Annotated in this window: 56 protein-coding genes and 1 riboswitch (2 of these 57 running past the window's edge); of the genes, 41 read left to right on the top strand and 15 right to left on the bottom strand. The window is 73.1% G+C overall.

The genetic code is table 11. The annotated features are described in order from the left end of the window. Positions 1-383, top strand: partial view of a DUF3040 domain-containing protein gene (locus AB0I60_RS32880; RefSeq protein WP_360736857.1) — the 3' portion only. The gene continues 1 nt to the left of window position 1, outside the view; the window shows 383 of its 384 coding nt (coding positions 2-384); the start codon is cut by the window's left edge — 2 of its three bases fall inside, at positions 1-2; it ends in the stop codon at positions 381-383. A gap of 230 nt (positions 384-613) precedes the next feature. Here AB0I60_RS32880 and AB0I60_RS32885 read toward each other — a convergent pair whose 3' ends face one another. From AB0I60_RS32885 to AB0I60_RS32895, 3 genes are read right to left on the bottom strand one after another with little or no spacing between them, the layout of a single operon-like run. Further along, positions 614-3,049 (bottom strand): DUF3488 and transglutaminase-like domain-containing protein, encoded by a 2,436-nt coding sequence (locus AB0I60_RS32885; RefSeq protein WP_360736859.1) that lies wholly within the window; start codon positions 3,047-3,049, stop codon positions 614-616. 2 nt (positions 3,050-3,051) lie between these two features. Then, the gene (locus AB0I60_RS32890; protein WP_360736861.1) at positions 3,052-4,317 is read right to left on the bottom strand and encodes a DUF58 domain-containing protein; all 1,266 of its coding nucleotides are present in this window, start codon (positions 4,315-4,317) and stop codon (positions 3,052-3,054) included. 1 nt (position 4,318) lies between these two features. Continuing rightward, positions 4,319-5,308: a MoxR family ATPase gene (locus AB0I60_RS32895; protein ID WP_360737033.1), complete on the bottom strand. Its 990-nt coding sequence runs from the start codon at positions 5,306-5,308 to the stop codon at positions 4,319-4,321. A 557-nt stretch (positions 5,309-5,865) separates the two neighbouring features. On the opposite strand from AB0I60_RS32895, the gene mraZ reads away from it, so the two are divergent. The 8 genes from mraZ to murD all read left to right on the top strand — a co-directional run bounded on the left by mraZ (position 5,866) and on the right by murD (position 15,829). Next, complete coding sequence (gene mraZ, locus AB0I60_RS32900; RefSeq protein ID WP_184690528.1) at positions 5,866-6,297, top strand: division/cell wall cluster transcriptional repressor MraZ; 432 nt, start codon at positions 5,866-5,868, stop codon at positions 6,295-6,297. 162 nt (positions 6,298-6,459) lie between these two features. Next, positions 6,460-7,404: a 16S rRNA (cytosine(1402)-N(4))-methyltransferase RsmH gene (rsmH, locus tag AB0I60_RS32905; protein ID WP_360736865.1), complete on the top strand. Its 945-nt coding sequence runs from the start codon at positions 6,460-6,462 to the stop codon at positions 7,402-7,404. Then, positions 7,401-8,030: a hypothetical protein gene (locus AB0I60_RS32910; RefSeq protein ID WP_360736868.1), complete on the top strand. Its 630-nt coding sequence runs from the start codon at positions 7,401-7,403 to the stop codon at positions 8,028-8,030. Before rsmH ends, AB0I60_RS32910 begins: the two co-directional genes overlap by 4 nt. Positions 8,031-8,154: 124 nt before the next feature. Next, positions 8,155-10,059, top strand: a complete 1,905-nt coding sequence (locus tag AB0I60_RS32915; protein WP_360736871.1) for a penicillin-binding protein 2 — start codon at positions 8,155-8,157, stop codon at positions 10,057-10,059. Between the two features lie 328 nt (positions 10,060-10,387). Continuing rightward, the gene (locus AB0I60_RS32920) at positions 10,388-11,920 is read left to right on the top strand and encodes a UDP-N-acetylmuramoyl-L-alanyl-D-glutamate--2,6-diaminopimelate ligase (RefSeq protein WP_360736874.1); all 1,533 of its coding nucleotides are present in this window, start codon (positions 10,388-10,390) and stop codon (positions 11,918-11,920) included. After that, a complete protein-coding gene (gene murF / locus AB0I60_RS32925; protein WP_360736876.1) occupies positions 11,917-13,377 on the top strand; it encodes a UDP-N-acetylmuramoyl-tripeptide--D-alanyl-D-alanine ligase in 1,461 nt (486 codons plus the stop codon). Before AB0I60_RS32920 ends, murF begins: the two co-directional genes overlap by 4 nt. Then, the gene (gene mraY / locus AB0I60_RS32930; RefSeq protein ID WP_360736878.1) at positions 13,374-14,462 is read left to right on the top strand and encodes a phospho-N-acetylmuramoyl-pentapeptide-transferase; all 1,089 of its coding nucleotides are present in this window, start codon (positions 13,374-13,376) and stop codon (positions 14,460-14,462) included. The genes murF and mraY overlap by 4 nt, the downstream gene beginning before the upstream one ends. Positions 14,463-14,464: 2 nt before the next feature. Next, entirely contained in the window at positions 14,465-15,829 is a 1,365-nt protein-coding gene (gene murD, locus AB0I60_RS32935) for a UDP-N-acetylmuramoyl-L-alanine--D-glutamate ligase (RefSeq protein WP_360737036.1), read from the top strand. Here murD and AB0I60_RS32940 read toward each other — a convergent pair. Continuing rightward, positions 15,814-16,158, bottom strand: a complete 345-nt coding sequence (locus tag AB0I60_RS32940; protein WP_360736880.1) for a hypothetical protein — start codon at positions 16,156-16,158, stop codon at positions 15,814-15,816. The genes murD and AB0I60_RS32940 overlap by 16 nt on opposite strands. Before the next feature lie 43 nt (positions 16,159-16,201). On the opposite strand from AB0I60_RS32940, the gene AB0I60_RS32945 reads away from it, so the two are divergent. From AB0I60_RS32945 to AB0I60_RS32955, 3 genes are all read left to right on the top strand, one after another. Further along, on the top strand, positions 16,202-17,107 hold the full coding sequence (locus tag AB0I60_RS32945; protein WP_360736882.1) for a helix-turn-helix transcriptional regulator: 906 nt from the start codon (positions 16,202-16,204) through the stop codon (positions 17,105-17,107). Between the two features lie 10 nt (positions 17,108-17,117). After that, on the top strand, positions 17,118-17,294 hold the full coding sequence (locus AB0I60_RS32950) for a DUF397 domain-containing protein (protein WP_360736884.1): 177 nt from the start codon (positions 17,118-17,120) through the stop codon (positions 17,292-17,294). Between the two features lie 61 nt (positions 17,295-17,355). Further along, positions 17,356-17,496: a DUF397 domain-containing protein gene (locus AB0I60_RS32955; RefSeq protein WP_360737038.1), complete on the top strand. Its 141-nt coding sequence runs from the start codon at positions 17,356-17,358 to the stop codon at positions 17,494-17,496. Here AB0I60_RS32955 and AB0I60_RS32960 read toward each other — a convergent pair. After that, positions 17,465-18,331 (bottom strand): aminoglycoside phosphotransferase family protein, encoded by an 867-nt coding sequence (locus tag AB0I60_RS32960; protein ID WP_360736886.1) that lies wholly within the window; start codon positions 18,329-18,331, stop codon positions 17,465-17,467. The two genes, AB0I60_RS32955 and AB0I60_RS32960, sit on opposite strands and share 32 nt — an antisense overlap. 146 nt (positions 18,332-18,477) lie before the next feature. On the opposite strand from AB0I60_RS32960, the gene ftsW reads away from it, so the two are divergent. From ftsW to ileS, 13 genes are all read left to right on the top strand, one after another. Then, the gene (gene ftsW, locus AB0I60_RS32965) at positions 18,478-19,914 is read left to right on the top strand and encodes a putative lipid II flippase FtsW (protein WP_360736888.1); all 1,437 of its coding nucleotides are present in this window, start codon (positions 18,478-18,480) and stop codon (positions 19,912-19,914) included. Between the two features lie 31 nt (positions 19,915-19,945). Then, positions 19,946-21,043, top strand: coding sequence for an undecaprenyldiphospho-muramoylpentapeptide beta-N-acetylglucosaminyltransferase (gene murG, locus AB0I60_RS32970; protein WP_360736890.1), 1,098 nt, complete (start codon positions 19,946-19,948; stop codon positions 21,041-21,043). A gap of 92 nt (positions 21,044-21,135) precedes the next feature. Beyond that, complete coding sequence (gene murC / locus AB0I60_RS32975; protein ID WP_360737040.1) at positions 21,136-22,584, top strand: UDP-N-acetylmuramate--L-alanine ligase; 1,449 nt, start codon at positions 21,136-21,138, stop codon at positions 22,582-22,584. Beyond that, positions 22,581-23,312 carry an FtsQ-type POTRA domain-containing protein gene (locus AB0I60_RS32980; RefSeq protein WP_360736892.1) on the top strand — a complete coding sequence of 244 codons (732 nt, stop codon included), beginning with the start codon at positions 22,581-22,583 and terminating at the stop codon, positions 23,310-23,312. Before murC ends, AB0I60_RS32980 begins: the two co-directional genes overlap by 4 nt. Before the next feature lie 88 nt (positions 23,313-23,400). Continuing rightward, entirely contained in the window at positions 23,401-23,925 is a 525-nt protein-coding gene (locus AB0I60_RS32985) for a DinB family protein (RefSeq protein ID WP_360736894.1), read from the top strand. 209 nt (positions 23,926-24,134) lie between these two features. Next, positions 24,135-25,505 carry a cell division protein FtsZ gene (ftsZ, locus tag AB0I60_RS32990; protein WP_360737043.1) on the top strand — a complete coding sequence of 457 codons (1,371 nt, stop codon included), beginning with the start codon at positions 24,135-24,137 and terminating at the stop codon, positions 25,503-25,505. A gap of 100 nt (positions 25,506-25,605) precedes the next feature. Further along, positions 25,606-26,310 (top strand): peptidoglycan editing factor PgeF, encoded by a 705-nt coding sequence (pgeF, locus tag AB0I60_RS32995; RefSeq protein ID WP_360736896.1) that lies wholly within the window; start codon positions 25,606-25,608, stop codon positions 26,308-26,310. After that, entirely contained in the window at positions 26,307-27,008 is a 702-nt protein-coding gene (locus tag AB0I60_RS33000) for a YggS family pyridoxal phosphate-dependent enzyme (protein ID WP_360736899.1), read from the top strand. The genes pgeF and AB0I60_RS33000 overlap by 4 nt, the downstream gene beginning before the upstream one ends. Positions 27,009-27,078: 70 nt before the next feature. Next, the gene (locus AB0I60_RS33005) at positions 27,079-27,699 is read left to right on the top strand and encodes a cell division protein SepF (RefSeq protein WP_360736902.1); all 621 of its coding nucleotides are present in this window, start codon (positions 27,079-27,081) and stop codon (positions 27,697-27,699) included. A 20-nt stretch (positions 27,700-27,719) separates the two neighbouring features. Beyond that, on the top strand, positions 27,720-28,004 hold the full coding sequence (locus tag AB0I60_RS33010; protein ID WP_360736905.1) for a YggT family protein: 285 nt from the start codon (positions 27,720-27,722) through the stop codon (positions 28,002-28,004). 45 nt (positions 28,005-28,049) lie between these two features. Then, positions 28,050-28,862: a DivIVA domain-containing protein gene (locus tag AB0I60_RS33015; protein WP_360736907.1), complete on the top strand. Its 813-nt coding sequence runs from the start codon at positions 28,050-28,052 to the stop codon at positions 28,860-28,862. Positions 28,863-28,884: 22 nt separating this feature from the next. After that, positions 28,885-29,382, top strand: a complete 498-nt coding sequence (locus AB0I60_RS33020; protein ID WP_360736910.1) for a hypothetical protein — start codon at positions 28,885-28,887, stop codon at positions 29,380-29,382. Between the two features lie 268 nt (positions 29,383-29,650). After that, positions 29,651-32,761 (top strand): isoleucine--tRNA ligase, encoded by a 3,111-nt coding sequence (gene ileS, locus AB0I60_RS33025; protein ID WP_360736912.1) that lies wholly within the window; start codon positions 29,651-29,653, stop codon positions 32,759-32,761. A gap of 162 nt (positions 32,762-32,923) precedes the next feature. On the opposite strand, the gene AB0I60_RS33030 is transcribed toward ileS, so the two are convergent. The 4 genes from AB0I60_RS33030 to AB0I60_RS33045 form a co-directional block, all read right to left on the bottom strand. Continuing rightward, positions 32,924-33,046, bottom strand: a complete 123-nt coding sequence (locus AB0I60_RS33030; protein WP_360736914.1) for a hypothetical protein — start codon at positions 33,044-33,046, stop codon at positions 32,924-32,926. 1 nt (position 33,047) lies between these two features. Next, positions 33,048-33,779 (bottom strand): sigma-70 family RNA polymerase sigma factor, encoded by a 732-nt coding sequence (locus AB0I60_RS33035; RefSeq protein ID WP_360736917.1) that lies wholly within the window; start codon positions 33,777-33,779, stop codon positions 33,048-33,050. Next, a complete protein-coding gene (locus tag AB0I60_RS33040; RefSeq protein ID WP_360736919.1) occupies positions 33,776-34,324 on the bottom strand; it encodes a sigma-70 family RNA polymerase sigma factor in 549 nt (182 codons plus the stop codon). The genes AB0I60_RS33035 and AB0I60_RS33040 overlap by 4 nt, the downstream gene beginning before the upstream one ends. A gap of 71 nt (positions 34,325-34,395) precedes the next feature. Beyond that, entirely contained in the window at positions 34,396-34,836 is a 441-nt protein-coding gene (locus AB0I60_RS33045; RefSeq protein ID WP_360736922.1) for an SRPBCC family protein, read from the bottom strand. 53 nt (positions 34,837-34,889) lie between these two features. Between AB0I60_RS33045 and AB0I60_RS33050 the strand changes: the two genes are divergently transcribed. The 6 genes from AB0I60_RS33050 (at position 34,890) to AB0I60_RS33075 (ending at position 40,607) form a co-directional block, all read left to right on the top strand. Further along, entirely contained in the window at positions 34,890-35,441 is a 552-nt protein-coding gene (locus AB0I60_RS33050) for a TetR/AcrR family transcriptional regulator (protein ID WP_360736924.1), read from the top strand. Then, a complete protein-coding gene (locus tag AB0I60_RS33055; RefSeq protein ID WP_360736927.1) occupies positions 35,434-35,715 on the top strand; it encodes a DUF167 domain-containing protein in 282 nt (93 codons plus the stop codon). Before AB0I60_RS33050 ends, AB0I60_RS33055 begins: the two co-directional genes overlap by 8 nt. Positions 35,716-35,913: 198 nt before the next feature. After that, complete coding sequence (locus AB0I60_RS33060) at positions 35,914-37,386, top strand: potassium/proton antiporter (protein WP_360736930.1); 1,473 nt, start codon at positions 35,914-35,916, stop codon at positions 37,384-37,386. A 201-nt stretch (positions 37,387-37,587) separates the two neighbouring features. After that, a riboswitch (SAM riboswitch) is annotated at positions 37,588-37,702 on the top strand. 40 nt (positions 37,703-37,742) lie between these two features. Continuing rightward, entirely contained in the window at positions 37,743-39,059 is a 1,317-nt protein-coding gene (locus AB0I60_RS33065; RefSeq protein WP_360736932.1) for an aminotransferase class V-fold PLP-dependent enzyme, read from the top strand. Positions 39,060-39,081: 22 nt separating this feature from the next. After that, a complete protein-coding gene (lspA, locus tag AB0I60_RS33070) occupies positions 39,082-39,681 on the top strand; it encodes a signal peptidase II (RefSeq protein WP_360736934.1) in 600 nt (199 codons plus the stop codon). Continuing rightward, the gene (locus AB0I60_RS33075) at positions 39,678-40,607 is read left to right on the top strand and encodes an RluA family pseudouridine synthase (protein ID WP_360736936.1); all 930 of its coding nucleotides are present in this window, start codon (positions 39,678-39,680) and stop codon (positions 40,605-40,607) included. The genes lspA and AB0I60_RS33075 overlap by 4 nt, the downstream gene beginning before the upstream one ends. Before the next feature lie 5 nt (positions 40,608-40,612). On the opposite strand, the gene AB0I60_RS33080 is transcribed toward AB0I60_RS33075, so the two are convergent. Next, positions 40,613-42,403: an asparagine synthase-related protein gene (locus AB0I60_RS33080; RefSeq protein ID WP_360736938.1), complete on the bottom strand. Its 1,791-nt coding sequence runs from the start codon at positions 42,401-42,403 to the stop codon at positions 40,613-40,615. Next, entirely contained in the window at positions 42,404-42,532 is a 129-nt protein-coding gene (locus AB0I60_RS33085) for a keywimysin-related RiPP (RefSeq protein ID WP_360736941.1), read from the bottom strand. Positions 42,533-42,851: 319 nt separating this feature from the next. On the opposite strand from AB0I60_RS33085, the gene AB0I60_RS33090 reads away from it, so the two are divergent. The 3 genes from AB0I60_RS33090 (at position 42,852) to AB0I60_RS33100 (ending at position 44,620) form a co-directional block, all read left to right on the top strand. Beyond that, on the top strand, positions 42,852-43,271 hold the full coding sequence (locus tag AB0I60_RS33090) for a hypothetical protein (RefSeq protein WP_360736943.1): 420 nt from the start codon (positions 42,852-42,854) through the stop codon (positions 43,269-43,271). 77 nt (positions 43,272-43,348) lie between these two features. Beyond that, positions 43,349-44,338 carry an NAD(P)-dependent alcohol dehydrogenase gene (locus AB0I60_RS33095; protein ID WP_360736945.1) on the top strand — a complete coding sequence of 330 codons (990 nt, stop codon included), beginning with the start codon at positions 43,349-43,351 and terminating at the stop codon, positions 44,336-44,338. 24 nt (positions 44,339-44,362) lie between these two features. Continuing rightward, positions 44,363-44,620 carry a hypothetical protein gene (locus AB0I60_RS33100; protein ID WP_360736947.1) on the top strand — a complete coding sequence of 86 codons (258 nt, stop codon included), beginning with the start codon at positions 44,363-44,365 and terminating at the stop codon, positions 44,618-44,620. A gap of 64 nt (positions 44,621-44,684) precedes the next feature. Here AB0I60_RS33100 and AB0I60_RS33105 read toward each other — a convergent pair whose 3' ends face one another. Beyond that, a complete protein-coding gene (locus AB0I60_RS33105) occupies positions 44,685-45,599 on the bottom strand; it encodes an AsnC family protein (RefSeq protein WP_360736949.1) in 915 nt (304 codons plus the stop codon). A 176-nt stretch (positions 45,600-45,775) separates the two neighbouring features. Here AB0I60_RS33105 and dnaE point away from each other — a divergent pair, with 176 nt between their 5' ends. From dnaE to AB0I60_RS33120, 3 genes are all read left to right on the top strand, one after another. Beyond that, positions 45,776-49,309, top strand: coding sequence for a DNA polymerase III subunit alpha (gene dnaE, locus AB0I60_RS33110; protein ID WP_360736951.1), 3,534 nt, complete (start codon positions 45,776-45,778; stop codon positions 49,307-49,309). Positions 49,310-49,448: 139 nt separating this feature from the next. After that, on the top strand, positions 49,449-50,681 hold the full coding sequence (locus tag AB0I60_RS33115) for a cytochrome P450 (RefSeq protein ID WP_360736954.1): 1,233 nt from the start codon (positions 49,449-49,451) through the stop codon (positions 50,679-50,681). Beyond that, positions 50,668-51,918 (top strand): adenosylmethionine--8-amino-7-oxononanoate transaminase, encoded by a 1,251-nt coding sequence (locus AB0I60_RS33120; protein WP_360736957.1) that lies wholly within the window; start codon positions 50,668-50,670, stop codon positions 51,916-51,918. The genes AB0I60_RS33115 and AB0I60_RS33120 overlap by 14 nt, the downstream gene beginning before the upstream one ends. Before the next feature lie 70 nt (positions 51,919-51,988). On the opposite strand, the gene AB0I60_RS33125 is transcribed toward AB0I60_RS33120, so the two are convergent. Beyond that, positions 51,989-52,228, bottom strand: coding sequence for a glutaredoxin domain-containing protein (locus AB0I60_RS33125; protein ID WP_360736960.1), 240 nt, complete (start codon positions 52,226-52,228; stop codon positions 51,989-51,991). Positions 52,229-52,288: 60 nt separating this feature from the next. Between AB0I60_RS33125 and bioD the strand changes: the two genes are divergently transcribed. The 4 genes from bioD (at position 52,289) to AB0I60_RS33145 (ending at position 55,757) form a co-directional block, all read left to right on the top strand. Continuing rightward, positions 52,289-53,005, top strand: coding sequence for a dethiobiotin synthase (gene bioD / locus AB0I60_RS33130; protein ID WP_360736963.1), 717 nt, complete (start codon positions 52,289-52,291; stop codon positions 53,003-53,005). 727 nt (positions 53,006-53,732) lie between these two features. Further along, the gene (bioB, locus tag AB0I60_RS33135) at positions 53,733-54,749 is read left to right on the top strand and encodes a biotin synthase BioB (protein ID WP_360736966.1); all 1,017 of its coding nucleotides are present in this window, start codon (positions 53,733-53,735) and stop codon (positions 54,747-54,749) included. 129 nt (positions 54,750-54,878) lie between these two features. Continuing rightward, positions 54,879-55,130, top strand: a complete 252-nt coding sequence (locus AB0I60_RS33140; protein WP_360736969.1) for a hypothetical protein — start codon at positions 54,879-54,881, stop codon at positions 55,128-55,130. 36 nt (positions 55,131-55,166) lie between these two features. Continuing rightward, positions 55,167-55,757 carry a DUF2567 domain-containing protein gene (locus AB0I60_RS33145; protein ID WP_360736972.1) on the top strand — a complete coding sequence of 197 codons (591 nt, stop codon included), beginning with the start codon at positions 55,167-55,169 and terminating at the stop codon, positions 55,755-55,757. Between the two features lie 74 nt (positions 55,758-55,831). On the opposite strand, the gene AB0I60_RS33150 is transcribed toward AB0I60_RS33145, so the two are convergent. Both AB0I60_RS33150 and AB0I60_RS33155 read right to left on the bottom strand, forming a co-directional pair. Then, on the bottom strand, positions 55,832-56,599 hold the full coding sequence (locus tag AB0I60_RS33150; RefSeq protein ID WP_360736975.1) for a putative hydro-lyase: 768 nt from the start codon (positions 56,597-56,599) through the stop codon (positions 55,832-55,834). Then, positions 56,596-56,806, bottom strand: partial view of an MFS transporter gene (locus AB0I60_RS33155; RefSeq protein WP_360736978.1) — the end only. The gene runs 1,055 nt beyond the window's last position; only the last 211 of its 1,266 coding nucleotides appear in the window; its start codon lies off the right edge, out of view; its stop codon occupies positions 56,596-56,598. The genes AB0I60_RS33150 and AB0I60_RS33155 overlap by 4 nt, the downstream gene beginning before the upstream one ends.

The following is a 56,806-nucleotide window of genomic DNA, read 5'->3' on the forward strand; positions in this document are numbered from 1 at the left end:
TGCCACTCTCCGAGCACGAGCAGCGACTGCTCGACCAGATCGAGCGCGCGCTCTACGCCGAGGACCCGAAGTTCGCATCCACCGTGCGCGGCGCCAAGCTGCGCAAACCGTCACGACGGCGTCGCATCCAGGGCATCGCTTTGTTCGCCGTGGGTGTGGCACTGCTGGTGACCGGTGTGATGTTGCCGAAGCTCGCTGGTATCCCGGTGGTGAGCGTGGTCGGCTTCCTGTTGATGTTCTTCGGCGTGCTGCTCACCGTGACGACACTCCGTCGTGGTGAGCAGGCTGCCGAGGAACCCAACGAAGAGGGAAGTCGGCCCAGCCGCAGCTCGTTCTCCCAGAAGATGGAAGAGCGTTTCCGTCGTCGCCTAGAGGACGAGTAGACGCCCCTGCCGACGCACCCGGCCCGCGCCCGCCCGATCGCCGACCCCGGTCGGATCGATCAACGGGAGGCGGGCCGTGCGTATGCCCGGAACATCCGCCCAGCACCGAGCAGCGTCCGTCCCTTGGGCCGTCACGCTCTCCGGGACCGTGGGGTGGAAGCACCTCGACACCGATGTGGCCCGCACCCGATCGGGTGCGGGCCACATCGGATGATGACGTCGGGGCCCGGCTAGTCGTCGGACTCCGGGGTGGTGTTCGGCTGGAGCACCGACCTCGGCAGGACCTTCGCCTTCAAAGCCAGCGGGGCGTTCCTGCTCAGGCTCCGGCGGACGTCGGCCACTGCTCGCGGCAGGGTCGGGTCGGCGTTGCCGTTCGCGCTGTACCAGGAGCGCTCGACCGCGCCCACCACCGTGCGCAGACCGTCCCGGCCCTGTTCATCCAAGTTGTGGACCCGGGCCATCCGGCGGGCCGCCACCCGGACGGTTTCCGTCGTCGGCACCCGCGTGCCCCGGTCCACCGACTCCGCCAGCAGCTCCTGCCACGCGGCCCCGGCCGCGTTCGGGCCCAGGTCGGCCACGGCTTGCAACCTCGCCCGGCGGCGCACCGCCCGGATCGCGGCCGGCACGGCGGCCACCTGGGCGACCAGCACCGGCACGGCGAGCCACCACGACAGCAGGGCCAGCGCCAACGTCACCGCCGCCACCCCGGCGGCCACCGCCAGGCCCGTCAGCGCCGGCAGGAGCCACCTCGGCCCACCCCCGCCCGCGCCGCGCCGGCTGCCCCGGCTCGACAGGGCCGCCGACAGGGCCGCGACCACCAGCACGCCGGCGGCGACCAGCAGGGCCACCAGGTGCCACGTCGGCGTCGGCGCGGCCTCCTCCGCCCCGCCGTCCTGGCCGGTGGCGTCGGGGGCGGCGGTGGTGCTGGTGGCGGTGGCGGCCGTGGTGTCGGTGGTCGTCGTCGTGGTGGCGTCGGTCGAGTCGGTCTCCTCGCCGTCCGGGCTCTGGCCCGAGATGTACGGCGGCACGATCGCGCGGCCGTCCGACAGCGGCGTCGGGTCGAAGACCATCCAGCCGTAGCCGGGGAAGTAGATCTCCACCCACGCGTGCGCGTCCTGCGTGGTGATGGTCTGGGCGTCGTTGGTGGGGAAGCCGGCGGTGAAGCCCATGGCCACCCGGGACGGCAGGCCGATCGACCTGGCCATGATGGCCATCGCCGACGCGTACTGCTCGCAGTAGCCCCTCTTGCCGGTGAACACGAAGTCGCGCAGGGCGTCGCTGGTCTGCGCGCTCGCCGTCTCCGTCGTGTAGGTGAAGCCGTTCGTGCCGTCCGTGAAGTACTTGTACAGCGCGGTGGCCTTGTCGAACGTGTTGCTCTCGCCCTTGGTGATCTCCCGCGCCAGGCTCCGCACGTCGGGCGACACGCCGGGGGCCTCCAGATAGACGTCCTCGACGTCGACCGCGCCGCTCGCCTTGCGCAACGCCTCGGCGGGCGGGGTCTTCAGCACCGTGTCCAGCCGGTACGCGCCCGCCTCGCGCGCCCGGACGCTGTAGACCATCCCGCGCACCGGGTCGTAGCGCCAGTTGTCCTCGACGTCCTGGAGCCGCCGGGGCCTGCCGTAGACCGGCAGCCAGTTGTCCAGCCAGCTCACCGGCTCGATGGTGACCTGGGAGACCTCGCCGCCGCCCGGGTCGCCGGGCTGGGCGGGCAGCACGCCGTTCGCGGCCACGCCGGTCGGCAGGTCGTCGCCCATCTTCCAGCCCTGGTCGGGGACGTACTCGCGCAGCGTCATCGCGCGCAGGTACGCCGACTCGCTCAGGCCCCGGACCCGGAACAGCTCCTTGGTGTTGCCCTTGTCGAGCATCCCGCGCAACTGCGTCATCGGGTCGAGGCCGAGCCGGTCCGCGCCGCCGCCGACCGCGTCACCGGTCCCGGGCAGCTTGCCGACCGTGCCGACCAGGGTGATGCTCGCGCCCGCGACCAGCGCGATCACCACGGCCATCGCCGCCACGGCGGTCGCCGCCGGGCCGGAGCCGCTCGCGCCGCGCTTGGGCAGCCTGCCCCGCCACGCCTGGTGCCGGTGCTGGCCGTCGACCGCGAGCAGCAGCGCGAACGCCGCCGCGCCGAGCACGAACGTCCACAGCGGCAGCATCTCGTCGGCCAGCGACGCGGGCACCGCGAACACACACAGCAGCACCAGGCCGGACGCGGCGGGCGCGGACGCGCCGACCGCGAGCAGGTCGACCAGGACGGCCACCAGGCCGATCGACACCATCACCAGGCAGCGCATGGCGTCGCTGTCGTCCACCGGCGGCACGCCGGTCTGCACCTCGGCGAACGCGTCGCCGAGCACCGAGCCCAGGTCGGCGATGGCCTGCGGGGTGGGGATCAGCACCAGGAACCCGGTGCGGGTGAAGATGGTCACCAGCAGGCTCGTCAGCGCGATCACCTGGCCGAACCCCACCAGCCCGGACGGCAGCCGGGTCGCGCGCAGCAGCACGCCCGTGCCCACCACGACGATGATCGCCACGGCCAGGTTCACCAGCCACAGCACACCGCCGATCACGCTCGACAGCGCGGTCGCCGCGCACAACGTCGCCAGGCCGGCCACCGCCGGCGTCGCGCTGACCACCCAGTTGCCCCCGGTGGCGGTCCTGCCGGTCACCTCTAGCCCACCTCCGTGCGCACCACGGGTCCGCGGTTGCCCGCGCTGTGGCACAGCTCTTGCCAGATCTGCCCCATCGGGGTCGACGGCCGCGCCACGACCGCTCCCCAGCCGGCCGCGCCGAGCAGCCCGCGCGCCTCGTCGGGGTCGGGTGCGGGGTCCTCGGTGGCCGCCGCCCACGCCCGCACGTCCAGCACCACGGCCAGGCTGCGCATCCCGCGCGGCCGGTTGCGCACCAGCGCGTCGACCACGGCGGGCGTGGAGCCGCCCAGGACCGCGATGACCTCCTGGCCCGCGCCCGGGTCCAGGCCCGCCGCCGGTTCGCGGCGGTGCGACGGCTGGAGCGCGGCGAGCGCGTCGAGCACCACCGCGTCGCTGTGCCCGCCGTCGCCGGTCCCGCCTGCGAGCACCCGGCCGTCGTCGCCGATCAGCCGCACCTGGTGCCCGAAGCGGTGCAGGTGCAGGCACACCGACGCGGCGAACGACACGGCCCACTCCAGCGACGAGCCGGGGCCGCTGCCCCGGTGCGCGGTCAGCCGGTGGTCCAGCAGCACGGTCGTGCCGCCGCGCCACGGCCGCTCCTCGACGCGGACCATCAGCTCGTCGCGCCGCGCGGTCGACTTCCAGTGCACCTTCCGCAGGTCGTCGCCGTGCCGGTACTGCCGGACGATGGCGTCGTCCTCGCCCTGACCGCTGCGCAGCCGGATCGAGCCGTCGTCGCCCGAGCCCATGCCGGAACCGCTGGGCAGGCCCGCCAGGCCGACCACCCGGGGCACCACGACCAGCCGGGAGCGGCCGGCCAGCTCGCGGTCGAACTCGGCCAGCCCGAACGGGTCGGTGACCCGCGCCATCAGCGGCCCGACCTGCTGGATGCCGCGCATGACCGGCTTGAGCGGGTAGCGCAGGGCGGTCACCGTGTTGCGCGGCAGCCGCTCGACCACGAACCGGGGCCGCGAGCCGAGCGCGTAGGGCACCGCGTCCTCCAGCAGCAGGCCGCCCGTGGGCAGCCGGCCGGCGGACCGCAGCTCGACCCGCACGTCGGTGGCGGACCCGACCTGCACCCGGCTGGGGAACAGGAACCGGGCGGCGTGCAGGCCGACCCGGGCCCGCTGCGCCAGCCAGGCCGCGAGCAGCGGCAGCGCGACCACGAACGCCGCGACGCGCAGCAGGTCGCGCTCGTTGAGCACGATCGCGCACAGGCCGGCGGCGATCCCGGCGGCGAGCAGGCAGCGGCCCCTGGTGGTCAACCCGGACAGGGCTGCGCGCATGTCAGCGGTTGGGGTGGTGGTTGTGCAGGAACTGGCCCGAGGGGTCCAGCGCGCCCTGCGGCACGGGGACCCGCTGGAGCAGCGCGCGCACCAGGTCGGCGGACGACCGGCGGGCGGCCTGGGCCTCGGCGGTCAGCACGAGCCGGTGCGCCAGCACGGGCACCGCGATCGCGTGCACGTCGTCGGGCACCACGAAGTCGCGCCCGGACAGCGCCGCCTGCGCCCGCGCGGCCCGCACGAGCTGGAGCGTGGACCTCGGCGAGGCGCCGAGCCGCAGCTCGGGCAGCCGGCGGGTGGCCCCGACCAGCTCGACGGCGTAGCGGCGGATCTCCGGCGACAGGTGCACCCGGCGGACCGCGTGCACCAGCTTGAGCACCTGGTCGGCGTCGGACACCGGGCGCAGGTCGGCCAGCGGGTCGTTGCCCGCGTGCTCGTCGACCATGGCCAGCTCCGCCTGCGGGTCCGGGTAGCCGATGGACACCCGCGCGGTGAACCGGTCGCGCTGCGCCTCGGGCAGCGCGTAGGTGCCTTCCATCTCGATCGGGTTCTGGGTGGCGATCACCATGAACGGCGCGCTCAGCGGGTAGGTGTTCCCGTCCACCGTGACCTGGTGCTCTTCCATGCACTCCAGCAGGGCCGACTGGGTCTTGGGCGACGCGCGGTTGATCTCGTCGCCCACCACGATGTTGGCGAAGACCGGGCCGGGGCGGAACTCGAAGTCGTTGTCCTGCCGGTTGTAGATGGACACGCCGGTGATGTCGCTGGGCAGCAGGTCCGGCGTGAACTGGATGCGGCTCACCGAGCAGTCGATCGACCGGGCCAGCGCCTTGGCCAGCGACGTCTTGCCCACCCCGGGCACGTCCTCGACCAGCAGGTGGCCCTCGGCCAGGAGGGTGACCAGGGCGACCCGGACCACGTCGGGCTTGCCGACGATGACCTTCTCGACGTTGGCCGCGATCCGGCCCACCACGGCGTGCAGCTCGGCGAGCACCTCGTCCGGCCGCGCCGGGGCCTGTGCCGGGTGCGCCGCGTGGTTCACGTGGTGGGGCCCACCGCCGCCGTACGAGTGCTCGGGCAGAGCGGCTGGCTGGGTACTCGGAGTCACTCGACCTCCCGAAGACCACCGCGACCGGTTCGCGGTGGCGGTGAGCGTTTCACGCAGTGTGTCAAACCATGGCGAAGCGCCATACACCGATTGAACAGTTTCGCGGGGGCGGATTCCACGCCCCTGGTGGACGAGCCGCTCCACCCCTCCTCCCACGATTCCCCACCTCGGGCCCCGCCGGACGTGTTTTGCCCGTTTTCGCTGCGCCGTTCGGGTGGGATTCGGGCCGGTTCGCCTCACCCGCCGAGGTGGAGGTGCGCCACGTCCCCCACCGCGCCCCACGCCGGCCATCTTCGCTCTACCTGCGTAAACGCTCGTCGGCGTGAGGTGCGACCACCCGTTTCCGCGTTGACTGTGGAGAAAAGTGGGGTACTGTGGCGGCCGGTGGGGCAGACGGGGGCCCCACTGCCGGTTCACCATCCGGCCGCGGGAGGTGGGTTGCCGTGTTCCTGGGCACGCACCACCCCAAGCTGGACGACAAGGGCCGGTTGACGCTGCCTGCGAAGTTCCGGGACGCGCTAGCGGGGGGTCTCATGGTCACCAAGGGCCAGGACCACTGCCTCTACGTGTTCCCGAGGGCCGAGTTCGAGCAGATGGCGCGCAAGGTCGCGGATGCTCCGTTCACCAACGAGGCCGTCCGCGCCTACCAGCGCTACCTGTTCGCGGGTACCGACGAGCAAAGGCCGGACGGCCAGGGCCGGGTGTCGATCGCACCGGAACTGCGCCGGTACGCGGGGTTGACCAAGGAGTGCGTGGTCATCGGCGCGATCAACCGGCTGGAGATCTGGGACGCGCAGGCGTGGCAGCGCTACCTGGACGAGCACGAGGACAGCTACGCCGAGGCTCGTGAGGAGGTGCTGCCGGGCGTCTTCTGAGTACGGGCTTGAACGCAGGAGCTCTCGGGTGCCGTGAGGCCTCGGTCCGCTCGGCTTTCGGCCCTGGCGCACCTTCCCCGGCGCCAGGTCCGACGGGCGGGCGGGGACCTGACGACACCCGATTTTCTTGTGGCCGGTGGGGGTAGGTGCGTGGGAGAGGACATGGTGGAGCGAGCGCGGCACGTGCCGGTGCTGCTCGGCCGCGTCCTGGACCTGCTGGCACCCGCGCTGGCCGACCGCGACGCGGTGTTCGTGGACTGCACGCTCGGGCTCGGCGGCCACTCGGAGGCGGTGCTGGAGGCGCACCCGCGCGTCCGGCTGATCGGCCTGGACCGCGACCCGCAGGCGATCGCCCTGTCCCGGGAGCGGCTCGCGCCGCACGCGGACCGGGTCACGTTCGTGCAGACCACCTACGACGGGATCGCGGACGCGGTCGACGGCCCGGTGGACGGCATCCTGATGGACCTGGGCGTCTCCTCGCTCCAGCTCGACGCCGAGGAGCGCGGTTTCGCCTACTCCCGGGACTCCCCGCTGGACATGCGGATGAGCGCCGGGACCGGGATGACGGCCGCCGACGTGCTCAACGAGTACTCGGTGGACGACCTGACCCGCATCCTGCGCGACTACGGCGAGGAGCGGTTCGCCCGCAAGATCGCCGGCGCGGTGGTGCGCGAGCGCGTCCGCGAGCCGTTCACGACCAGCGGCCGGCTGGTCGAGCTGCTCTACGACGTGGTGCCGGCGGCGACCAGGCGGACCGGCGGCCACCCGGCGAAGCGCACCTTCCAGGCGTTGCGGATCGAGGTCAACGGCGAGCTGGAGTCGCTGCGGCTGGCGCTGCCGGCAGCGCTGTCCGTGCTGGCCGTGGGCGGCCGGATGGTCGTGGAGAGCTACCAGTCGCTGGAGGACCGGATGGTCAAGCGCGCGTTCGCGCCGCTGGCCGTCTCGCGCACCCCGCACGGGCTCCCGGTCGAGCTGCCCGGCCACGGCCCGGAGCTGACGCTGGTGACCAGGGGCGCCGAGGTGGCCAACGAGCAGGAGATCGAGGACAACCCCAGGGCCGCGCCGGTTCGGCTGCGCGCCGTCGAACGCATCCGGGAGGCGTCGTGACCGCACCCGCACGGTCCAACGGCGTGCCGTCGTCCCCGGCGAAGCCCCGCGAGCGGGCGCTGAAGTCGGTCCCCGCCCGGTCGAGGTCGGCCGCGGCGGAGCGGGCCTACGCCCGGCGCGCGCAGCGGTCCGCCCCGGCGCGCAAGCCGGCGGTCACCCGGCGGCCCTCGGTCGCGCCCAAGGCCCCGTTCGTGGTCATGGTGATGGTCGTGCTGGGGGTGGGCATCGCGGCGATCATGTGGCTGTCCACCCAGGCGGCGGCCGACTCCTACCGGCTCCAGGACGCGCGGGCCGAGGAGACCGGGCTGGCCCGGCAGGTCGAGCAGCTCCGCCAGGAGGTGGCGCTGGCCGAGTCGCCGCTCAAGCTCGCCGAGGCGGCGGCGAAGCTCGGCCTGGTGCCGGCCGGCGACCCGGCGCGGCTCAAGCAGCTGCCGGACGGCTCGGTCGAGCTGTACGGCAAGCCCTCGGAGGCCAAGGCCCCGGAGCCGCCGCCCGCCGAGACGCCGCCCGCCCAGGACGGCCAACCGGACCCGAACGCCCAGCAGCCCCCGACCCAGGCCGGCCAGCCGGACCCGAACGCGCAGCAGCCCGGCCAGGACGGGCAGCAGGCGGCCGGGGGCCGGTGATGCCGGTGCGCTCCGGTGCCCGGGTCGCCGGGGCGGGCCGGGCGGCCGGGCCGGCGGGGCGGGACACCCGGTGGACGCCCACGCGGTCCGTGGGCCGGTACGCGGCTAGTGCTGGAGGTTCGTGATGCCAGGGCCCAGTCGGGGCAGGCCCGCTCGGCGACCGCTGTCGGTGCGCGCCCCGGCCAAGCGGCGGCGCGGCAACAGCCGGGTGCGGATGGCCGTCGGCCGGCTGCTGCTGGTCGGCGCGCTGGTGCTGGCGGGCGCGCAGCTGGTGAAGGTGCAGGTCTTCCAGGCGGAGGCGCTGTCCGCGCAGGCCGAGAAGCAGCGCGCCACCTTCATCGACATCCCGGCGGCGCGCGGCTCGATCACCGACCGCAACGGCAACCAGCTCGCGTTCAGCATCGAGGCGAGCGCGCTGTACGCGGTGCCGCAGATGACCCGCGAGAAGTGGGCCAAGGCGTACGAGGCGAAGCCCGAGATCGGCACCTACGAGGACTGGGCGCGCGAGGTCGCCAAGTTCGTCCAGGAGACCCTGGGCAGCGAGGTGCAGGGCCAGAAGACCGACGAGCAGACGATCTATGGGATGCTCACCAAGGACACCACCTACATCGAGCTGGTGGAGAACGTCGACCCGGGGAAGGCGTCGGCGATCACCGAGAAGTACAGCGACATCGGCTCGGAGTACCGGGCGGTGCGGGTCTACCCGAACGGCGAGCTGGCGTCCAACATCGTCGGCGCGGCGAACTGGCGCAAGGACCAGCAGCCGCCCGCCACGCACGGCCTGCTCGGCCTGGAGAACTCGCAGGACAACCTGCTGGCCGGGCGCAACGGCCAGCGGGTGGTGGACACCATGCAGGGCGGCAACGTGGTGATCCCCGGCCCCGGCCGGTCCCGCGAGCTGGCCGCCGCGACACCGGGCCGCAGCCTGGAGCTGACCCTCGACGTGGACACCCAGTACGCGGTGCAGCGGATGATCACCGACTACACGGCCAAGTCGGGCGCGAAGAGCGGCTCGGCGGTGGTGCTGGACGTGAAGACCGGCGAGATCCTGGCGATGGCCAACGACAAGACGTTCGACCCGCTCAAGTTCGGCCAGGCGACCGACGAGCAGACCCGCAACACGGCCGTGTCGTCGCTGTTCGAGCCGGGTTCGGTGAACAAGATCGTCACCGCCGCCACGGCGGTGGAGGACGGCGTGGCCAAGCCGGACGACGTGCTGACCGTGCCGTACACGATCAAGTTCGCCGACCGGACCATCAAGGACGCCGTCGAGCACCCCACCCAGGACATGACGTTCACCGGGGTGTTCGCCAAGTCGTCCAACGTCGGCACGCTGATGACCGCGCAGAAGATCGGCGAGGACCGGTACGCGGAGATGCTGACCAAGTTCGGGCTCGGCAAGCGCACCCAGTCGGGCGTGCCGGGCGAGGAGTCCGGTTCGGTGCCGCCGCGCAACCAGTGGTCCGGCTCGACGTTCGGCAACCTGCCGATCGGGCAGGGCCTGAGCGTGACCCTGCTGCAGATGACCGGCATGTACCAGGCGATCGCCAACGACGGCGTGCGCGTCCCGCCCCGGATCATCCGGGCCGAGGTGGACGCCAACGGCGCGCGCAAGGAAACGCCGAAGCCCGAGACGACCCGCGTGGTCAGCCCGCAGACGGCGAAGACGGTCCGGGACATGTTCCGCGCGGTGGTGCAGAAGACGCCGGGGGAGCCGGACCAGACCGGCACCGGCCCGTCCGCCGCGCTGCCGGGCTACCAGGTCTCGGGCAAGACGGGCACCGCGCAGCAGGTCGACAAGAACTGCGCGTGCTACAGCCAGAGCGAGTACTGGATCACGTTCGCGGGCATCTTCCCGGCGGACAACCCGCGCTACGTGGTGGGCCTGATGCTCGACGCGCCCACCGGCGACCCCAAGTACAGCCAGTCCGCCGCGCCGCTGTTCCACGACATCGCCTCGTACCTGTCGCAGCGCTACCAGGTGCCGCTGTCGGCGGAGCAGAGCCCGGTGGTGCCGCTGGTCCTCTGACCGGCCCGGGTGCGCACGGCACCTGTGGTGGTGTCGCGGGGGTCGTGCAAAACGTTTGCGCGCCATCACGCCGGAAGGGGCACCGCCGCGCGCCTCCGGCTGTGTGCAGGCACCACGTTCGCCCGCCACTGCGCCGGACGTTCACGCGTGACGGCGGGCGCAGTGGCGCGAATCTCCCGCGTCGTGCCGGAAATTCCACAGAACCGGTGGTCGGCGGCGGTGTGCGGCACGGTCCGGTGTGGCCCGCGCGGGTGGTCGGGCGAATGTCGCAGGGGCTGTGGTGGACGTGGTGGGTGGCCACTCTCCGTGCGCCGGTAGCCTTCCGCGCGTGCCTGCCAAGCTTGAGGGCAAGGTCGCGACCGCCCCGCCTCGCCCTTCCCGCGTCCAGCCCGTTCCCGTGTCCGAGCTCGCCTCCACAGTGGACGCGCACCTCACCGCGCCCGACCGGGCGCACGTGCTCGTCGGCGGTGTGACGCTGCGGGCCCAGCACGTGCGGCCCGGCGACCTGTTCGCCGCGCTGCCCGGCGCACGCGCGCACGGGGCCGACTTCGCCGACCGGGCGCTGTCCCTCGGCGCGGTCGCCGTGCTGACCGACGAGGTGGGTGCCGCCAAGCTCGCCGCCGACGTGCCGGTCCTGGTCCACCCCGACCCGCGCGCGGTGCTCGGCGTGCTGGCGTCGCGCGTCTACGGCGACCCGTCCACCCGCCTGGCGATGCTCGGCATCACCGGGACCTCCGGCAAGACCACCACCAGCTACCTGGTGGAGTCCGCGCTGCGGGCGGCGGGCCGCACGACCGGCCTGATCGGCACGGTCGAGACCCGGATCGCCGGCGAGCGCCTGGACAGCGCCCTGACCACGCCCGAGGCCCCGGACCTGCACGCCCTGCTCGCGGTGATGGAGGAGCGCGGCGTCACCGACGTGACCATGGAGGTCTCCAGCCACGCGCTGCGGCTGGGCCGGGTCGGCGGTGTCGGGTTCGCGGTCGGCGCGTTCACCAACCTGTCGCAGGACCACCTGGACTTCCACCCCGACATGGAGGACTACTTCCGGACCAAGGCGCTGCTGTTCGACGGCCGCGCGGCGGTCGAGGTGGTCTGCGTGGACGGCGAGTGGGGGCCGCGCCTGGTCACGCCCGACACGGTGACCGTGTCCACCACCGGGGACGCCGCCTGGACCGCCTCGGACGTGCGCGTGTCGCCGACCGGCGAGCAGCGGTTCACCGCCAGGGGCCCCGACGGCCTGGAGATCCCGGTCGAGCTGCGGCTGCCCGGCGACTTCAACGTGGCCAACGCGCTGCTGGCGATCGCCTGCCTGCACGCCCGGGGCGTCGAGGTCGACGCGATCCGGCGCGGCCTCGCCGAGGTCCGCGTGCCCGGCCGGATGCAGCGGGTGGACGAGGGCCAGGACTACACCGCCGTCGTGGACTACTCGCACAAGCCGCAGGCGGTGGCGCTCGCGCTGGACGCCGTCCGCGCCCGCTCGACCGGCCGGGTCATCACCGTGCTGGGCTGCGGCGGGGACCGCGACACCGCCAAGCGCCCGCTGATGGGCGAGGCGGCGGCGCGGCGCAGCGACGTCCTGGTCGTCACCGACGACAACCCCCGGGGCGAGGACCCGGCGGCGATCCGCGCCGCGATGCTGGGCGGCGCGCTGGCGCTGCCGGAGGCCGAGCGCGGCGAGGTCGTCGAGATCGGCGACCGGGGCGACGCGATCCGGCACGCCGTGTCGCTGGCGCGCGCCGGGGACGTGGTCGTGGTCGCCGGCAAGGGGCACGAGACGGGCCAGGAGGTCGCGGGGGTCGTGCACCCGTTCTCCGATGTCGACACCCTGGCCGAGGCCATCAGGAAGGTTCGCCGATGATTCCGCTCAGCCTGGCCGAGATCGCCGAGGTGGTCGGCGGCACCCTGCACAACACCGACGGCTCGCCCGTGGTGACCGGCTCCGTCGAGTTCGACTCCCGCCAGGTGGGCGAGGGCGCGCTGTACCTGGCGCTGCCCGGTGCCCGGGTCGACGGCCACGACTTCGCGGCCGAGGTGGTGGCGAAGGGCGCGGCGGGCGTGCTGGCCGGACGCCCGGTCGACGCCCCGGCGGTGATCGTGCCGCCGGTGGAGACCGGCCACGGGAACTCCTACGTGCTCGCCGACGACTCCGACGGCGCGGGCGCGGCCGTCCTGGCGGCGCTGGCGAAGCTGGCCCGGCACGTGGTCGACCGGCTGCCCGACCTGACCGTCGTGGGCGTCACCGGCTCGTCCGGCAAGACCACCACCAAGGACCTGATCGCGGCCGTGCTCGCCCCGCTGGGCGCGACGGTCGCGCCGCCCGGGTCGTTCAACAACGAGCTGGGCCACCCCTGGACGGTGCTGCGCGCCGACGCCGACACCCGGTTCCTGGTGCTGGAGCTGTCCGCGCGCGGCACCGGCCACATCGCCGACCTGTGCCGGGTCGCGCCGCCGAAGGTGGGCGTCGTGCTCAACGTGGGCAGCGCGCACCTGGGCGAGTTCGGCTCCCGCGAGGGCATCGCGCAGGCCAAGGGGGAGCTGGTCGAGGCGCTGCCCGCCGACGGCGTGGCGATCCTCAACGCCGACGACCCGCTGGTCGCCGGCATGGCCCCCCGCACGGCCGCGAAGGTCGTGCTCGTCGGCGAGAGCACCGCCGCGCGGGTCCGCGCCGCCGACACCGCGCTGGACGACCGGGCGCGCGCCGGCTTCCGCCTGATCACGCCCGACGGCGAGGCCGACGTGCGGCTGGCCGTGCACGGCCCGCACCAGGTCGGCAACGCCCTGGCCGCCGCCGCCGTCGCCCTGGAGCTCGGCGCGACGCCGCAGCAGGTCGCGGACGCCCTCGGCAGCGCCGAGCGGGTCTCCGCGCACCGCATGGCGGTCCACGAGCGCCCGGACGGCGTGACCGTCGTCAACGACGCCTACAACGCGAACCCCGAGGCGGTGCGCGCGGCCCTCAAGTCGCTCGCCACCATCTCGCGGTCCACCACGCCGGCCCGGCGCAGCTGGGCCGTGCTCGGACCGATGGCCGAACTCGGTGCGGACCACGTCCGCGCGCACGACGAAATCGGCCGCCTGGCCGTCCGCTTGGACATCAACAAGCTGGTAGTGGTCGGGCCGGACGCCCGCCCGATGCACCAGGGTGCTCACCTGGAAGGATCATGGGGCGAAGAGGCGGTCCTGGTGCCGGACGTGGCGGCTGCCGTGGAACTGCTCCGCGAGCAGGTGCGTCCCGGTGACGTCGTGCTGGTGAAGGCATCCAAAACTTACGGCCTGTGGCGGGTTGCCGAGGCCCTTCTGGAGGCGGTCGGCAAGTGAAGAGCATCCTCATCGCGGCGGCCATCGCGCTGATCGCGTCGATCATGCTGACGCCGTACCTGATCAAGATCTTCTCGCGGCAGGGCTTCGGCCAGGAGATCCGCGAGGAGGGCCCGCAGAGCCACAAGACCAAGCGCGGCACGCCCACCATGGGCGGCGTGGCGATCCTGGTGGCGATGTGGCTGGGCTACCTCGGCGCGCACCTGGTGAACTCGATGTCCGCGTCCGCGCAGGAGCAGACGCCCACCGCGTCCGGCCTGCTGGTGCTGATGCTGACCACGTCGCTGGGCATCGTCGGCTTCCTGGACGACTTCATCAAGATCCGCAAGCAGCGCAACCTCGGCCTGAACAAGACCGCGAAGCTGGTCGGCCAGTTCGTCGCCACGATCATCTTCGCCGTCCTGGTCATGCAGTTCCCGAACAAGGACGGCCTGACCCCGGCGTCGGTGAACCTGTCGTTCGTCCGCGACATCGCGGTGGTCTCCTTCGGCGTGGTCGGGTTCGTGGTGTTCTGCTACGCCGCGATCAGCGCGTGGTCCAACGCGGTGAACCTGACCGACGGCCTGGACGGCCTGGCCGGCGGCACGTCCGCGATGGTGCTCGGCACCTACGTGGTGATCAGCTTCTGGCAGTTCCGCTACAACTGCTCGAACCTGCTGGTGGCTGGCTGTTACGACGTGCGCGACCCGCTGGACCTGGCGCTGGTGGCCGCCGCCGCGATGGCCGGCTGCATCGGCTTCCTGTGGTGGAACGCCGCGCCCGCCAAGATCTTCATGGGCGACACGGGCTCGCTGGCGCTGGGCGGCCTGGTGGCCGGCCTGTCGATCGCCACCCGCACCGAGCTGCTCATGGTCGTGATCGGCGGCATCTTCGTGGTCGAGGCGCTGTCGGTGGTGTTGCAGGTCGCGGTCTTCCGCACGTCGAGGCGAAGGCTCTTCCGGATGGCCCCGTTCCACCACCACTTCGAGCTGGCCGGGTGGGCGGAAACCACGGTGATCATCCGGTTCTGGTTGATGGCCGGCATGTGCTGCATGTTGGGCCTGGGCCTGTTCTACAGCGAGTGGCTGACGGCGGCGGGGAGCTGAGCGTGGGGTTCCTGGCCGGCCGCGACGTCCTGGTCGCCGGCGCGGGCGTGACCGGCCGGTCCGCCGCCGAGGCGCTGCTCGCGGCGGGCGCGTCGGTCGTGGTCACCGACGGCAGCGCCGAGCGGCTGGAGGCCCTGGAGCCGCTGCTGCCCGGCGTCGCGCTGGTGCCGGGCCTGGTCGCGCCGCCGCCGGGGGTGGAGCTGGTGGTGACCAGCCCCGGCTGGCGGCCGGACAGCCCGCTGCTGCTGGCCGCAGGGGCGGCGGGCGTCGAGGTGGTCGGCGAGGTCGAACTCGCCTGGCGGATGGGCCTGGAGCTGGCCGACCCGCCCGCGTGGCTGGCGGTGACCGGCACCAACGGCAAGACGACGACGGTCGGGATGCTGGAGTCGATCCTGCGGGCGGCCGGGATCGACGCGGTGGCGTGCGGGAACGTCGGCCTGCCGGTGGTGGACGCGCTGCTGGCCGGCCACCGGGTGCTGGCCGTCGAGCTGTCGAGCTTCCAGCTGCACTGGTCGCCGTCGGTGCGGCCGGCGGCGGGGGTGCTGCTCAACCTCGCCGAGGACCACCTCGACTGGCACGGCTCGTTCGAGCGGTACGCGGAGGCCAAGGCCCGGGTGCTGACCGGTGAGGTCGCGGTGGCCGGCGTGGACGACCCGTTCATCGCCGGGCTGCTGGACGCCTCGACGGCACCCGTGCGCGTCGGCTTCACCCTGGACGCGCCCGAGGAGGGCCGGCTCGGGGTGGTGGACGGGAACCTGGTGGACCGGGCGTTCGGCCCGGACGCGGTGCTGGCGGCGGTCGCGGACGTGAGCCCCGGCGGGCCGCCCGGGATCGCGGACGCGTTGGCGGCGGCGGCGCTCGCACGGGCGCACGGCGTGTCGGCGGAGGCCGTGCGGCAGGGGCTGCGGGACTTCCGGCCCGGCGCGCACCGGGCGGAGTTCGTCGCCGAGTCCGGTGGCGTGCGGTACGTGAACGACTCGAAGGCCACGAACCCGCACGCGGCCGAGGCGTCGCTGCGGTCCTACGACAGCGCGGTCTGGATCGCCGGCGGTCTGCTCAAGGGCGCGTCGGTGGACGACCTGGTGCACGCCGTGGCGCACCGGCTGCGGGGCGCGGTGCTGATCGGCGCGGACCGCGAGGTGCTCGCCTCGGCACTGGCCCGCAACGCGCCCGACGTGCCCGTGGCGGTGTTGGACGACGCGACCATGGTGGACGCGGTGCGCGCCGCGCGGTCCATGGCGCGGGCGGGCGACGCGGTCGTGCTGGCACCGGCGGCGGCGTCGATGGACATGTTCAGCGACTACGCGCACCGGGGCAGGGCGTTCGCCGACGCGGTGGTGGAACTCGCGGGTCACAGGCGCGCGTAAGGCGTCGCCGAGTAGATGCTGTCGGGGTCTTTGAGGAATCGCTGAGCGCGCTCGATCGTCGGGCACGGCCACGCTTCCCGCCCGAGTCGACCGTCGATCCAGGTGGCCGGGCACCCCAGGCACAGGCCGTGGTGGTCGGCCCGGTGCGCGGTGACGGTACCGCGCAGGGCGGCGACCAGGCGCGGCACCTCGGTGCGGGCAACGGCCAGGACGGTGTCGTCGTCGGTGTCGTCCTCGCTGGTCAGGAACTCGACGGCGTCCAGGTAGCCCAGCATGTCCTGCCGGAGCAGGTGGAGCGCGTGCGCCAGCGCGGCGTTGATGGTGGTCATGGCAGGACTGTCGTCCTGAGCGCAGGACGATGCAATAACGCAGATGGCTGTGTTGCAGAAGTTCACTCTTTCGGTGGCCTATTTTGCCGCTAATGTCGCAGCCATGCCGCAGAACCAAGGGCCCGGGGTCCGGCGACGCGTTCTGGCCAGTGCGCTGACCCGGTTGCGCGAGGACGCGGGACTCGGATTCGACGACGTGATCAAGGAGTTGGGTTATTCCAAGTCGAAGATCAGCCGGATCGAGTCCGCCGCCACTGGGGTGTCCATTGTGGATACCCGCGCACTGGCCGAACTGTACCGGGCCGACGCCGAGGAGCGGGAATGGCTCCTGAAGCTGGCGAGCGTCGCCAAGAAGCGCGGCTGGTGGCACGTCTACGGGGACGTGCTGTTCGACTGGTTCTCGGAGTACGTGGTCCTGGAGTCGGAAGCCGTCGCGGTCGACACCTTCGAGATAGACCTGATCCCGGGCCTGTTCCAGACACCCGAGTACGCGCGGCAGATAGTGCGGGCGTTCGACCCGCACGCCGCCGATGCCGTGGTGGACAAGCGAGTCGAGCTGCGCCAAGCCCGGCAAGGGCGCCTCGAAGGCGGGTTGCTGAGGGTCTGGGCGATTCTGGACGAAGCAGCACTCCGCAGGGTGGTGGGCGGCGTGGAGGTCCACAAGGCGCAACTACGCCATCTCCTGCAGTTGGCGGCGTTGCCGAGCGTGACGTTGCAGGTACTGCCCTTCGCCAAAGGTGCACACATCGCAATGGGCAGCGCGTTCGCGCAACTGATGTTCGCCGACTTCCCCAGCGTGGTCTACATCGAAAATCTGTCCGGGGGCCTCTACTTGGACGATGACGCCGAGAACGAGTGGTATAGCCTGGCTATGGATCATCTACGTGCGGCGGCCCTGAATCCCGAGGATTCTGTTTCGCTGGTCGAACGGGTGCTGGACAATCACTGAGGAGTGCTCCATGTGGCGGAAGAGCAGTCGTAGCAACGGCGGTGGCAACTGTGTCGAGATCGCCCGGTCCTCTGCGGTGGTTCAGGTGCGGGACAGCAAGAACGCCGGGGGTCCGGTGTTGGGGTTCAGCGCGGGCGCTGCTGCCGCCTTCTTCTCCTCCGTCGCGCGGGTGACAGTTGATCGCTGAGGAGTGCTCGGTGCCTTCCGAGTGGCGGAGGAGCAGTCGCAGCAACGGCGGCGGCGCGTGCGTGGAGCTTGCGCGGTCGGTCGCCGGCGTGTGTGTGCGGGACAGCAAGAACGTCAGTGGGCCGGTGTTGGGGTTCAGCGAGGAGGCCGCTTCCGCGTTCCTGTCCTCGCTCAAGCGGCGTCGGCCATCACCTGGTCGATGATGTGCCGGGAGTTGCCCGCCAGCAGCGGGTTGTGCTCCCAGTACTGCAACTGCACCAGCGCGATCGACAACGCCAGCCCCTGTCCCCTCTCCCACGTCGCGTCGTCGTCGCCCAGTGCCTCGCGCAGCGCCTGGCGGCCCTCCTCGGGCACCAGGTTCCACGCCACCACGAGGTCGGCCGCCGGGTCGCCCACCCCGCTCAGGCTGAAGTCGATGACCGCGCCGAACCGGCCGTCGCGCACCAGGACGTTGCCCGGCGAGAGGTCTCCGTGCAGCCACACCGGGTCGCCGTCCCACGCCGGCGCGGCCAGGGCCGTCTCCCACGCGCGCGTCACCCCGGCGACGTCCACCTGGTCCGCGATGTCGGCGATCGCCCGGCGGGTGGCCTCGTCCCGGGTCGCCAAGGGGTCGCCGCGCCTGGTGGTCGGCGCACCCGGTAGGCGGACGCGGCGCATCGCGGCGATGAACGCGGCGACGTCCTCGGCGAACGCACGCGGCTCCCCGACCTCCTCCGGGTTCGCCCCCTCCAGCCACCGGTGGACCGCCCACGGCCACGGGTAGCCCGCCGCCGGGCGTCCCAGGCCCAGCGGTTCGGGTACGGGGACCGGCAGGTGCGGTGCCAGTTCCGGCAGCCAGCGGTTCTCGTGGCGGACCCCCTCCACCGCCCAGTCGACCTTCGGCAGGCGGACGACCATGTCCCCACCGAGGCGGTACATGACGTGGTCGGTGCCGAACGACGCGACCCGCCGCAGCGGCAGGTCCGCCCACCGGGGGAACGACTCCGCCAGCAGCAACCGGACCAGGGGCTCCGGGATCGGGCGCTCCTCGAATCGCACACCGCCATCCGATCGGGAACGCGAAGCAACCGTCAACCGGATTCGCGCGTCCACTGGTTGCCGGCGGGCGTGATCTCCGCGTCGTACCGGGCGACACGCGGGTGCGATGTCACCCCTCCCCGCGTGAAGCGGGAGACGATGCACGCATGACAGCGGTGGACAGAGTCGTGGAACGGCCGCCCAAGCCCGTGCGCGCCAAGCGGGCGGTCGCCGTCCGCAGCACGCTCACCGCGTGGCTGGGCCGGCCGCTGGCCGATTTCCACCTGCTGCTGGCGGTGTTCGGCCTGCTGACCGCGATCGGCCTGATCATGGTCCTGTCGGCGTCGGCGCCCGGCGAGGTCGCCGAGGGCGCGTCCGCCTACAGCGTGTTCCAGAAGCAGTTGCTCTACGTCGTGGTGGGTGCCGTGCTGTTCCTGATCGTGCTGCGCGTCCCGCTGCGCGCGATCCGGCACGGCAGCACGATGGCGATGCTCGTCTGCGTGATCCTGCTCGGGCTGGTGCTGACGCCGCTGGGGACGGTCAGGGGCGGCGCCCAGTCGTGGTTCACCGTCGGGCCGATCTCGTTCCAGCCGATCGAGGCCGCCAAGCTCGCACTCGCGCTGTGGGGCGCGCACGTGCTGGTCACCAAGCGCGCCCTGCTCACCCAGTACCGCCACCTGCTGGTGCCGGTCGTGCCGGTCGCGCTGGTGGTGTTCGCGCTCGTCATGCTCCAGCCCGACCTGGGCGGCACGATCACGCTCGGCGTGGTGCTGGTCAGCCTGCTGTGGTTCGTCGGCGCGCCGATGCGGCTGTTCGGCGTGATCGCCATCGGCGCGGTGTCCGGCGCGGTGGTGCTGGCGATCGGCGCGACCTACCGGCTCCAGCGCGTGCTGACCTACCTCGACCCGGACAAGGACCCGCTCGGCGCGGGACTCCAGGCGCGGCAGGCGCTGTTCGCGCTGGCCGAGGGCGGCTTCTTCGGCAAGGGCCTGACCAACGGCAGCTCGAAGTGGCGCTACCTGCCCAACGTGCACAGCGACTTCATCTTCGCGGTGATCGGCGAGGAGCTGGGCTTCATCGGGTGCCTGCTGGTGCTCGGGCTGTTCGGCCTGCTCGCCGTGGTCGGCCTGCGGATCGCCGCGCGCAACACCGACCCGTGGATCCGGATGGTGTCCGCGACGCTGACCGTGTGGCTGGTCGCGCAGGCCGCGATCAACATCGGCTACGTCGTGCAGCTCCTGCCGGTCACCGGCATCACGCTGCCGATGATCTCCTCCGGCGGCACGTCGATCGTCACCACGATGGTGGTGTTCGGCATCCTCGCCAACTGCGCGCGGCACGAGCCGGCCGCCGTGTCGGCGCTGCGCTCGATCGGGCCAGGCCGGGTCGGCGGGGCGCTGCGGCTGCCCGCGCCCGAGGCGTACAAGCCGCCGCCCAAGCGCAAGCCGGTGCGCCCCTCCACGCCGCCGCGCGGTCGCAAGGCCGCGCCGCCGCCCCTGGACGAGCGGAGGATGGCCGGTCGTCACGCTCCGCCCTCGGAGTACCGTCGGCGCGACTCCCGCAGAGCGACCCAGGACCGTTCCCGGCGTCGCGACGGGCGATAGCCGAGGTTTCACCCAATCAAGGAGGAAGTGCGTGACCGGGGTTCCCCAGCAGGTCGGACCGTGCGTGGTGGTCGCCGGAGGCGGCACCGCCGGGCACATCGAGCCCGCCCTGGCCCTGGCCGACGCCGTCATGCGGCTGCGGCCCGACGCGCGCGTGGTCGCGCTCGGCACCGAACGCGGGTTGGAGAACAAGCTCGTGCCCGCCCGGGGCTACCCGCTGGAGCTGATCCCGCCGGTGCCGATGCCCCGCAAGCCGTCGCCCGACCTGCTCAAGCTCCCGCTGCGGGTCCGCGAGTCGGTCAAGCGCACCCGCGAGGTCTTCGAGCGGGTCGGCGCGCACGTCGTGGTCGGGTTCGGCGGCTACGTGTCGCTGCCCGCCTACCTGGCCGCGCGCGGCCGGCTGCCGATCGTGGTGCACGAGGCCAACGCGAAGGCCGGCCTGGCGAACAAGGTCGGCGCGAAGTTCGCCGAGCGGGTCGCCGCCGCCGTGCCCGACTCGGGCCTGAACGACGCCGAGATCATCGGCATCCCGCTGCGCCACTCCATCACGACCCTGGACCGCGCCGCGCTGCGCGCCCAGGCCCGCGCCCACTTCGGGCTCGACCCGGACGCCCCGACGCTGCTGGTGTTCGGCGGCTCGCAGGGCGCGCGGTCGATCAACAACGCCGTGTCCGGCGCGGCGGCGGCGTTCGCCCAGGCCGGGATCGGCGTGCTGCACGCCCACGGCCCGAAGAACTCCCTCGCGGTGCAGGCGGTCCGGCCGCCTTACGTGCCCGTGCCGTACCTGGAGCGCATGGACCTCGCCTACGCCGCCGCCGACGCCGTGCTGTGCCGGTCGGGCGCGATGACCGTCGCCGAGGTCTCGGCGGTGGGCCTGCCGGCGGTGTTCGTCCCGCTGCCGATCGGCAACGGCGAGCAGTCCCTCAACGCCGGCCCGGTCGTGCAGGCGGGCGGTGGCCTGCTGGTGCCCGACGACCAGCTCACCCCGCAGTGGGTGGCCGAGAACGTCGTCCCGCTGGTCGCCGACCGCGCGCGGCTGGCGGCGATGTCGTCCGCCACGCTGGGCACCGGCCGCCGCGAGGCCGACGAGGTGCTGGCCCGGATCGTCCTGGATGTGATCGAGAAGTGAGCACCCGACCCGAGGACGCGCGCACCGACCACCCGCCGGCCGGGCAGCCGCAGGCCGACGAGGCCGTGGTCGCGGAGACCTACCCCGAGGACCTGGCCCCGGACAGCACCTCGGCCGGTGCCCCGGGCAGCGGCTCCGAGGACGCGCCGGGCGTGCTGGACCGGGTGCACCTGGTCGGCATCGGCGGCGCGGGCATGAGCGGCATCGCGCGCATCCTGCTGGCGCGCGGCGCGCAGGTGTCCGGCTCGGACGCCAAGGACTCGCGGACCGTGCTCGCGCTGCGCGCGCAGGGCGCGGCCATCGCGGTCGGCCACCACGGCGCGCACCTCGACCAGCTCATCGGCGGCCCCACGGCGGTCGTGGTGTCCACCGCGATCCGCGAGGACAACCCCGAGCTGGTCGCCGCCCGGGAGCGCGGCGTCGTCGTGCTGCGGCGGGCCGAGGCGCTGGCCGCGCTGATGCTCGACCACCGGGTGGCCTGCGTCGCCGGCACCCACGGCAAGACCTCCACCACCTCGATGCTGACCGTGGTCCTCCAGCACTGCCGGATGGACCCGTCGTTCGCCATCGGCGGTGACCTGAACGAGTCCGGCGCGAACGCCCACCAGGGCGCGGGTGGCGTGTTCGTGGCCGAGGCCGACGAGAGCGACGGCTCGTTCCTGTACTTCGCGCCGTCCGTGGCGGTGGTCACCAACGTCGAGGCCGACCACCTCGACCACCACGGCACCGTGGAGGCGTACGTCGCGGTGTTCGACTCGTTCCTGGAGCGCGTCGAGCCCGGCGGCGTGCTGGTCGTCTGCGTGGACGACCCGGGCGCGGCGGCCCTGGCCGGGCGCGCGGCGGCCCGGGGCATCCGGGTCCGCCCGTACGGCCGCGCGGCCACCGGGGACGGCGCGGCCACGCTGGTCGACTACCGGCCCGAGGACGGCGGCGGCCTGGCCGTGGTCGAGGTCGACGGGCAGACCCTGGACGTGCGGGTGTCGGTGCCCGGCGAGCACATGGCGGCCAACGCCGTGGCCGCGCTGGTCGCCGCCCTGGAGCTGGGCGCGGACCGGCAGTGCGTGCTGGAGGGCCTGGCCGCGTTCGGCGGGGTGCGCCGGCGGTTCGAGTTCAAGGGCCGCTCCGGCGGCGTCCGGGTCTACGACGACTACGCCCACCACCCGACCGAGGTGGCCGCGCAGCTCACCGCCGCGCGGCCGGTCGCCGGGGACGGCAAGCTCGTCGTCGTGTTCCAGCCCCACCTGTACTCGCGGACCCGGCTGTTCGCCGACGAGTTCGGCACCGCCCTCGGACTGGCCGACCACGTCGTCGTGCTCGACGTGTACGGCGCGCGGGAGGAGCCCGAGCCGGGGGTGACCGGCGCGCTGGTCGCGGGCAAGGTGCCGCTGGACGCGGGGCGGGTGCACTACGAGCCGTCGTTCGACCGGGTGCCGGCGCTGGTGGCCGGGCTGGTCGGCGAGGGCGACGTGGTGGTGACGATGGGCGCGGGCGACGTGACGATGCTCGGCCCGGAGATCGTCGGGGAGCTGCACCGGCCATGAGCACGAAGACGGCGCGTCGCCGCCCCGCCCCCGCGCAGCGGCGGCGCCCGTCCCGGCGCGGGCCCTCGCGCCGCGCGGTGGTCCGCCGCCGCGTGGTGGCGGTCCTGGTGCTCGCCTCGGTGACCGCCGTGGTGTGCGCGGTGTGGTTCACGCCGCTGCTGGGCGTCCGGGAGGTCGAGGTGCGCGGCACCACCGAGCTGACCGCCGACCAGGTGCGCGCCGCCGCCGCGATCGAGGAGGGCACGCCGCTGGCCCGCCTGGACGTCGACGCGGTGGTCGGGCGGGTCCGCGAGCTGGCCCGGGTGGCGGGCGTGCGGGTCGAGCGGGAGCTGCCCGGCACCGTGCGGCTGACCGTCGACGAGCGCACGCCGGTCGCCGTCGTGCAGCGGCCCGACGGCGCGCACCTGGTCGACGGCACCGGCAAGGACTACGCCACGCTGGCCCGGCCGCCCGCCGGGCTGCCCGAGCTGAAGGCGGAGCCGGCGGGCCACCTGGCCGCCGTCGTGGTGCTGACCGGCCTGCCCGAGGAGCTGCGCCGGGAGGTGCAGGTGGTCACGGCGACGACCGACGCGGACGTGAAGCTGGCGCTGACCGCCGGGCGCGAGATCCGGTGGGGCTCGTCGGCGGACACGCCGCGCAAGGCGGCCGTGGCGCAGGTGCTGATGACCCGGGACGGCACGGTGTTCGACGTGTCGAGCCCCGAGCTGCCGACCGTCTCCGGCGAGTGATGCTCACCACCCCCGGTGCGCCGGCCCCGTGCCGGCCGGCGCGGAAATCCGGTTCGGCCTGGCGGGTCGTGCGGCGATACTGCGCGCCATGACTGTGACGAAGATCGTGACGGCGCCCGAACACCGCGTCGACCTGCCGTTCACCGGTGACGAGCGCTCGCTGCTGGGCGGTTTCCTGGACTACCTGCGCGGCACCGTGCAGCTCAAGGTCGCCGGACTGTCCGAACAGGACGCGTCCCGCGCGGTGCTCCCGTCGCCGCTGACCACGGCCGCCGGCGTGGTGAAGCACCTGCGCTGGGTGGAGAACTACTGGTTCCGGGTGGCGCTGCTCGGGCACCCGGACGAAGCCCCCTACAGCCGGGAGGACCCGGACGGGGACTGGCGGGTCGGGCCGGGGGAGACGATCGCCGGGCTCGTGAGCGACTACGCTGCGCAGTGCGCGGTCAGCCGGGAGGCGCTCGCGGGGCTCGACCTCGACCACGAGGTCGCGTTCCGGGGGGACAAGCGGTTGTCCGTGCGCTGGGTGCTGATCCACATGATCGAGGAAACGGGTCGGCACGCGGGGCACTTGGACGTGGTGCGCGAGCTGCTCGACGGGGTGACCGGCGAGTAGACGTCGCTCACCCGGTCAGGACACGACACGGCGTGGCTGCTGGACCGACGCATTCCCGATGCATAACGTCCTCAGAGAACATACGGGGTTGACATAACTCTTGACCTCTGGTTGAGGGTTTCAATCCGGGTGGAGCTCCGTCCGGGTGTGACACCGGTGGTCATCCACTCCAGCACATGAGCACGGACACGATCAGGAAGGCGGATCCGATGACGCCCCCGCACAACTACCTCGCGGTGATAAAGGTCGTCGGCATCGGCGGCGGCGGTGTCAACGCCGTGAACCGGATGATCGAGGTCGGGCTCAAGGGCGTCGAGTTCATCGCGGTGAACACCGACGCGCAGGCGCTGTTGATGTCCGACGCGGACGTCAAGCTCGACATCGGCCGTGAACTGACCCGCGGCCTCGGCGCGGGCGCGAACCCCGAGGTGGGCCACAAGGCCGCCGAGGACCACCGCGAGGAGATCGAGGAAGTCCTCAAGGGCGCGGACATGGTGTTCGTGACCGCCGGCGAGGGCGGTGGCACGGGCACCGGCGGTGCGCCGGTCGTGGCGTCCATCGCCCGCAAGCTCGGCGCCCTCACCATCGGTGTGGTGACCCGGCCGTTCTCGTTCGAGGGCAAGCGCCGGGCCAAGCAGGCCGAAGAGGGCATCCAGGCGCTGCGCAACGAGTGCGACACGCTCATCGTGATCCCGAACGACCGGCTGCTCCAGCTCGGCGACATCGGCGTCAGCCTGATGGACGCGTTCCGCTCGGCGGACGAGGTGCTGCTGTCCGGTGTCCAGGGCATCACCGACCTCATCACCACGCCCGGCCTGATCAACCTGGACTTCGCCGACGTCAAGTCGGTCATGTCCGGGGCGGGCTCGGCGCTGATGGGCATCGGCTCGGCGCGCGGCGAGGGCAGAGCGGTGCAGGCCGCGCAGAAGGCGATCAACTCGCCGCTGCTGGAGGCGTCCATGGAGGGCGCGCACGGCGTGCTGCTGTCCATCGCGGGCGGCTCCGACCTGGGGCTGTTCGAGATCAACGAGTCCGCGTCGCTGGTCCAGGAGGCCGCGCACCCGGACGCGAACATCATCTTCGGCACGGTGATCGACGACTCCCTCGGCGACGAGGTCCGGGTCACGGTGATCGCGGCCGGGTTCGACAGCGGCGGCCCCACGCACAAGAAGCTGGAGCCGCAGGCGCTGTCCGGTGCCCAGCGCGCCGGGGCGGTCGCCCCCGGTGACGCCGGGGCGGTGCAGCGCGCGCCGCAGCCGCCCGTCCAACCCCCGCCGCCCACCCAGTTCTCCGGGCAGGTCGACCACCCGCCGCAGCCCGTCCACCAGCCGCAGCACCAGCCCCAGCACCAGCCGGTGTCCCAGCCGGTGGCGCAGCACCAGCCGCCGGTGGTCGAGCGGGCCGGCGTGCCGCAGCCCACCCAGGCCAACGGCGCGTCCGCGCAGCCGACCTACCAGCCGCCGCAGCCGTCGACCATCCACCGGCCGCTCTCGCAGAGCGGCACGCTGCCCAGCCGGGCGGTGCCGGTGACCGACGACCCGGACGACGAGGTGGACGTGCCGCCGTTCATGCGGCGCTGAGCACCGGGCGGGCCGGGGGACCGGCCGCCCTCCGCGCGTCACGGGGGAGACCCGCCGAGCCTCGGCGGGTCTCCCCCTTCGCGCATGGCAGGCTGTGCGCGTGCGCATCCGTCGTGTCGTGACCACCCGCCAGGGCGGGGTCTCCCAGCCGCCGTACGAGTCCTTCAACCTCGGCGACCAGGTCGGGGACGACCCGGCGGCGGTCGCCGCGAACCGCCGCCGGCTCGCCGAGGGCCTCGGGCTCACCCCGGACCGGCTGGTCTGGATGGAGCAGGTGCACGGCCGCACCGCCCAGGTCGTGGACGGCCCGGTCGCGCGACCGCTGGAGGCCACCGACGCCGTGGTCACCCGCGCCGAGCGGCTCGCCCTGGTCGTGCTCACCGCCGACTGCGTGCCGGTGCTGCTGGGCGACCCGGAGGCGGGCGTGGTGGCCGCAGTGCACGCCGGGCGGGTCGGCGCGCGGGTCGGCGTGGTGCCGGCCGCGCTGAGCGCCATGGAGTCGCTGGGTGCGCGGCCGGAGCGGGTGGAGGTGCTGCTCGGGCCGGCCGTGTGCGGCCAGTGCTACGAGGTGCCCGCCGCCATGCGCGACGACGTGGACAGGCACCTGCCGGGCAGCGCCACCAAGAGCCGGACCGGGCGGCCCGCGCTCGACCTGCGGGCCGGCATCTGGCAGCAGCTCGCCGACGCGGGCGTCGGCAAGGTCGGCGTCGACCCGCGCTGCACGGTCGAGGAGCGCGACCTGTTCAGCCACCGGCGCGAGCCCGGCACGGGCCGGCTCGCGGGCGTGATCTGGATCGACGCGTGAACCGGCGCGACGAGCTGGCCGCGAACCTGGCGGACGTGCGCGGGCGGATCGACCGGGCGTGCGCGGCGGCCGGGCGGGACAGCGCCGAGGTGACCCTGCTCGCGGTGACCAAGACCTTCCCGGCGGCCGACGTGGCGCTGCTGGCCGACCTGGGCCTGACCGAGTTCGCGGAGAACCGGGACCAGGAGGCGGGTGCGAAGGTCGCCGAATTCGCCGCGCTGCGGCCCGGTGCGGCGGTCCGCTGGCACATGGTCGGCAGCCTCCAGCGGAACAAGGCGCGCTCCGTCGTGGGCTGGGCGGACCAGGTCGACTCGGTCGACTCGGAGCGGCTGGCCGACGCCCTGGCCAGGGCGTCGGGGGAGCACCCGCTCGACGTGCTGATCCAGGTCAGCGTGGACGGCGACCCCAAGCGCGGCGGCCACCCGCTGCCGGACCTCCCGCGACTGGCCGATCATGTCGCCCGAAAGGGTGAACTTGTCCTGCGCGGTGTGATGACCGTCGCACCCCTCGGAATGTCTCCACAGCAGGCGTTTGACGCTCTACATGGTGCGGTAACCCGCTTGCGTGACGATCATCCCGATGCCAACGTGATCTCGGCGGGGATGTCCGGTGACCTGGAAGATGCGATCTCGTGCGGATCGACGTGCGTGCGTGTCGGAACAGCGTTGCTGGGCAGCCGGAGACTAGCCTCGCCGTAACTGTCTGGAACCTCTGGGACGACCGCGACGTCCTTGCGGGTAGGGAGATCGGCGGAGAGAGGGCTCGACCATGAGCGGGTTTCACAAGCTGAAGGCCTACTTCGGGATGGTTCCCGCCGAGTACGCCGACGACCCCGACTACGACAACGAGCGCCCGGGGCGTTACGACTACCGGTCCGAGTACAGCGAGCCCGACGACTACGAGACCTACCCCGAGCAGCGCAACGGCCGCCGCCCGGCGGGCCGCTACCGCAGCGAGCTCGACGACGCGGAGGACTTCGAGCCCGACGCCCGCTCCCGGGGCTCCCGGCGGTCGTGGAACACCGAGCCCACGCACGGCGCGCTGGCCGTGGACCCGTCCCGCGAGCCGGTCGCCCGGCCGCGCCCGGCACCCGAGCCCGCGCGCAACCAGCTCGGCCGCATCACCACGCTCAACCCGCGCAGCTACAACGAGGCGCGGACCATCGGCGAGCACTACCGCGACGGCACCCCGGTGATCATGAACCTCACCGACATGGACGACGCGGACGCCAAGCGCCTGGTGGACTTCGCGGCCGGCCTGGCCTTCGCGCTGCGCGGGTCGATCGACAAGGTCACGAACAAGGTGTTCCTGCTCTCACCGCCCAACATCGACGTGACGGCGGAGGACCGCCGGCGGCTCGCGGAGGGCGGGTTCCTCAACCACGGGTGAGTGATGGCACAGTTGGGGGTGTGTTCGCACTCGCGCTGGTCCTCTACTACGTGCTCTTCGCGTTCTGGCTGCTCCTCACGGCTCGCGTCGTGGTGGAGCTGGTCAGGTCTTTTGCCAGGGAGTGGCGCCCGGCGGGCGGCGTCGCGGTGGCCCTGGAGACTGTCTACACGGTGACCGATCCCCCCGTCCGACTGCTCCGCCGGCTCATCCCCACCGTGCGGATCGGGGGCATCGGGCTGGACTTGTCCATTATTGTGCTGTTGCTGGTCGTTATCATTCTGATGCGAGTAGCCGATCCCAGGTGAGGGGACCAGGGATGTCCACAGCCCAGGAGTGCGTGAGGTGATCTGATGCCGTTGACCCCCGCGGACGTGCACAACGTCGCGTTCAGCAAGCCGCCGATTGGCAAGCGGGGCTACAACGAGGACGAGGTGGACGCGTTCCTCGACCTGGTTGAGGGCGAGCTCGCCCGCCTGATCGAGGAGAACAACGACCTGCGCCAGCAGGTCGAGCAGCTCGACCAGCAGGTCGAGACCGCGCGCGCCGACCTCGAGGACGCCCGGGCGAAGGTCGCCGCCGGCGTCGGCCCCGGCCGTGTCGTCGACGAGCCCCGCAGGCTCGCGCCGGTCCCGCCCCCCTCGGCGCTGGAGCAGACCTCGCCCGGTGGTGGTGGAGATCACCACGTGCAGGCCGCCAAGGTGCTGGGCCTGGCCCAGGAGATGGCCGACCGGCTCACCGGCGAGGCCAAGGCCGAGGCGGACGGGATGCTGTCGGAGGCGCGGACGAAGTCCGAGCAGCTGCTCTCCGAGGCCCGAGCCAAGTCCGACACCATGGTCAACGAGGCGCGCACGCGCGCCGAGACCATGCTGAACGACGCGCGGACCCGTGCCGAGACCTTGGAGCGGCAGGCCCGGGAGAAGGCCGGCGCGCTCGACCGCGACGCCCAGCGCAAGCACGCCGAGGTGATGGGCAACATCACCCAGGAGAAGAACACGCTGGAGAAGCAGATCGACAAGCTCCAGACGTTCGAGCGCGAGTACCGGACCCGGCTCAAGACCATGCTGGAGTCCTCGCTGCGCGACCTGCAGGACCGGGGCCCGGCCGCCCCGTCCGACGGCCGCCAGCAGGGCTACTCGTTCGGCGCGCGCGCCGAGGCGGGCTGACCGGTCGTCCTGACCTGATCACGTGCTCTACATCGTCGCGCTGTTGGTGCTGGCGGCCTTGGGGCTGCTCGTGCCCGCGTTGACCACGGACCAGGTGTACTGGGCGTGGCTCTCCGTGGGCGCGAGCGCGGCTGCGGCGCTGGTCCTGGTCTGGGACTGGTCGCTGCGCCGTCGTCGGGGAACCGCCCCGGCCGCCGGCACCACCGCGCGTCGGGCCGACCACCGGGAGGACCCCGGTGGTCCGCCTGCCGACGAGGTCGGCGACGACACCTCGCCGGACCGGGCCGTCGAGCCCGACGAGGAAGACACGGACGCCGCCGACCTGCTGGTCGTGGCGGACCTGGCGGACGAGGTCCGCGTCCTGGACGAACGCCCCCGCTACCACCTGGCGGCGTGCGCGTGGCTGGGCGGCAGGGCCTCGCTGGGCCTCCCGGTCTCCGAGGCCCGGCAGTTGGGCTTCACCCCGTGCGCCGCGTGCGGGCCGGACGCCACCCTCGCCGCGAAGAAGCGCGGCTCCTGACGGCCGGCCGGCGCGTGGGACGTCCGCCACAACCCGGTTGCGGCCACGAGCTACGCTTGACCCACACGGCGTTGATCCGGCCATCACCGGGGAGCCTCCGGAAGAACGGGCGCGAGCCCCAGTAGAACCGGACGGGTGCGGCCCGTCACAGCCGTCAACGAGAGGCCGTCGCGTGCGCGCGCCGGCAAGCGGGGTGGTACCGCGGTGCGCCGGAGCCAGGCGCGTCGTCCCCGCGTGCCGGATGACGCAGCACGCGAGGAGCAGCACGATGGCCTACCCGAAGGCAGGCGAGGGCGCGGTGCCCTCCCAGCCGTCCTTCCCCGCCCTGGAGCGGGACGTCCTCGACTTCTGGAAGTCCGACCGGACGTTCCAGGACTCGGTCGACGCCCGGCCGGCGGGCGACCGGGGCGCCAACGAGTTCGTCTTCTACGACGGCCCGCCGTTCGCCAACGGCCTCCCCCACTACGGGCACCTGCTGACCGGGTACGTCAAGGACGTCGTCCCGCGCTACCGGACCATGCGCGGCGAGCACGTCGAGCGCCGGTTCGGCTGGGACACCCACGGCCTGCCCGCCGAGGTGGAGGCGGAGAAGCAGCTCGGGTTCTCGTCGAAGTCCGAGATCGAGGCGTTCGGGATCGAGAAGTTCAACGACGCCTGCCGCACGTCGGTGCTCCAGTACACCGACCAGTGGCGCGACTACGTCACCCGCCAGGCGCGCTGGGTCGACTTCGACAACGACTACAAGACCCTCGACCTGGACTACATGGAAAGCGTCATGTGGGCCTTCAAGACCCTGTGGGACAAGGGGTTGGTCTACGAGGGCTTCCGGGTGCTCTGGTACTGCTGGCGCTGCGAGACGCCGCTGTCCAACACCGAGACCAAGATGGACGACACCTACCGCGACCGGCAGGACCCGGCGGTCACGGTGGGGCTGCGGCTGGAGTCCGGCGAGCTGGCCCTGGTGTGGACGACCACGCCGTGGACGCTCCCGTCGAACCTCGCCGCCGCCGTGCACCCGGACGTCGACTACGTGGTGGTCGAGGCCGCCGGCGAGCGCTACCTGCTCGCCGAGGCGCGGGTGCCCGCCTACGCCCGCGAGCTGGGCGAGGAGCCGCCGGTGGTGGCCCGCTACAAGGGCTCCGACCTGGTCGGCCGCCGGTACGCGCCGCCGTTCGACTTCTTCGCCGGCCGGGAGAACGCGCACCAGGTGCTCGCCGCCGACTACGTCACCACCGAGGACGGCACGGGCATCGTGCACATCGCCCCCGCCTTCGGTGAGGAGGACAAGGTCGTCACGGACGCCGCCGGCATCGAGGTCGTCGTGCCGGTCGACCCGCACGGCCGGTTCACCGCCGAGGTGCCGCCGTACGAGGGGCAGCACGTCTTCGACGCCAACAAGGCGATCATCCGCGACCTGCGGGACGCGGGCCTGCTGCTGCGCCACGAGACCTACGACCACCCGTACCCGCACTGCTGGCGCTGCGACAACCCGCTGATCCAGCGGGCCGTGTCGTCGTGGTTCGTCGCGGTGTCGAAGTTCAAGGACCGGATGGTCGAGCTGAACCAGCAGATCAACTGGGTGCCCGAGCACATCAGGGACGGCCAGTTCGGCAAGTGGCTGGAGAACGCGCGGGACTGGAACATCTCCCGCAACCGGTTCTGGGGCTCGCCGATCCCGGTGTGGGTGTCCGACGACCCCGAGCACCCCCGGGTGGACGTCTACGGCTCGCTGGACGAGCTGGCCCGCGACTTCGGCGCGCGCCCGACCGACCTGCACCGGCCGCACATCGACCAGCTCACCCGGCCCAACCCGGACGACCCGACCGGGAAGTCCACCATGCGCCGGGTGCCGGAGGTCCTCGACTGCTGGTTCGAGTCGGGCTCGATGTCGTTCGCGCAGGTGCACTACCCGTTCGAGAACCAGCAGTGGTTCGAGGACCACTACCCGGGCGACTTCATCGTCGAGTACAACGGCCAGACCCGGGGCTGGTTCTACACCATGCACGTGCTGGCCACGGCGCTGTTCGACCGGCCGGCGTTCAAGAACTGCGTGGCGCACGGGATCGTGCTGGGCGACGACGGCCAGAAGATGTCCAAGTCCCGCAAGAACTACCCGGACGTCAACGAGGTGTTCGACCGCGACGGCTCGGACGCCATGCGGTGGTTCCTGATGGCCTCGCCGATCCTGCGCGGCGGCGACCTGGTCGTCACCGAGCGGGGCATCCGCGACGCGGTGCGCCAGGCCGTGCTGCCGCTGTGGAACACGTGGTACTTCCTCGCGCTCTACGCCAACGCCGAGGGCGTCGAGGGCACCTGGCGGACCGGCTCGCCGCACGTGCTCGACCGGTACGCGCTGGCCAAGACCCACGACCTGGTCGCGGACGTGCGGGCGCGGCTGGACGGCTACGACATCTCGGGGGCGTGCGCGTCCATCCGGGAGTTCCTGGAGGTGCTGACGAACTGGTACGTCCGCCGGTCCCGCGACCGGTTCTGGGCGGGCGACCAGGACGCCGTCGACACGCTGCACACCGTGCTGGAGGTGGTGAGCCGGGTGGCCGCGCCGCTGCTGCCGCTGACCACCGAGGTGGTGTGGCGCGGGCTGACCGGCGGGCGCTCGGTGCACCTGGCGGACTACCCGGCGGCGGCCGACCTGCCGGCGGACGACGCGCTGGTGGCCGCCATGGACCAGGTGCGGCAGGTGGCGTCCACGGCGCTGTCGCTGCGCAAGGCGAACAAGCTGCGGGTGCGGCTGCCGCTGGCCCGGCTGGTCATCGCGGCCGGGGACGCGGAGCGGCTGGCCCCGTTCAGCGAGATCCTGCGGGACGAGGTGAACGTCAAGGAGGTCGAGCTGACCTCCGACGTGGACGCGCACGGGCACTTCCAGCTCGCGGTCAACGCGCGGGTGGCCGGGCCGAGGCTCGGGCCGGACGTGCAGAAGGTGATCCGGGCGGTGAAGGCGGGCGACTGGTCCGAGGTCGACGGCACGGTCGTCGCGGCGGGCGTGGAGCTGTTCCCGGAGGAGTACGAGCAGCGGCTCGTGGCCACCGACCAGGGCGCCACGGCGGCGCTGCCGGCCAACAGCGGCCTGGTCGTGCTGGACACCTCGGTCACGCCGGAGCTGGCGGCCGAGGGGGTCGCGCGCGACCTGGTCCGCGTGGTGCAGCAGGCGCGCAAGGACGCGAACCTCGACGTGTCGGACCGGATCGCGCTGGTGGTGGGCGTGCCCGACGGCGAGGTGGCCGACGCGGTGCGGCGGTTCGAGGCGTTCGTCGCGGCCGAGACGCTGGCCGACGCGGTGACCTACGGCGAGGTGGCCGGGGGCGCGTCGGGCTCGGTCGGCGACGGCGTCCAGGTGGCGGTCGCGGTCACGAAGGTCTGACCGCACGACGGGAGGGGGCACGGCCGGGATCGCCCGGCCGCGCCCCCTCTCCGCTGCCACCCCCGGCCGCCGCCCCCCTGCGCCGCCCGGGGGCGCTCCCCGAGGCCCCCGCCTCGGTTGCCACCTCCGCGCTGCCGCCGCCCCCTCGACGGGCGCAGGCGGTCAGGCGGCGCGGAACGCCAGGGCGATCGTCAGCAGCACCCCGACCTGGTCGGCCAGGTACGGCGGCGGTGGGTCGAGGACGTCCACCAGGTCGTTCAGCCAGGTGTTCAGCTCGTCGGGCATGTCAAGCACCTCCCTCGCGCTCCAGCAGGGTGCGCAGGGTCGCCAGGCAGCGGCCCCTGGTCGGGCCGATGCTGCCCCGGGGCATGGACAGGGCCTCGGCCACCGCGCGGTACTCGGCGCGGCCGGCCAGGACGGTCAGCCGGAGCAGTTCCTGGCAGCGCCTCGGCAGGTTCGAGTACGCCCGCCACAGCCGGCGGTCGCGGTCGTCGCGCAGCGCCTCGGTCTCGGGCAGCCAGCGGGTGTCGGCGACGTCGACCGCCGAGTCCGAGGACAGCGCCGCCCGGCCGTTCGCCTCGCGCCACGCGCGCTGGGCCTCGCGCCGGGTGGTCACGATCAGCCAGCCCGCCAGGGCGCGCGGCTCGGCGATCCGGTCCAGGTGCCGCAGCAGGCTCAGCCACACCGTCTGCACCACGTCCTCGGCCACGCCCTGGTCCAGCCCGTTGCCCCGGGCGACGTGCCACACCAGCGGGGTCAGCTCGGTGACCAGCGCGTCGAGCGCGCCCCGGTCGCCGGCGCGGGCGGCGGTGAGCAGCGCCGCGTGCCGCTCGGGCGCGCTGCGGGGCGGCGGGCCCTGGGCGATGATCGCGGCCACGCCCAGGTCGTCGCTGGCCGGGTCGTCGGGGATGGCCTCGGTCAGCTCGTCGCGCAGCTCGTCCAGCAGCGGGTCGAGGCCGCCGCCGTCCGAGGTCGAGAGCCCGGGGCGGGAGTTGCGGCGCGCGTCGTCGTCCGTCATGTTGTCCCCTTCCCGCGCCGGGAGCCCCGCACCCGGCGCTCGGAGTTGCCGACCACCTCGCTGACCCTGGCCCGCGCTTCGGACACGTACCGCCGGACGGAGTCCCTCCTGCATCCCAGCACGTCGGCGATCTCGTCGTCGGTGAAGTCCCAGAACCGCAGCACCAGGGCGGTCCGCAGCTGGTCGGGCAGCCGCGCGATGGCGGCGAGGGTGCTGTTGAGCTCGTGCCACGCCTCGGCCTCGCGGTGCCGCTGCACCAGGATCCGGGAGCGGGCGACCACCTCGTCGGTCACCTCGCTGGGCCGCTCCCGCCGCCGCGACTGGTCGACCAGCAGGTTGCGGATCGTCTTGACCAGCCACGCGCGGCGGGCGGCGGGGGCGATCGAGGGCCAGGTGCGCCACGCGCTGACGAACGCCTCCTGCACCGCGGACTCGTGGTCCAGGTGCGGGGACATGACGGCGGCGAACCGGAAGAGCCGGGTGCGCTCCCGGTGGTAGAAGTCGCCGAAGGTGGCCGCGTGGTCATCGGAGTCTCCCGGTGTCACGAACCCTCCCTCTGGTCGGCGTCCGGCTACCCGGTAGACGGGTGCCGAGGAGGGTTGTGGATGCCGGCGGTTCAGGCCAGTCGGCGCGCTCCGGCCCGCAGCACCCGGACCCACCACGACCAGCGGGCACGCTTGATGTCCTGACCTGCGGCGATGCTCAGGCTGTCGAGCAGGTCCTCGATCAGGGCGTCGTGCAGCCAGCGGACGGCGAGCGGCCAGCCGAGCAACATCCACCCGTTCGGGCGACCGGTGAGCGTGTGCCGGACGCCGCCGGGGACGGCTTCGAGCACGTGCGCGCCGACCAGCCCGAGGCCGGGGGCGAACGTGAACTCCACCCGTCTGCCGGGCTCGTACGCGGTGCAGCGGTAGCGCACGAACCCGTGCCCGCCGTCCGCCCCGACGCCCAGCGGCCGGTCCAGGACCAGGGGCGGCCACGCCCTCGGCCACAGCTCGATCACGCGGTCGACCCAGCCGTCGCCGGGCAGCCGGCGCTCGTGCACGTTCTCGATCATCGCAACCTCCGTACGGTGCCGTATGGAACTGACCATACGGTAGCGTACGGGGAGTGAGAGCACGCCGGACCAAGGACGACTGGACCCAGGTGGCCCTGCGGGCGCTGGCCGAGGGCGGGGTGGCGGCGGTGGCCGTGGAACCGCTCGCGGCGCGGCTCGGCGCGACGAAGGGCAGCGCCTACTGGCACTTCCCCAACCGCGAAGCCCTGCTCAAGGCCACCCTCGAACGGTGGGAGCGGGAGCACACCGAGGCGGTGATCGAGCTGGTCGAGGGCGAGCCCACGCCGGACGGCCGGCTGCGCAAGCTGTTCGGGCTGGTCCTGGAGGACCCGCGCGCCAGCGCCGTGGAGCTGGCCATGCTCGCCGCCAAGGACGACCCGGCGGTCGCGCCCGTGCTGCGCCGCGTCACCGACCGGCGGGTCGGCTACCTGGTCGAGCTGTTCGGCGCCATCGGGTTCCCGCCCGCCGCCGCCCGCCGCCGGGCCGTGCTCGCCTACTCGGTCTACCTCGGCCAGGCCCAGCTCATGTCCGCCGCGCCGCACGTGGTCGACGGCCGCCGCGACCTGCTGGAGGACACCCTCGCCTCGGTGACCTCCCGTGCCTGACCCGTTCCGGCTGGGCGTCCGGGTCAAGCCCGGCGCGAAGCGCGACGCCGTGGGCGGCCGGTGGGACGGGACGGCGCTGGTGGTCGCCGTCGCCGCGCCCGCCGTGGAGGGCCGGGCCAACGAGGCCGTGCGCAGGGCGGTGGCCGGGGCGTTCGGCGTGCGCAGCCGGGACGTGCGGATCGTGCGGGGCGAACGCGGCCGGGACAAGGTGGTCGAGCTCGACCCGGCCCCGGCCGACGCCCGGGAACGCCTCGCGCGGCTCCTCGACGGCTGACCGGCGGGTCGTCCGAGCGGACGATCGGTCCGATGTGGATGGTCGACGGCGGTGCGTCCACCGTGGACCCCGCCCCGCCGCACCGCAACCGCCCGGCGCGGCCCCGGTGGGCACAGCCGGTGCCGGATTAGTCCAAATCGACGTCAGCGGGGGAGAATGCACACCACCGAGTGAACAACTGGAGGTCGAGTGGGTGGTGTGACGGCCTTTCTCGGCATCGGCGCCGCGGTGTTGCTGCTCTCCGTCATCGCGGTGCGGGTGTCGACCAAGCTCGGTCTGCCCTCGCTCCTGCTGTACCTGGGCATCGGCGTGCTGCTCGGCGAGTCCGTGCTCGGCATCCAGTTCGAGGACGCCGACCTGACCCGCTCGCTGGGCACCGTGGCGCTCGTGCTGATCCTCACCGAGGGCGGCCTGACGACCCGCTGGACCGCCGTGAAACCCGCCCTGGGGCTGGGGATCGCACTGTCCACAGTGTCCGTCGCGGTCAGCGTCGGGCTGACCGGCCTCGGCCTGCACCACCTGCTCGGCCTGGACTGGCGCACGGCCCTGCTGTGGGGGGCGGTGCTGTCGTCCACCGACGCGGCGGCGGTGTTCAGCGTGCTGCGCGGGGTGGGCGTCGGCAAGCGCCTGATCGGCGCGCTGGAGCTGGAGTCCGGCCTCAACGACGCCCCGGTGTACATCGCCGTGGTGCTGCTCGCCTCCCCCGATCCGGTGACGTGGACCGCGCCCGCGCTGATGGCCTACGAGCTGCTCGCCGGCGGCGCGATCGGCGTCGCGCTCGGGTGGCTGGGCGGGGTCGGGCTGCGGCGTGCCGCACTCCCGTCCACCGGCCTGTACCCGCTGGCCACGGTCGCGGTGTGCCTGCTCGCCTACACGGCCGGCGACCTGGCGCACGCGTCCGGGTTCCTCGCGGTCTACACGGCGGCCCTCGTGCTGGGCAACGCCCGCCTGCCGCACCGGTCGGACACGCTGTCCTTCGCCGAGGGCCTGGGCTGGATCGCCCAGATCGGCCTGTTCGTGCTGCTGGGCCTGTACGCCTCGCCCGGCCGGCTGTTCGAGTCCCTGATCCCCGCGCTGGTCGCGGGCGGCGTGCTGGTCCTGCTGGCCCGGCCGGTGTCGGTGCTGTGCGCGGCGCTGCCGTTCAAGGTGCCGTGGCGCGAGCAGGTGTTCATCTCGTGGTCCGGGCTGCGCGGCGCGGTCCCGATCGTGTTCGCCCTGATCCCGCTCATCCAGGGCTTCGACGGCGCGCAGCAGCTCGTGGACGTGGTGTTCGTGCTGGTCATCCTGCTGACGGTGGTGCAGGGCTCGACCCTGCCGTGGATGGCGAAGTGGCTCGGGCTGGTGCGCTCCGGCGAGGCGCAGGAGGTCCAGGTCGACTCCTCGGCGCTGGACGAGCTGGGCGCGGAGCTGCTCCAGGTGCGCATCCAGACCGGGTCCAAGCTGCACGGCGTCTACCTCAGCGAGCTGCGGCTGCCGCCGGGCGCGGCGGTGAGCCTGGTGGTGCGCGGCGACGACGGGTTCACCCCGCAGGCCACCACCCGCCTCCAGGTGCACGACCAGTTGCTGGTGGTCTGCACGGACGCGGCCCGCACGGCGGCCGAGAAGCGCATCCGCGCCGTCGACCGCGCCGGCCGCTACGCCCGGTGGAAGGGCGACGCGGGCCTGCCGTGACCCGCCGGTCCCCGCTGTGATCCCGGTCGCGCCCGGAGGGCGGTACCGGGCGGGCGGACCGGTGCGGTGATCGCCGCCGTGACCTGCGGGAGCCGCCGGGCCCTGGCGGTTCCCGCACGGCGGGCGGAAGCGGCGGGCGGGCTCCCGGATCGTGAACGGGCCTCGACTCGGCGCGGTGCCGTGGGCTAACTTCGGTCCCGAGGTCATGAGTGCCAGCGCGAAGCTCGGGCTAGCTGGCCGGCAACCCTCCTACCGCGGTGGGGTGCCCCCGATGAGGACCTGGCCTGGCGCGCAGGGCGTCGGGCAAGCGCGGGCCTCCCATGCCACGGAGTCCGCCGGACCCGTCGGAGGTTGTCATGACCGTCGCAGTTCCCGGATCGATCGCCGCCCTGCCCCGCGTCGTCGGGGCGTCGCTGCGCGTCCCGCTGGTCACCGGCGAGCGCGTCGAGTACGCCAACCTCGACCACGCCGCCAGCGCACCCTGCCTGGAGCAGGTCCGCGACGCCGTGGACGAGCTGCTGCCCTGGTACGCCAGCGTGCACCGGGGCGCGGGCTTCGCCTCCCAGGTGTCCACCCGGGTCTACGAGCAGGCCCGCGACTCGGTGCGCCGCTTCCTCGGTGCCCGCGACACCGACACCGTCGTGTTCACCCGCAACACCACCGACTCGCTGAACCTGCTGGCCCGCAGCCTGCCCCGGCACACCTCCGTGGTGCTGTTCGACACCGACCACCACGCGGCGCTGCTGCCGTGGCGCGGCCCGAACGTGCGCCGCCTGGTCACCCCGGCTAGGCCCGCCGAGGCCGTGCTGGAGCTCGACCGCGCGCTGCGCGCCACCCCCGAAGGCCCCCGGCTGGTCGTGGTGACCGGCGCGTCGAACGTGACCGGCGAGGTGTGGCCGGTGGCCGAACTCGCCGCCGTCGCCCGCCGGCACGGCGCCCGGGTCGCGCTCGACGCCGCGCAGCTCGCCCCGCACCGCCCGGTGGACCTGCGGGCGCTGGACGTGGACTACGCGGTGCTCTCCGGCCACAAGGTCTACGCCCCGTTCGGCACCGGCGTGCTGGTCGGCCGGGCCGACTGGCTCCAGGCCGCCGACCCGTACCTGGTCGGCGGCGGCGCGACCGCGCGGGTCACCGACCACGGCGACCGGCTGGGCGTGGCCTGGTCGGCGGTGCCGGAGCGGCACGAGGCCGGGTCGCCGAACGTCGTGGGCGTGCACGCCCTCGCGGTGGCCTGCGACGTGCTGGGCCGGCACTGGGAGCAGACCACCGCGCACGAGCGGGAGCTGCTGGCCCGGCTGCGCGCCGGCCTGGCGACCGTGCCCGGCGCGCACGAGCTGTCGCTGTTCGGCCCCGGGCAGGACCGGGTGGGCGTGGTGAGCTTCGTGGTGCACGGGCAGGACGTCGGCTTCCTGGCCGCCGCGCTCGCCGCCGAGCACGGCATCGGCGTGCGGGACGGCGCGTTCTGCGCGCACGTCGCCGTGCACCGGCTGACCGAGGGCGACCGGGCGCTGCGCGCGTCGCTGGGCCTGGGCAGCACCGCCGAGCACGTCGACCGGTTCGTGGCGGCGCTGCGGTCGCTGGTGGTCGAGGGCTCGCGGTGGCGGTACCGGGTCGTCGACGGCCGGTGGGTGCCGGAGGACGACGAGCGGGCGCTCCCGCCGTTCCTGCGCTGAACGGATGCTGGACAATGGCCCGGTGAGCACCGATCCCAACACCGGTCCGGAGCACCGGGCCGCCCCGGTCGACCCGGACCCGGGCGGCACCGCCGAGCCGCCACCCCCGAAGAGCCGGGTGGCGCTGCTCGCGGCGATCGCCCCGGTGGTGCTGGCGCTCGACGTCGCGACCAAGGTCGTCGCGGTCGAGCAGCTGGAGGGCCGGGAACCCGTCGAGCTGCTCGGCGGACTGGTCTACCTGTCGTTCCTGCGCAACTCCGGCGCGGCGTTCGGCCTGGCCGAGGGCTGGACGGTGATCCTCGCCCTGATCGCGGTGGGCGTGGTCGGGTTCATCCTGTGGATCGCCCGCAAGCTGCGGTCGGTCGGCTGGGCGGTCGGCCTCGGGCTGGTGCTGGGCGGCGCGGCGGGCAACCTGGTGGACCGGCTGTTCCGGTCGCCGGGACCGCTGCGCGGGCACGTGGTCGACTTCATCTCGGTCGTCGAGCCCTACGGCACGTTCTTCCCGGTGTTCAACATCGCCGACTCCGGCATCTGCGTGGGCGGCGCGATCATCGTGATCATGGCCGCGCTCCAGCGCGACTACGACGGGACCCGCCACGTGAAGCCGGTGGAGGACGCATGAGCGACTACCGCACGCTGCCCGTGCCCGACGGGCTGGACGGGATGCGCGTCGACGCGGGCCTGGCCAAGCTCCTCGGCCTGTCCCGCACGGTCGTGGCGACCCTGGCCGAGGCCGGCGACGTGGTGCTCGACGGCCAGCCCGCCGGCAAGTCCGACCGGCTGGTCGCGGGCTCGTGGCTGGAGGTCGCGCTGCCCGAGCCGGAACGCCCGGTGCAGGTGCAGGCGATCGCCGTCGAGGGCCTGGAGGTCCTGCACGAGGACGACGACATCATCGTGGTCGACAAGCCGGTCGGCGTGGCCGTGCACCCCAGCCCCGGCTGGACGGGCCCGACGGTGGTCGGCGGGCTCGCCGCCGCCGGGGTGCGGGTCGCCACGTCCGGCGCGGCCGAGCGGCAGGGCGTGGTGCACCGGCTGGACGTCGGCACGACCGGCGTGATGGTGGTCGCCAAGAGCGAGCACGCGTACTCGGCGCTCAAGCAGGCGTTCAAGGAGCGGACGGTCGACAAGCTGTACCACGCGCTGGTGCAGGGCCACCCGGACCCGATCAAGGGCACCGTCGACGCGCCGATCGACCGCCACCCCAAGCACGACTACAAGTTCGCGGTGATGGCCAACGGCAAGCCGAGCATCACCCACTACGAGGTGGTCGAGGCGTTCCGGGCGGCGTCGCTGCTCGACGTGCACCTGGAGACCGGGCGCACCCACCAGATCCGGGTGCACTTCTCCGCGCTGCGCCACCCGTGCGTGGGCGACCTGACCTACGGCGCGGACCCGGTGCTGGCCAAGCGGCTGGGCGTGACCCGGCAGTGGCTGCACGCGCGCACGCTGGGCTTCTACCACCCGGCCGACGGCCAGTGGGTCTCGTTCACCAGCGAGTACCCGGCCGACCTGGCCGACGCGCTGGAACTGCTGCGCGCCGAGGGCTGACCGCGCTACCGCGCCGGGCCGACGACGGACCCGGCGCGCAGCCACGCCTCGCAGCCGATGAGGTCCTCCACCGCGAACTGGTGGTCCTCCACGACGTGCGCGGTCTCCGTGAGCCGCCGGACCCGGTCGGGGTCGACCAGCCCGCGCTCGGCGAGCAGCGAGTCCGCGAACAGGTCCCGGACGGCGGCGGCGTTGCGGCGCAGCCCGTCGTACGCCTCGGCGCTGAAGTCGCCCTTGGTCTGCCGCCGGCGCAGCGGCTCGGGCAGGATGCCGCGCATGGCCTCGGCGAGCAGCCGCTTGTACTGCCAGGGCGTGGAGCGGTGGTGCGCCTGGACGGACAGGACGGCGTCGAGGACCCGGTCGTCGAGGTAGGGCAGGTCGAGGAAGACGTGCTGCTCGGCGTGCAGGGCGGCCAGGTGCCGGTAGCCCGCCGCAGCGGTGCGCAGCACCAGCACCGTCTGGTGCTGCCCCGGGTCGGCGGCCAGGGGCTCGGCGTCGTCGGCGGCGCGGCGCAACGCCGCCCGTGCGGTGGCGACGGCCTCCGGCGTCGCGCACGAGGAGGCGCGCAGCGGGCTCAGGCCCCAGCCGAACAGGGGACCGCGTTGCGGTGCCCCGGGCCGGGTGAGGCCGGCGGCCTGGTCGCGCCACCAGCCGGAGACGGTGCCGGGCCGGGCGAGAAGACCGCGCAGGGTCTCGGCCGGCGGCCAGCGCTCGACCGCCCGGTGGGCGCGCAGCAGCCGCAGCGCGGTCACCGGGGCGCGGCGCAGCAGGCCGTGGAGGTGGCCGTGCACCGGGAGGAACAGCTCGTCGCCGCCGTGCCCGCCGACGTGGTGGTGGTAGCCCCGGTCGGCGAGCAGGCCGACGACGTGGCGCTCCAGGGCGTCGGTGCGGGTGCACGTGGTGGGCTCGTCGGTGTCGGTGGCCCGCGCCGGGTCGGTGAACAGGGCGGGCAGGTCGGCGGGCGACAGCACCAGGTGCTCGGCGTGCGGCAGGGACCGGACCGCCCGTGCCGCGTGGACCGCGTCGTCGTTGTGCGGGTCGGAGCCGGCCACCCGGACCGTCAGCAGGTCGGGGACGCCGTGGTGCGCGGCGAGGAAGCACAGCGAGCCGGAGTCGAGCCCGCCGGACAGGTCCGCGCTGAAGCGCACGCCCCGGCGGTGGCCCATCGCCTCGACCAGCGCGTCCCGCACCGCCGCGACGCCCTCGGCCGCCGGGAGCGCGGGCTCGGGGGCGGTCCACCGCCGCACGACCCGGTCGCCCAGCAGGAGGCAGTGGTCGGGGGGCACGGTGGTGACGCCCCGCCACGTGCTCCGCTCACCCAGCGGCGGGGGGACGGCGTCCCCGCAGACGACCCGCACCGCGAGCGCGTCCTCGTCGATCCCGGTGCCGGCGAGCCGGGCCAGCAGCGCGGCCCGGTCCGAGGCGACCGGCACGCCCCCGACGCGGGCGTGCGCGACCCGGCGCACCCCGGACAGGCTCCCCTGGACGCGCACCCGCCCGTCCACCGAGGCGACCAGGTGGGAGCTGCCGGGCAGCGCGACCCGGTCGAGGTCGGCGACCGACCGCACCCGCGCGGCGTGCGCGGCCAGCTGATCGGGGGTCACCGGGCAGAACCCGACCGCGACCAGGACCACCCGCCCGGCCCGCGCCCGCACCACCGGCTCGGCCGGCCCGACCACCACCAGCAGTGCCCTGCCGGACGGGTGTCGGGCGACGACGTCCCCGCCGTCGCCCGACACCCCCACCGCCCGGTCGGCGGCAGGGGTGTCGGGGAGCACGACGAATCCGCGCACCACTCAGTTGCCGATCTTCCGACGCCACCGGAAGTCACGGCCCGAGCCGCCGTAGCCCAGCGTGTCCCGCCGGAACCGACCGACCTTCACCAGCAGCGGTCGCTGGTACGGCTGCCGCGTGTTCTCCGTCATCGCCGACACCTCCTTGCTACTCCGCGTGCTCCGGTGAGCACGCTCCGCGAACATCGTGACCACATCGACGGCCGGCCCGCCACACCGGCACCGGGTGACGAATCCGCCGGAGCGCGTGATTTCCCCGATCTCGCAGCCACCTGCACCGACCGTGCCGTCCTGGTCGCGCGCCGGTGCCGCGATCACCCGCCCGGGTGGTGTCGCGGTCGCCTGGCGGCCACGCGGGAACCGCCTCCGGCACCGGAGAATCCCTCCCGCCGGAAGGTCGCGTTCGCGTAACGTTGCGCCAAAGGCCCGCTCGTATGGGGAGGTACGTGGGGTGTCAACGCAGTACGACGACCCGGACCGCACGCCGCCGCGGGGGTTCCCGGTCGGGGGCCGGCAACCGGACGCGTGGGCGGCGGCCGAGCAGCAGCACCTCGCCGCGCGCCGGGCCCGGCCGCCGGTCGAGCCCCGGGTCGGCCCGGTGGCCGCGCGACCCGAGGCGGTCGCGCACCGGCCGCCCGACGCCCGAGCCGACCGGCGGACCGCGCACGCCCCGGCCGAGGACGAGGCGGTCCACGACAGCGGGTTCACCCCCGACCCGGAGGGCGGCAGCGTCGCCCCGGCGGTGATCGGCGGCGACCTGCCCGAGGCCGCGCCCGCCCCGCCGCCGCCCCGGCCGGTGGAGCGGTCGGCGCCACCGGCCAACCCGACAAAGCGCTCATTCTTGGGGAAACTGTTCAACCGCAACGGGTGAACGCCACTCCGACGGCTCGCTGCACTGCCCTTTCGGACCTTGGCGGACGCCCGCCGGGCGGGCCACCCTGGTCGTCCATGAGAGCTATCCGCTACGCCGCGTACGGCCCACCGGACGTCCTCAAGGTCCTGGAGGTCGACCCACCGGTACCGGGCCCGCACGACGTGCTGGTGCGCGTGCGGGCCGCGTCGATCAACCCGCTGGACGACCACTACCTGCGCGGGACCCCCTACCTGGCACGGGCCGCCACCGGGCTGTTCCAGCCGAAGGGCGGGCTCGGCGCGGACCTGTCCGGCCAGGTCGAGTCGGTCGGCCGGGCGGTCACCCGGTTCCAGCCGGGCGACGAGGTCTTCGGCGGGCGCGGCACGTCCACCGACGACCGCAGCGCCGCGTTCGCCCAGTACGCGTGCTTCCGCGAGGACGCGGTGCTGCTGGTCAAACCCGCCGGCCTCACGTTCGAGCAGGCGGCGGCGGTGCCGGTGGCCGCGCTGACCGCGTTGCAGGGGCTGCGCGACGCGGGGCGATTACGCGACGGGCAGAGCGTGCTGGTCAACGGCGCGGCGGGTGGTGTCGGCACGTTCGCGGTGCAGGTCGCCAAAGCGCTCGGCGCGGGCGTGACGGCGGTGTGCGGCACCGGCAACGTCGAGCTGGTGCGCGCGCTGGGCGCGGACCGGGTGGTGGACTACACGGCCGAGGACTTCACCGCGTCCGGCCGCTACGACCTGGTGCTGGACATGATCGGCAACCGGACGTTCGCCGAGTTCCGGCGCATCCTCGCGCCGCGCGGCGCGCTGGTCGCCGTGGGCCGGGCGGTGGCGCGCGACCAGCTCGTGTCGCCGGTGCTGCGGCCGGTGGGGATGGCGGTGGTGTCGGCGTTCGTCAGCGAGCGCCTGGTCCCGTTCCTGTGCCGCAACCGGCGCGACGACCTGGTGACCGTGCGGGACCTGCTCGAATCCGGGCACGTGCGGCCCGTGGTGGACCGCACCTACCCGCTGGAGCGGGCGCGGGAGGCGTTGGCGTACTTCGAGCGGGGACACGTGCGGGGCAAGGTCGTGCTCACCGTGTAGGCCGGTTCGACTACCGTCGACCCCGTGTCGAGGACCAGCGTCAGCAACGAGACCGGCGGTCTGCTCTGCCTCTGGGTCGAACCGGCGGGCACCGACCACTGGTTGCGCCCGGGGGAGGAGTTCACGGTGGTGACCTCCACGGTGGAGGAGTCTCCGTTCAACGTCGTGGTCCACGACGAGGGCGTCACCGTGTGGGTGAACTCGGGCGCGGACGCGGAGGTGGTCGACCGCTCCGGCACGCCGGTCCCGTCCGGCCACCAACGCCCCGCCGACGCCGACTAGCCGGCCCGCCGCTGCGGCTCGACGGCGTGCGGGCCGCACCCGACCCGCACGTCCGGCGGCCGGGTCAGTCGTCGACGGTCCAGACCAGGGTGTTCAGGTCGGTCTCCGGGCGGGAGCTCCACCGGACCGAGGTGACCACCGTGTTCTCCGGCAGCACGTAGACGGTGTGGCCGCCCGCCGTCTCGCCGGGCTGCACGCCGATCTTGTGCGGCGGCCGGGACGACAGCGACACCGGCGCCTTGCCGACCGTCTCGCCGGTGCCGGTCATCAGCACCAGGTACATGTCCGGCAGCGCGTTGAAGGTCACCGTGCCGGTGTTGGCCAGCTCGGTGTGCACGACCACCGCGCGCTCGCCGTCGGCCAGCTTGTAGCCGGCGGCGGTGAACAGGAAGTCCGCCGGGTCCACGACCTCCACGAGCTGGATGGTGAACCGCGCGCCCTCCAGGCCCTCGGTCTCCAGGGTGCTGCCGATCTTGCCGGTGCGGGCCTTGGGCGCGGGCGCGTGGTCGCCCCGCGCCCAGCTGGACGACTGCGGCGGGCCCCACGTGTTGAGCGGTTCCTGCGCGGTGGGCACCGGGTGCGGCTGCGCGGGGAACGGGCCGCTGGGCGGGCCCTGCCGGTAGGAGCCCGACGGCGTGCCCCGGACCGTGCCGGGGGCGGGCGGGTACGCGCCCGAGGGGGTGCCGCGCACGGCGTGCCCCGGGCCCGCCTGGACCGGACCGCCCGGCACCGGGCCGCTCTGCACCGGACCGGTGTAGCTGCCCCACGCCACGCTGTTGGCCAGCGCCTTGCGGATGCCGTTGGGGTCGCACTCCACGCCCACCAGCAGCGGCAGGCCGCTGCCGGACAGGGTGATCAGCCGGGTGGCCGCCTCGCGCGGGTCCATGCCGAGCCTCGCGGCGAGCTCGTGCACGGCGGCACGGCCCATCTCGGCGAGCATGGCCAGGAGACGGGCGTCGACGGGATCCGGCGCTACCACCCCTCGAACGCTACCCGCCTGGGCGGATCTTCGTGCGTTCGCCCCACCGGGCGACCCCGCGAGAACTTCGGGTCGCGCTCACCCCTCCAGCCCCCGGCGGGCCCGGGGAGTTATAGGCTCGCGGGGTCTCGCCCGCGCGTCGATCCCGGGCCCACGTCGATCCTCTGGGGGGTAGGGTGTCCGACTCGTTTGTGCACCTCCACGTGCACACCGAGTACTCGATGCTGGACGGCGCGGCGAAGCTGAAGGACATGTTCGCCGAGTGCGAGCGCCTGGGCATGAGCGCCGCCGCGATCACCGACCACGGCAACATGTACGGCGCGTACGACTTCTACAAGCAGGCGACCTCGGCGGGCATCAAACCCGTGGTGGGCATCGAGGCGTACATGGCGCCCGAGTCGCGGTTCAACAAGAAGCGCGTGCTGTGGGGCGACCCGGGCCAGAAGTCCGACGACGTGTCCGCGTCCGGTGCGTACACCCACCAGACGATCTGGGCGCGCACCAACGAGGGCCTGCACAACCTGATGAAGCTGTCGAGCCGCGCCTCCACCGAGGGCCAGCTCGGCAAGTGGGCGCGGATGGACGCAGAGCTGGTCGCCGAGCACTCGGCCGGGCTGATGGCGACCACCGGCTGCCCGTCCGGCGAGGTGCAGACCCGGCTGAGGTTGGGCCACGAGAAGGAGGCCCTGGAGGCCGCCGCGAAGTGGCGCGACATCTACGGCGCGGACAACTTCTTCGTCGAGCTGATGGACCACGGCATCGAGATCGAGAGCCGGGTGCGCGGCGGGCTGGTCGACATCGCCAGGAAGCTCGCCATCCCGTTCGTGGTCACCAACGACTCGCACTACACCTACGCGGAGGACCGCGAGGCGCACGACGCGCTGCTGTGCGTGCAGACCGGCAAGACGCTCCAGGACCCGAGCCGGTTCAAGTTCGACGGCTCCGGCTACTACCTGAAGTCGCCGGAGGAGATGCGCGCGATCGACTCGTCCGACGCGTGGCAGGAGGGGTGCCGCAACACCCTGCTGGTGGCCGAGAAGGTCGACACCACCGGCATGTTCTCGTTCCAGAACCTGATGCCGCGCTACCCGACGCCCGACGGCATGACCGAGTCCGACTACTTCCGCGAGGAGGTGTGGGCCGGGATGCGCCGCCGGTTCCCGGGCGGCGTGGACGAGGTCCACGAGAAGCAGGTCGAGTTCGAGATCGGCGTCATCCTCCAGATGGGCTTCCCGTCCTACTTCCTGGTGGTGGCGGACTTCATCAACTGGGCCAAGGAGAACGGCATCCGGGTCGGCCCCGGCCGGGGGTCCGCCGCAGGCGCGCTGATCGCCTACGCGATGGGCATCACCGACCTCGACCCGCTGGCGCACGGCCTGATCTTCGAGCGGTTCCTCAACCCGGACCGGGTCAGCCCGCCCGACATCGACATCGACTTCGACGAGCGCCGGCGCGGTGACGTGATCCGCTACGTCACCGAGAAGTGGGGCTCGGACAAGGTCGCCCAGGTGATCACGTTCGGCACCATCAAGGCGAAGGCGGCGATCAAGGACTCCGCCCGCGTGCTCTACGGCCAGCCCGGCTACGCGGTGGCCGACCGCATCTCCAAGGCGATGCCGCCCGCCGTGATGGGCAAGGACATCCCGCTGGCGGGCGTGTTCGACGCCTCCCACAAGCGGTACTCGGAGGCCGCCGAGGTGCGCGCCCTCTACGACACCGACCCGCAGGTCAAGGAGATCATCGACACCGGTCGCGGCCTGGAGGGCCTGATCCGCAACGCCGGCGTGCACGCCTGCGCGGTGATCATGTCCGCCGAACCGCTGATGGACCACATCCCGGTGTGGAAGCGGCCCCAGGACGGCTCCATCATCACGCAGTTCGACTACCCGACCTGCGAGACGCTCGGCCTGCTGAAGATGGACTTCCTGGGCCTGAGCAACCTGACCACGATCGACGACGCGCTCAAGAACATCGCCCTCAACGGCAAGGGCGACGTCGACATCACCACGGTCCCGCTGGAGGACAAGAAGACCTACGAGCTGCTCGGCCGGGGTGACACGCTGGGCGTGTTCCAGCTCGACGGCGGCGCGCTGCGCGACCTGCTGCGGCTGATGCGCCCCGACAACTTCGAGGACGTCTCGGCGGTCATCGCGCTCTACCGGCCGGGCCCGATGGGCGCGAACTCGCACACGAACTACGCGCTGCGCAAGAACAAGCAGCAGGAGATCGTGCCGATCCACGAAGAGCTGAAGGACTCGCTCGCGGAGATCCTGGACACGACCTACGGCCTGATCGTCTACCAGGAGCAGGTCATGGCGATCGCGCGGAAGGTCGCGGGCTACTCGCTGGCCCAGGCCGACCTGCTGCGCCGCGCGATGGGCAAGAAGAAGAAGGAGATCCTCGACAAGGAGTTCGAGGGCTTCGAGAAGGGGATGCTGGACAGCGGGTACTCCGCGGCGGCCATCAAGACGCTGTGGGACATCCTGGTCCCGTTCGCCGACTACGCGTTCAACAAGGCGCACTCCGCCGCGTACGGCCTGATCGCGTACTGGACCGCCTACCTCAAGGCGAACTACCCGGGCGAGTACATGGCGGCGCTGCTGACCACGAACTCGGACAACAAGGACAAGTCCGCGATCTACCTGGCCGAGTGCCGGCGCATGGGCATCACCGTGCTGCCGCCGGACGTCAACGAGTCGGAGCGCGAGTTCGTCGCGGTCGGCGACGACATCCGGTTCGGCCTGGGCGCGATCCGCAACGTCGGCGCGAACGTCGTCGAGGGGATCATCAAGGCGCGCAAGGAGAAGGGCAACTACGTCGACTTCTCCGACTTCCTGCGCAAGGTCGACGCCACGGTGTGCAACAAGAAGGTCGTGGAATCGCTGATCAAGGCGGGCGCGTTCGACTCGCTCGGCCACCCGCGCAAGGGCCTGCACATGGTGCACGTCGAGGCGGTCGACGCGGTCATGCTGACCAAGAAGGAGGAGGCGCGCGGCCAGTTCGACCTGTTCGGCGACGGCGGCGGGGACGACGGCGTGGGCAGCGTCTTCGACGTGAAGATCCCCGACGACTACTGGGAGCCCAAGCACCAGCTCACGCTGGAGCGCGAGATGCTCGGCCTCTACGTGTCCGGGCACCCGCTCAACGGCGTGGAACAGGTGCTGGAGTCCTATTCGGACGCTTCGATCGCGCGCATCCTCGAAGGCGACGTGCCCGACGGCACGCAGGTCACGCTCGGCGGCATCCTCGCGTCGGTGACGCGGCGGGTGAACAAGAACGGCGAGCCGTGGGCGTCCGCGCAGCTGGAGGACCTGGCCGGTGGCATCGAGGTGCTGTTCTTCCCCAAGAGCTACATGGTGCACGGCATGTCGGTCGCCGAGGACGCGATCGTGCTGGTCAAGGCGCGGGTGGCCAAGCGCGAGGACCGGATCTCGCTGATCGCCAACGACCTGGTGGTGCCGGACCTGTCGGAACTGGGCGCGCAGGCGTTGAAGCTCAAGGTGTCGGCGTCGCGCTGCGACCCGAAGCTGGTGACGTCGTTGAAGGACGTGCTCAAGGCGCACCCCGGGACGACCGAGGTGCACCTCAACCTGATCATCAACGCCAGTCGGAACACCCTGCTGAAGCTGGACGACGCGCTGCGGGTGAGCCCGACGCCGTCGTTGATGGGCGACCTGAAGGCGTTGCTGGGTCCGGGCTGCCTCGGCTGAACCGCCCGGCAGCCGTGCATCGGGCGCATACCGGACACGATCACTGGTCCGATCGGGTGATGTAGGCGGGTTTGCGGCACGCGGGCGTTCCCCCGGTCGTTGGGTAAACAGTGTTAACCCAACGACCGGAGGGGTTCCCATGGGGGAGAACACCGACACCGCCACCCTGATCGCCCTGGGCGAGGAGTACTTCCACAACCCGCACGCCCTGCACGCCGAACTGCGCGAGGAAACCGCCGCGCGGCAGGTCCTGCTCCCGCGCGGCCTCAAGGTCTGGCTCGTCACCCGCTACGACGAGGCCCGCCTCGCCCTCGCCGATCCCAGGTTCAGCAAGGACATCGCGGGCTTCCGACCGCTGCTCGAACGGCACCACGTCGGTACGAACGAACCCACCCGCTTCGACCAGTCGCTCGTCCAGCACATGCTCAACAGCGACCCGCCCACCCACACCCGGCTGCGCAAGCTCGTCACCAAGGCGTTCACCGCCCGCCGCGTCGAACAGCTGCGCCCCCGCATCCGCGAGATCGCCGACGAGCTGCTCGACGCCGTCGCCGGCCGGCGCGAAGCCGACCTCATCGACGCCCTCGCCTTCCCGCTGCCCCTCACCGTCATCTGCGAGATGCTCGGCGTCCCGCCCGAGGACCGCGCCGACTTCCGCCGCTGGACCGACGCCCTCGTCTCCGGCAGCGACCCGCAGCTCATCGAGAGCACCGGCGCCGCCATGGCCGGCTACCTGTCCGCCCTGGTCGACAAGGTGCGCGCCGACCCCGGCGACGACATCTTCAGCGCCCTCGTCCACGCCACCGACGAGGACGACCGGCTCGACCGGACCGAACTGATCTCCATGGCGTTCCTGCTGCTCGTCGCCGGCCACGAGACCACCGTCAACCTCATCGCCACCGGCGTGCACAACCTGCTGCGCCACCCCGACCAGCTCGCCGCTCTGCGCGCCGACCGGTCCCTGATGCCCGGGGCCATCGAGGAGTTCCTGCGCTACGAGGGCCCCGTCAACCAGGCCACCTTCCGGTTCACCACCGAAGAGGTCACCCTCGGCGACGTCACCCTCCCCGAAGGCGAGTTCGTGCTCGTCTCCCTCATGTCCGCCAACCGCGACGAGAACCGCTTCCCCGGCGGTGAGGCGTTCGACATCACCCGCCACGCCGGCGGCCACCTCGCCTTCGGCCACGGCATCCACCACTGCCTGGGAGCGCCCCTGGCCCGACTGGAGGGCGAGATCGCCGTCAACGCCCTCCTCGACCGCTACGACATCGCCCTCGCCGCCGAACCCGACACCCTCCGCTGGCGCACCAGCACGCTCATGCGCGGGCTCTACACGCTGCCGGTTAGCCTCTCCGCCCGTGGACCGCGATGAGCTGCTGAAGCTGGACCAGGCGCACGTCTGGCACCCGTACGCACCGATGCCGGGCACCCACCAGCCGCTGGTCGTCACCTCGGCGGAGGGCGTCCGGCTCCGGCTCGACGACGGGCGGGAACTGGTCGACGGCATGTCGTCCTGGTGGGCCGCCATCCACGGCTACCGCCACCCCGTGCTCGACGCCGCCGTGCGCGACCAGCTCGGCCGGATGAGCCACGTCATGTTCGGCGGCCTCACCCACGAACCCGCCGTGGCGCTGTGCGCGAAACTGGTCGAGATCACCCCGGAACCGCTGCACCACGTGTTCCTGTGCGACTCCGGCTCGGTGTCCGTCGAGGTCGCGGTGAAGATGGCGCTCCAGTACTGGAGGTCGCGGCGGCAGCCCGAGAAGCGGCGGCTGCTCACGTGGCGCGGCGGCTACCACGGCGACACGTTCCAGCCCATGGCCGTGTGCGACCCCGAAGGCGGGATGCACGCGCTGTGGCGCGGCGTCCTGCCCGAGCAGGTCTTCGCCCCGGCCCCGCCGCGCGACCTGGAGACCTGGTACGTCGAGGAGCTGGCGCGGCTCATCGAGGAGCACGCCGACGAACTCGCCGCCATCATCGTCGAACCCGTCGTCCAGGGTGCCGGCGGCATGAGGTTCCACGACCCCCGGTACCTGCACGTCCTGCGCGAACTCGCGCTGACGCACGACGTCCTGCTGATCTTCGACGAGATCGCCACCGGCTTCGGCCGCACCGGCGAGCTGTTCGCCGCAGACCACGCGTCGGTCAGCCCGGACATCATGTGCGTCGGCAAGGCGCTGACCGGCGGCTACCTGTCCCTGGCCGCCACCCTCTGCACCCCCCGCGTGGCCGACGGCATCTCGCGGGGCGACGTGCCGGTGCTGGCCCACGGCCCGACGTTCATGGGCAACCCGCTCGCGTCCGCCGTGGCCCTGGCGTCCATCGACCTGCTGCTGTCCCAGGACTGGCGCTCCACCGTGGCCCGCATCTCGACCGGCCTGCGCGAGGGCCTGGCCGCAGCACCCGGCGACGTCCGCGTCCAAGGGGCGATCGGCGTGGTGCAGCTCGACCACCAGGTCGACATGGCGGCGGCCACCGCAGCGGCCGTGGAGCACGGGGTGTGGCTGAGGCCGTTCCGCGACCTGATCTACACGATGCCGCCGTTCGTGGCGACGGACGCCGACGTGGCAGCCATCTGCGCCGCCGTGGTGGCAGCCGCTCAGGCGTGAACCCGGCCGTTCGAGGAGCGGAGTCGCCCCCAACCAGCAGTTCCCGTCACGGCCCCGATCCCACCGACGCTCAGAGCTTGATGGCTTCCGCGAGTTGGACGTTGGTGGGCTCCACGAGCACCGAGCCATCCGGCAGCACGACGACCGGGATGTTCTTCCGCCCGCCCGCGATCTCGACGGCCTTGTCCCGAGCGGCGTCGTCGCGTTCGACGTCGATGTCGGTGAACGGCACTGCGTGCTCCCGCAGCCACGCCTTCGCCCGCCGGCAGTCGCCACACCAGTCCGCACCGTAGAGAACGATCTCACCCATGGGGGTGATGCTAGAACGTGGCCGGCAACCACGCTCCGTGTAGTCGTAGGGTGAGTGCCCGTGAGCGTCCTCGTGATCACCGGTACGGGAACCGAGGTCGGCAAAACCGTCGTGGTCGCCGCCCTGGCAGCCCTGGCAGCCGCCGACGGCCGGCGGGTGGCCGTCCTCAAGCCCGCGCAGACCGGCATCGCCCCCGGCGAGCCCGGCGACCTGGCCGAGGTGGTGCGCCTGGCCGGCCAGGTCACCACCCGTGAGCTGCGCAGGTACCCCGACCCCCTGGCCCCCGCGACCGCCGCGAGGAGGGCCGGAGCCCCCACCGTCGGCCCGAGCGAGATGGCGGCTGCCGCCGTGGAGCTGGACGCCACCCACGACCTGGTCCTGGTGGAGGGCGCGGGCGGCCTGCTGGTCCAGTTCGACGCCGACGGCACCACCATCGCCGACGCGGCCTGGGCCCTCAACGCCCCGGTGCTGGTGGTGGCCCACGCGGGCCTGGGCACGCTGAACATGACGGCCCTGACCGCCGAAGCCCTGCAACACCGAGGTCTGGAATCCCTGGGCGTGGTGATCGGCCGCTGGCCGGCAACCCCGGACCTGGCGGCCTCCTGCAACCTCCAGGACCTGCCGGAAGCAGCAAGAGGCCCCCTGCTCGGAGTTTTCCCGGACGGCGCCGCAACCCTCTCCCGCCCGGACTTCCTGGACCTGGCCCGAACCTCCTTCTCCCCGTGGTTCGGCGGCACCTTCGACCCGGACAAGTTCACCGTCCCCCACACCTGCTGACCCACCCACCGCGCCGGCCGGCCGGCCCCACCGACCGGCTCGCCTCACCGGCCAGCCGAGCCCGCCGGCCCCACCGGCCGGCTCGCCTCGCCAGCCGGCTCAGCCCATCGGCCCGCCCACTCGCCGGCCGCCTACCGGCACTCATGCCCACGCGCCCCTCGGCAAGCCACTCAGCGCCTTCCCCGGCCGACGCACCTCCCAGCGCGGGCGCGGCGCGTGGGCGACACCTCCACGGGCCTCTGCGGGCTTCCCGCGGCAGGCGCACCTTCCCGCGCGACCGCCCAGTGCGCACCGCCCAATGCGCACCGCCCAGCGCGACCGCCCAGCGCGACCGCCCAGCGCGACCGCCCAGCGCGCATCGGCCAGTGCGCATCGGCCAGCGCGCTCACCTCAGTGGGGCGCACCCCCGAGCGGGCGGACCTCCGAGCGAGGGGACTTCTGGGCCAGCTCACCGGGCGGTGTGGTTCATCGTGTGGCGTGGGGGGCGACTTGTGCGCCGGAAGCAGGACCGCCGGAGACGCCACCGTGCCTATCAAGGCTCATGCTCCAACCCGGCCGCTCGGTTGTCCGTTGCCGCTTGCTTCACCTGATGCAGCGGTGTCTGCGCATGTCAGGGCGCTGTCCGGAGCCGTCCGAACCGTATCAGTGACGTACGTCGCTCAGTAGCGTCCTGGGTGGTGCGGCAGACTGGCCGGCGGACCAGTGCCGGACAACCTATGGAGAAGTCGTGACCGCAGCCCCCGAGCAGGTCGATGTCCTGGGCGTTGCCCGTGAGCAGGTGCTGGAGCGCGGCGTCGGTCTGTCCGAGGAGCAGGTGCTCGACGTGCTCCGGTTGCCCGACGACCGGATTCCCGAGCTGCTCGAACTCGCCCACCAGGTCCGGATGCGGTGGTGTGGGCCGGAGGTCGAGGTCGAGGGGATCGTGTCGCTCAAGACCGGCGGTTGCCCGGAGGACTGCCACTTCTGCTCGCAGTCCGGCCAGTTCCCCTCACCGGTGCGGTCGGCGTGGCTGGACATCCCGGGGCTGGTGCGCGCGGCCCGGCAGACCGCCGACACCGGGGCCACCGAGTTCTGCATCGTGGCCGCCGTGCGCGGGCCCGACAAGCGGCTGCTCTCGCAGGTCCGCGACGGCATCAAGGCGATCCGCGACGACGGCAACGACATCCAGATCGCCTGCTCGCTCGGGATGCTGACGCAGGAGCAGGTCGACGAGCTGGTCGCCATGGGCGTGCACCGCTACAACCACAACCTGGAGACGGCGCGCTCGCACTTCCCGAACGTCGTCACCACCCACTCCTGGGAAGAGCGCTGGGACACCCTGCGCATGGTCCGCGAGGCCGGCATGGAGGTCTGCTGCGGCGGGATCATCGGGATGGGGGAGACGCTCGGCCAGCGCGCCGAGTTCGCGGTGCAGCTCGCGTCGCTCGAACCGGACGAGGTGCCGCTCAACTTCCTGATCCCCAACCCCGGCACGCCCTACGAGGACTACCCCGTGGTGGAGGGCCCGGAAGCCCTGCGCGTGGTGGGTGCGTTCCGGCTCGCGCTGCCGCGCACGATCCTGCGGTTCGCGGGCGGGCGGGAGCTGACGTTCGGCGACCTCGGCGCGAAGCAGGGGATGCTCGGCGGCATCAACGCGATCATCGTCGGCAACTACCTGACGAACCTCGGCCGGCCGGCGCAGGACGACCTGGACATGCTCCAGGAGCTCTCCATGCCGATCAAGGAGCTGAGCAAGACGCTGTGACCGGGACGCCGCAGCCCGGCATTCCGGACGGACCGCGTGCTCTGCGAGGGAAACGGGCAGGGCGCGCGGTTGCGGCGAGAGCGTCGAGGGCTGACTCCGGAAACCAGCCCCGGAAGACAGATTCGTGAGATGGCGTGGAGTGAGATGGGAGGCGTGGTGAGCGGCGGGGGTTCAGGCGGCGTGGCCGAGGCGGCTGTCTACTGCGGCTACTGCGGCAAGGACTTGGCCGGGCTGGACCACTCCGCGTGCGCCTTGCGCCTCCGGGTGATCGACCCGCCCCGGTTCTGCTCCGCGTGCGCGCGGCGGATGGTGGTGCAGGTGACGCCGGCGGGGTGGAGTGCCACGTGCAGCCGGCACGGGGAGATCGCCTCCGCGCGGTAACCTGCCCTGGTCGGGTCCGGGCAGGGGAGGTCGTGCGTGGCGGAACAACCGGTGGACGAGCGGGCCGCGCCCGTTCGCGTGCCGCCCGTCTTCATCTACCGCTACGAGCCGCCGCGCCCCCGGGTGGTGGTGAAGCGCGACCTGCTGCCCGCGTTCGCGGTGCTGTCCACGGTGTCGCTGTTCGGGCTGCCCGCCGGGTGGCTGTGGGCGTGGCTCGCACCCCCGCAGAACGTCGTGATCGCGCAGGACGCGTCGCTGGTCCCGGTGATCGGCGAGAGCTACCACCGGCTCGACGGGCTGATGCTGTTCGTCCTGATCGGACTCGGGGCCGGTCTGCTGACGGGTGTCGCGGTGTGGCTGCTGCGGGAACGCCGGGGGCCGGTCGTGCTGCTCGCGGCGACGGCGGGCGGCGCGGTGGCCGCCTACCTGGCGCAGCGCACCGGAATCGGGTCGGCGGCCGGCAAGTACCCGCCGCCGGACTCGCCGGAGGTGGGTGACGTGCTCACCGTCGCCCCGGTGCTGGAGGTCTGGTGGGGGCTGCTGGCGTGGCCGCTGGGCGCTGCGTTGGCCTACGGCTGCCTGGCGGCCTGGAACGGGTTGGACGACCTGGGCCGCCGGCTCGGCTGAGTCGCGCCGGGCCGGCGGCTCGGGGGTCGTTCTCCGGTGGTCCGACCTCGGGAGCCGGACGTCGGGGGCGGACCTCAGACGCGGTACTCGTCGTCGCGGACGTCGGTGACGAACATGTGCCCCGGCGCGTGCGTGATGGCGAAGGGCGGCGCGGAGGCCATCACCGCCGCCTGCGGGGTGACGCCGCACGCCCAGAACACCGGGACGTCCCCGTCGTGCGGGGTGGTGGCGTCGCCGAAGTCGGGGTGGTCGAGGTCGGCCACGCCCAGCGCGGCCGGGTCGCCGACGTGGACCGGGGCACCGTGCACGGCGGGCATCCGCGCGGTGATCTCGCGGGCCCGCTCCACCAGGTCGGCGGGGACGTACCTCATGCTGACCACCACCGGGCCGCGCAGGCGGCCCGCCGGGCGGCACTCCCGGTCGGTGACGTACATCGGCACGTTGCGGCCCTGCTCGACGTGCCGCAGGGGGACGCCGGCGCGGGTGAGGGCGGACTCGAACGTGAAGCTGCACCCGATCAGGAATGCCACCAGGTCGTCGCGCCAGTACCCGGTCGCGTCGGTGGGCTCGGCGGCCAGTTCGCCGTGCCGCCACACCCGGTAGCGGGGCAGGTCGCGGCGCAGGTCGGCGTCGGGGGCGAGCACCGTGCGCGGCGAGCCGGCGTCGGTGACGTCGAGGACCGGGCACGGTTTCGGGTTGCGCTGGGTGAACAGGAGCACGTCGTACGCCCAGTCGCGCGTCACGGCGATGAGGTTGGCCTGCGCGTAGCCGTCGGCCAGGCCGGTGGTGGGTCCGGTCGCGGTGCGGCGGACGTGTGCCGGTGCGGGGAGTTGTGCGGTCACAGCAGTTCCCGTCCCTTCGTCTCGGGCAGTCCCAGCAGCGCCACGACGGCGATGCCGTACGCGACGGCCCCGAAGACCAGTGCGCCGCCGACGCCCATCCGCTCCGCCATGAACCCGACGAGGGTGGGGAACAGCGCGCCGACCGCGCGGCCGAAGTTGTAGGTGAAGCCCTGGCCGGTGCCGCGCAGGGCGGTCGGGTAGAGCTCG

Source organism: Actinosynnema sp. NPDC050436 (genome assembly GCF_040655415.1).
Lineage (GTDB): Bacteria > Actinomycetota > Actinomycetes > Mycobacteriales > Pseudonocardiaceae > Actinosynnema.

Coding starts and splice junctions, on each gene's coding strand:
- AB0I60_RS33065 (WP_360736932.1), top strand. CDS start 37,743: ATGACCGTCGCAGTTCCCGGATCGATCGCCGCCCTGCCCCGCGTCGTC.
- murF (WP_360736876.1), top strand. CDS start 11,917: ATGATTCCGCTCAGCCTGGCCGAGATCGCCGAGGTGGTCGGCGGCACC.
- AB0I60_RS32985 (WP_360736894.1), top strand. CDS start 23,401: ATGACTGTGACGAAGATCGTGACGGCGCCCGAACACCGCGTCGACCTG.
- AB0I60_RS32945 (WP_360736882.1), top strand. CDS start 16,202: ATGGCTGTGTTGCAGAAGTTCACTCTTTCGGTGGCCTATTTTGCCGCT.
- AB0I60_RS33095 (WP_360736945.1), top strand. CDS start 43,349: ATGAGAGCTATCCGCTACGCCGCGTACGGCCCACCGGACGTCCTCAAG.
- AB0I60_RS33005 (WP_360736902.1), top strand. CDS start 27,079: ATGAGCGGGTTTCACAAGCTGAAGGCCTACTTCGGGATGGTTCCCGCC.
- ftsW (WP_360736888.1), top strand. CDS start 18,478: ATGACAGCGGTGGACAGAGTCGTGGAACGGCCGCCCAAGCCCGTGCGC.
- AB0I60_RS33085 (WP_360736941.1), bottom strand. CDS start 42,532: ATGACGGAGAACACGCGGCAGCCGTACCAGCGACCGCTGCTGGTGAAG.
- AB0I60_RS33140 (WP_360736969.1), top strand. CDS start 54,879: ATGGCGTGGAGTGAGATGGGAGGCGTGGTGAGCGGCGGGGGTTCAGGC.
- AB0I60_RS33045 (WP_360736922.1), bottom strand. CDS start 34,836: ATGATCGAGAACGTGCACGAGCGCCGGCTGCCCGGCGACGGCTGGGTC.
- AB0I60_RS32915 (WP_360736871.1), top strand. CDS start 8,155: ATGCCAGGGCCCAGTCGGGGCAGGCCCGCTCGGCGACCGCTGTCGGTG.
- AB0I60_RS32950 (WP_360736884.1), top strand. CDS start 17,118: ATGTGGCGGAAGAGCAGTCGTAGCAACGGCGGTGGCAACTGTGTCGAG.
- AB0I60_RS32980 (WP_360736892.1), top strand. CDS start 22,581: ATGAGCACGAAGACGGCGCGTCGCCGCCCCGCCCCCGCGCAGCGGCGG.
- AB0I60_RS32940 (WP_360736880.1), bottom strand. CDS start 16,158: ATGACCACCATCAACGCCGCGCTGGCGCACGCGCTCCACCTGCTCCGG.
- ftsZ (WP_360737043.1), top strand. CDS start 24,135: ATGACGCCCCCGCACAACTACCTCGCGGTGATAAAGGTCGTCGGCATC.
- AB0I60_RS33075 (WP_360736936.1), top strand. CDS start 39,678: ATGAGCGACTACCGCACGCTGCCCGTGCCCGACGGGCTGGACGGGATG.
- AB0I60_RS32890 (WP_360736861.1), bottom strand. CDS start 4,317: ATGCGCGCAGCCCTGTCCGGGTTGACCACCAGGGGCCGCTGCCTGCTC.
- AB0I60_RS33125 (WP_360736960.1), bottom strand. CDS start 52,228: ATGGGTGAGATCGTTCTCTACGGTGCGGACTGGTGTGGCGACTGCCGG.
- AB0I60_RS33030 (WP_360736914.1), bottom strand. CDS start 33,046: ATGCCCGACGAGCTGAACACCTGGCTGAACGACCTGGTGGACGTCCTC.
- rsmH (WP_360736865.1), top strand. CDS start 6,460: ATGGTGGAGCGAGCGCGGCACGTGCCGGTGCTGCTCGGCCGCGTCCTG.
- AB0I60_RS33115 (WP_360736954.1), top strand. CDS start 49,449: ATGGGGGAGAACACCGACACCGCCACCCTGATCGCCCTGGGCGAGGAG.
- AB0I60_RS33035 (WP_360736917.1), bottom strand. CDS start 33,779: ATGACGGACGACGACGCGCGCCGCAACTCCCGCCCCGGGCTCTCGACC.
- ileS (WP_360736912.1), top strand. CDS start 29,651: ATGGCCTACCCGAAGGCAGGCGAGGGCGCGGTGCCCTCCCAGCCGTCC.
- AB0I60_RS33015 (WP_360736907.1), top strand. CDS start 28,050: ATGCCGTTGACCCCCGCGGACGTGCACAACGTCGCGTTCAGCAAGCCG.